General features: G+C 68.4%; 54 protein-coding genes and 3 tRNA genes (2 of these 57 only partly in view). 30 read left to right on the top strand and 27 right to left on the bottom strand.

Annotated features, from left to right (window positions below; all coding sequences use genetic code 11):
• The 13 genes from KF887_17340 to KF887_17280 all read right to left on the bottom strand — a co-directional run.
• On the bottom strand, window positions 1–973 hold the start of the coding sequence (locus KF887_17340) for a hypothetical protein (protein QYK41122.1). Its footprint begins 1,814 nt before the window's first position; only the first 973 of its 2,787 coding nucleotides appear in the window; the start codon lies at window positions 971–973; its stop codon lies off the left edge, out of view.
• Between the two features lie 49 nt (window positions 974–1,022).
• The gene (locus KF887_17335) at window positions 1,023–2,282 is read right to left on the bottom strand and encodes a hypothetical protein (protein ID QYK41121.1); all 1,260 of its coding nucleotides are present in this window, start codon (window positions 2,280–2,282) and stop codon (window positions 1,023–1,025) included.
• 368 nt (window positions 2,283–2,650) lie between these two features.
• A complete protein-coding gene (locus KF887_17330) occupies window positions 2,651–3,325 on the bottom strand; it encodes a 2,4-dihydroxyhept-2-ene-1,7-dioic acid aldolase (protein QYK43629.1) in 675 nt (224 codons plus the stop codon).
• Window positions 3,326–3,425: 100 nt separating this feature from the next.
• Window positions 3,426–4,865: an NAD-dependent succinate-semialdehyde dehydrogenase gene (locus KF887_17325; protein QYK41120.1), complete on the bottom strand. Its 1,440-nt coding sequence runs from the start codon at window positions 4,863–4,865 to the stop codon at window positions 3,426–3,428.
• 16 nt (window positions 4,866–4,881) lie between these two features.
• Complete coding sequence (locus tag KF887_17320) at window positions 4,882–6,597, bottom strand: dihydroxy-acid dehydratase (GenBank protein QYK41119.1); 1,716 nt, start codon at window positions 6,595–6,597, stop codon at window positions 4,882–4,884.
• Complete coding sequence (locus KF887_17315; GenBank protein ID QYK41118.1) at window positions 6,594–7,415, bottom strand: SDR family oxidoreductase; 822 nt, start codon at window positions 7,413–7,415, stop codon at window positions 6,594–6,596. Before KF887_17315 ends, KF887_17320 begins: the two co-directional genes overlap by 4 nt.
• Window positions 7,412–8,413: a Gfo/Idh/MocA family oxidoreductase gene (locus KF887_17310; GenBank protein ID QYK41117.1), complete on the bottom strand. Its 1,002-nt coding sequence runs from the start codon at window positions 8,411–8,413 to the stop codon at window positions 7,412–7,414. The genes KF887_17315 and KF887_17310 overlap by 4 nt, the downstream gene beginning before the upstream one ends.
• Window positions 8,410–9,033, bottom strand: coding sequence for an ATP-binding cassette domain-containing protein (locus KF887_17305; protein QYK41116.1), 624 nt, complete (start codon window positions 9,031–9,033; stop codon window positions 8,410–8,412). Before KF887_17305 ends, KF887_17310 begins: the two co-directional genes overlap by 4 nt.
• Window positions 9,034–9,036: 3 nt before the next feature.
• Window positions 9,037–9,735 (bottom strand): ABC transporter ATP-binding protein, encoded by a 699-nt coding sequence (locus KF887_17300; protein QYK41115.1) that lies wholly within the window; start codon window positions 9,733–9,735, stop codon window positions 9,037–9,039.
• Window positions 9,732–10,475, bottom strand: a complete 744-nt coding sequence (locus tag KF887_17295; GenBank protein ID QYK41114.1) for an ABC transporter ATP-binding protein — start codon at window positions 10,473–10,475, stop codon at window positions 9,732–9,734. Before KF887_17295 ends, KF887_17300 begins: the two co-directional genes overlap by 4 nt.
• Complete coding sequence (locus tag KF887_17290; GenBank protein ID QYK41113.1) at window positions 10,475–11,491, bottom strand: branched-chain amino acid ABC transporter permease; 1,017 nt, start codon at window positions 11,489–11,491, stop codon at window positions 10,475–10,477. Before KF887_17290 ends, KF887_17295 begins: the two co-directional genes overlap by 1 nt.
• Window positions 11,492–11,494: 3 nt before the next feature.
• Window positions 11,495–12,415, bottom strand: a complete 921-nt coding sequence (locus tag KF887_17285) for a branched-chain amino acid ABC transporter permease (protein QYK41112.1) — start codon at window positions 12,413–12,415, stop codon at window positions 11,495–11,497.
• A gap of 81 nt (window positions 12,416–12,496) precedes the next feature.
• A complete protein-coding gene (locus KF887_17280; protein QYK41111.1) occupies window positions 12,497–13,786 on the bottom strand; it encodes an ABC transporter substrate-binding protein in 1,290 nt (429 codons plus the stop codon).
• Between the two features lie 199 nt (window positions 13,787–13,985).
• Here KF887_17280 and KF887_17275 point away from each other — a divergent pair, with 199 nt between their 5' ends.
• The 3 genes from KF887_17275 (at window position 13,986) to KF887_17265 (ending at window position 17,584) form a co-directional block, all read left to right on the top strand.
• Complete coding sequence (locus KF887_17275; protein QYK41110.1) at window positions 13,986–14,849, top strand: MurR/RpiR family transcriptional regulator; 864 nt, start codon at window positions 13,986–13,988, stop codon at window positions 14,847–14,849.
• A gap of 150 nt (window positions 14,850–14,999) precedes the next feature.
• Window positions 15,000–15,075 (top strand) — tRNA-Lys (locus KF887_17270).
• Window positions 15,076–15,232: 157 nt separating this feature from the next.
• Window positions 15,233–17,584, top strand: coding sequence for a lysylphosphatidylglycerol synthetase family protein (locus KF887_17265; protein ID QYK41109.1), 2,352 nt, complete (start codon window positions 15,233–15,235; stop codon window positions 17,582–17,584).
• A 7-nt stretch (window positions 17,585–17,591) separates the two neighbouring features.
• Here KF887_17265 and KF887_17260 read toward each other — a convergent pair whose 3' ends face one another.
• On the bottom strand, window positions 17,592–19,292 hold the full coding sequence (locus tag KF887_17260) for an AMP-binding protein (GenBank protein ID QYK41108.1): 1,701 nt from the start codon (window positions 19,290–19,292) through the stop codon (window positions 17,592–17,594).
• A gap of 135 nt (window positions 19,293–19,427) precedes the next feature.
• On the opposite strand from KF887_17260, the gene argE reads away from it, so the two are divergent.
• On the top strand, window positions 19,428–20,588 hold the full coding sequence (gene argE / locus KF887_17255; protein ID QYK41107.1) for an acetylornithine deacetylase: 1,161 nt from the start codon (window positions 19,428–19,430) through the stop codon (window positions 20,586–20,588).
• A 111-nt stretch (window positions 20,589–20,699) separates the two neighbouring features.
• Here argE and KF887_17250 read toward each other — a convergent pair whose 3' ends face one another.
• Entirely contained in the window at window positions 20,700–21,839 is a 1,140-nt protein-coding gene (locus KF887_17250) for a Rieske 2Fe-2S domain-containing protein (GenBank protein ID QYK41106.1), read from the bottom strand.
• Between the two features lie 148 nt (window positions 21,840–21,987).
• On the opposite strand from KF887_17250, the gene KF887_17245 reads away from it, so the two are divergent.
• Window positions 21,988–22,062, top strand: a tRNA-Thr gene (locus KF887_17245).
• A 66-nt stretch (window positions 22,063–22,128) separates the two neighbouring features.
• On the opposite strand, the gene KF887_17240 is transcribed toward KF887_17245, so the two are convergent.
• The 4 genes from KF887_17240 to KF887_17225 are packed head-to-tail and all read right to left on the bottom strand — an operon-like array spanning window position 22,129 to window position 25,896.
• Entirely contained in the window at window positions 22,129–23,262 is a 1,134-nt protein-coding gene (locus KF887_17240) for an N-acetylglucosamine-6-phosphate deacetylase (protein QYK41105.1), read from the bottom strand.
• A complete protein-coding gene (locus tag KF887_17235) occupies window positions 23,262–24,287 on the bottom strand; it encodes an SIS domain-containing protein (protein QYK41104.1) in 1,026 nt (341 codons plus the stop codon). The genes KF887_17240 and KF887_17235 overlap by 1 nt, the downstream gene beginning before the upstream one ends.
• Window positions 24,284–25,063: a GntR family transcriptional regulator gene (locus KF887_17230; GenBank protein ID QYK41103.1), complete on the bottom strand. Its 780-nt coding sequence runs from the start codon at window positions 25,061–25,063 to the stop codon at window positions 24,284–24,286. Before KF887_17230 ends, KF887_17235 begins: the two co-directional genes overlap by 4 nt.
• Complete coding sequence (locus KF887_17225; protein ID QYK41102.1) at window positions 25,063–25,896, bottom strand: ATPase; 834 nt, start codon at window positions 25,894–25,896, stop codon at window positions 25,063–25,065. The genes KF887_17230 and KF887_17225 overlap by 1 nt, the downstream gene beginning before the upstream one ends.
• Before the next feature lie 156 nt (window positions 25,897–26,052).
• Here KF887_17225 and KF887_17220 point away from each other — a divergent pair, with 156 nt between their 5' ends.
• The 7 genes from KF887_17220 to KF887_17190 all read left to right on the top strand — a co-directional run bounded on the left by KF887_17220 (window position 26,053) and on the right by KF887_17190 (window position 32,785).
• Entirely contained in the window at window positions 26,053–26,931 is an 879-nt protein-coding gene (locus tag KF887_17220) for an N-acetylmuramic acid 6-phosphate etherase (GenBank protein ID QYK41101.1), read from the top strand.
• Between the two features lie 45 nt (window positions 26,932–26,976).
• The gene (locus tag KF887_17215) at window positions 26,977–28,224 is read left to right on the top strand and encodes a carbohydrate ABC transporter substrate-binding protein (protein QYK41100.1); all 1,248 of its coding nucleotides are present in this window, start codon (window positions 26,977–26,979) and stop codon (window positions 28,222–28,224) included.
• A gap of 72 nt (window positions 28,225–28,296) precedes the next feature.
• Complete coding sequence (locus KF887_17210) at window positions 28,297–29,214, top strand: sugar ABC transporter permease (protein QYK41099.1); 918 nt, start codon at window positions 28,297–28,299, stop codon at window positions 29,212–29,214.
• 13 nt (window positions 29,215–29,227) lie between these two features.
• Window positions 29,228–30,064, top strand: coding sequence for a carbohydrate ABC transporter permease (locus KF887_17205; GenBank protein QYK41098.1), 837 nt, complete (start codon window positions 29,228–29,230; stop codon window positions 30,062–30,064).
• Window positions 30,061–31,083, top strand: coding sequence for a Gfo/Idh/MocA family oxidoreductase (locus tag KF887_17200; protein QYK41097.1), 1,023 nt, complete (start codon window positions 30,061–30,063; stop codon window positions 31,081–31,083). The genes KF887_17205 and KF887_17200 overlap by 4 nt, the downstream gene beginning before the upstream one ends.
• Window positions 31,084–31,174: 91 nt before the next feature.
• On the top strand, window positions 31,175–32,173 hold the full coding sequence (locus KF887_17195) for an ATP-binding cassette domain-containing protein (protein QYK41096.1): 999 nt from the start codon (window positions 31,175–31,177) through the stop codon (window positions 32,171–32,173).
• 375 nt (window positions 32,174–32,548) lie between these two features.
• Window positions 32,549–32,785: a hypothetical protein gene (locus KF887_17190; GenBank protein QYK41095.1), complete on the top strand. Its 237-nt coding sequence runs from the start codon at window positions 32,549–32,551 to the stop codon at window positions 32,783–32,785.
• A gap of 11 nt (window positions 32,786–32,796) precedes the next feature.
• Here the strand turns inward: KF887_17190 and KF887_17185 are convergent, their stop codons facing one another.
• The 3 genes from KF887_17185 to KF887_17175 all read right to left on the bottom strand — a co-directional run bounded on the left by KF887_17185 (window position 32,797) and on the right by KF887_17175 (window position 34,479).
• On the bottom strand, window positions 32,797–33,315 hold the full coding sequence (locus KF887_17185; GenBank protein ID QYK41094.1) for a hypothetical protein: 519 nt from the start codon (window positions 33,313–33,315) through the stop codon (window positions 32,797–32,799).
• A 157-nt stretch (window positions 33,316–33,472) separates the two neighbouring features.
• Window positions 33,473–33,547, bottom strand: a tRNA-Asn gene (locus KF887_17180).
• A 65-nt stretch (window positions 33,548–33,612) separates the two neighbouring features.
• The gene (locus tag KF887_17175; GenBank protein QYK41093.1) at window positions 33,613–34,479 is read right to left on the bottom strand and encodes an MBL fold metallo-hydrolase; all 867 of its coding nucleotides are present in this window, start codon (window positions 34,477–34,479) and stop codon (window positions 33,613–33,615) included.
• Between the two features lie 45 nt (window positions 34,480–34,524).
• Here KF887_17175 and KF887_17170 point away from each other — a divergent pair, with 45 nt between their 5' ends.
• The 9 genes from KF887_17170 (at window position 34,525) to KF887_17130 (ending at window position 42,774) form a co-directional block, all read left to right on the top strand.
• Window positions 34,525–35,844: a HAMP domain-containing protein gene (locus KF887_17170; protein ID QYK41092.1), complete on the top strand. Its 1,320-nt coding sequence runs from the start codon at window positions 34,525–34,527 to the stop codon at window positions 35,842–35,844.
• A 539-nt stretch (window positions 35,845–36,383) separates the two neighbouring features.
• Entirely contained in the window at window positions 36,384–37,016 is a 633-nt protein-coding gene (clpP, locus tag KF887_17165) for an ATP-dependent Clp endopeptidase proteolytic subunit ClpP (protein ID QYK41091.1), read from the top strand.
• Window positions 37,017–37,112: 96 nt separating this feature from the next.
• Window positions 37,113–38,375 carry an ATP-dependent Clp protease ATP-binding subunit ClpX gene (clpX, locus tag KF887_17160; protein QYK41090.1) on the top strand — a complete coding sequence of 421 codons (1,263 nt, stop codon included), beginning with the start codon at window positions 37,113–37,115 and terminating at the stop codon, window positions 38,373–38,375.
• Between the two features lie 18 nt (window positions 38,376–38,393).
• Window positions 38,394–39,500, top strand: a complete 1,107-nt coding sequence (locus tag KF887_17155; GenBank protein ID QYK41089.1) for a glycosyltransferase family 61 protein — start codon at window positions 38,394–38,396, stop codon at window positions 39,498–39,500.
• A gap of 13 nt (window positions 39,501–39,513) precedes the next feature.
• Complete coding sequence (locus KF887_17150) at window positions 39,514–39,897, top strand: RidA family protein (protein QYK41088.1); 384 nt, start codon at window positions 39,514–39,516, stop codon at window positions 39,895–39,897.
• A gap of 70 nt (window positions 39,898–39,967) precedes the next feature.
• Window positions 39,968–41,458: a hypothetical protein gene (locus KF887_17145; GenBank protein ID QYK41087.1), complete on the top strand. Its 1,491-nt coding sequence runs from the start codon at window positions 39,968–39,970 to the stop codon at window positions 41,456–41,458.
• Between the two features lie 77 nt (window positions 41,459–41,535).
• The gene (locus KF887_17140) at window positions 41,536–41,919 is read left to right on the top strand and encodes an NADH:ubiquinone oxidoreductase subunit NDUFA12 (protein ID QYK41086.1); all 384 of its coding nucleotides are present in this window, start codon (window positions 41,536–41,538) and stop codon (window positions 41,917–41,919) included.
• 31 nt (window positions 41,920–41,950) lie between these two features.
• A complete protein-coding gene (locus KF887_17135) occupies window positions 41,951–42,418 on the top strand; it encodes an outer membrane lipid asymmetry maintenance protein MlaD (protein QYK41085.1) in 468 nt (155 codons plus the stop codon).
• On the top strand, window positions 42,415–42,774 hold the full coding sequence (locus KF887_17130) for a DUF2155 domain-containing protein (GenBank protein QYK41084.1): 360 nt from the start codon (window positions 42,415–42,417) through the stop codon (window positions 42,772–42,774). The genes KF887_17135 and KF887_17130 overlap by 4 nt, the downstream gene beginning before the upstream one ends.
• On the opposite strand, the gene aat is transcribed toward KF887_17130, so the two are convergent.
• Genes aat through accB form a run of 3 tightly spaced genes read right to left on the bottom strand, consistent with a single transcriptional unit; the run spans window position 42,738 to window position 45,317 of the window.
• A complete protein-coding gene (gene aat / locus KF887_17125; GenBank protein ID QYK41083.1) occupies window positions 42,738–43,394 on the bottom strand; it encodes a leucyl/phenylalanyl-tRNA--protein transferase in 657 nt (218 codons plus the stop codon). The genes KF887_17130 and aat overlap by 37 nt on opposite strands.
• A gap of 59 nt (window positions 43,395–43,453) precedes the next feature.
• Window positions 43,454–44,800: an acetyl-CoA carboxylase biotin carboxylase subunit gene (accC, locus tag KF887_17120; GenBank protein ID QYK43628.1), complete on the bottom strand. Its 1,347-nt coding sequence runs from the start codon at window positions 44,798–44,800 to the stop codon at window positions 43,454–43,456.
• 25 nt (window positions 44,801–44,825) lie between these two features.
• Window positions 44,826–45,317: an acetyl-CoA carboxylase biotin carboxyl carrier protein gene (accB, locus tag KF887_17115; GenBank protein QYK41082.1), complete on the bottom strand. Its 492-nt coding sequence runs from the start codon at window positions 45,315–45,317 to the stop codon at window positions 44,826–44,828.
• A gap of 227 nt (window positions 45,318–45,544) precedes the next feature.
• Between accB and KF887_17110 the strand changes: the two genes are divergently transcribed.
• From KF887_17110 to KF887_17080, 7 genes are all read left to right on the top strand, one after another.
• Window positions 45,545–46,915: an NAD(P)-dependent oxidoreductase gene (locus KF887_17110; protein QYK41081.1), complete on the top strand. Its 1,371-nt coding sequence runs from the start codon at window positions 45,545–45,547 to the stop codon at window positions 46,913–46,915.
• Window positions 46,912–47,274, top strand: coding sequence for a DUF1428 domain-containing protein (locus KF887_17105; GenBank protein ID QYK41080.1), 363 nt, complete (start codon window positions 46,912–46,914; stop codon window positions 47,272–47,274). Before KF887_17110 ends, KF887_17105 begins: the two co-directional genes overlap by 4 nt.
• 3 nt (window positions 47,275–47,277) lie before the next feature.
• Window positions 47,278–48,579, top strand: a complete 1,302-nt coding sequence (preA, locus tag KF887_17100; GenBank protein QYK41079.1) for an NAD-dependent dihydropyrimidine dehydrogenase subunit PreA — start codon at window positions 47,278–47,280, stop codon at window positions 48,577–48,579.
• Between the two features lie 101 nt (window positions 48,580–48,680).
• Window positions 48,681–49,289, top strand: coding sequence for an exonuclease (locus KF887_17095; GenBank protein ID QYK41078.1), 609 nt, complete (start codon window positions 48,681–48,683; stop codon window positions 49,287–49,289).
• A 331-nt stretch (window positions 49,290–49,620) separates the two neighbouring features.
• Window positions 49,621–50,772: a COX15/CtaA family protein gene (locus KF887_17090; protein ID QYK41077.1), complete on the top strand. Its 1,152-nt coding sequence runs from the start codon at window positions 49,621–49,623 to the stop codon at window positions 50,770–50,772.
• Window positions 50,769–52,253 carry a carboxypeptidase M32 gene (locus KF887_17085; protein QYK41076.1) on the top strand — a complete coding sequence of 495 codons (1,485 nt, stop codon included), beginning with the start codon at window positions 50,769–50,771 and terminating at the stop codon, window positions 52,251–52,253. Before KF887_17090 ends, KF887_17085 begins: the two co-directional genes overlap by 4 nt.
• Window positions 52,250–53,443, top strand: a complete 1,194-nt coding sequence (locus KF887_17080) for an MFS transporter (protein QYK41075.1) — start codon at window positions 52,250–52,252, stop codon at window positions 53,441–53,443. Before KF887_17085 ends, KF887_17080 begins: the two co-directional genes overlap by 4 nt.
• A 14-nt stretch (window positions 53,444–53,457) precedes the next feature.
• Here the strand turns inward: KF887_17080 and KF887_17075 are convergent, their stop codons facing one another.
• A complete protein-coding gene (locus KF887_17075) occupies window positions 53,458–54,249 on the bottom strand; it encodes an enoyl-CoA hydratase (protein ID QYK41074.1) in 792 nt (263 codons plus the stop codon).
• 57 nt (window positions 54,250–54,306) lie between these two features.
• Here KF887_17075 and KF887_17070 point away from each other — a divergent pair, with 57 nt between their 5' ends.
• A complete protein-coding gene (locus KF887_17070) occupies window positions 54,307–54,723 on the top strand; it encodes a PaaI family thioesterase (protein QYK41073.1) in 417 nt (138 codons plus the stop codon).
• 4 nt (window positions 54,724–54,727) lie between these two features.
• Here the strand turns inward: KF887_17070 and KF887_17065 are convergent, their stop codons facing one another.
• Window positions 54,728–55,099 (bottom strand): polymer-forming cytoskeletal protein, encoded by a 372-nt coding sequence (locus KF887_17065; GenBank protein ID QYK41072.1) that lies wholly within the window; start codon window positions 55,097–55,099, stop codon window positions 54,728–54,730.
• 155 nt (window positions 55,100–55,254) lie between these two features.
• On the opposite strand from KF887_17065, the gene KF887_17060 reads away from it, so the two are divergent.
• Window positions 55,255–56,476, top strand: the 5' portion of a protein-coding gene (locus KF887_17060) for an amidohydrolase (GenBank protein QYK41071.1). 443 nt of this gene lie beyond the right edge of the window; the window shows 1,222 of its 1,665 coding nt (coding positions 1–1,222); it begins with the start codon at window positions 55,255–55,257; its stop codon lies beyond the right edge, outside the window.

The raw sequence follows: 56,476 nt of genomic DNA, 5'->3' as shown, positions 1-56,476 counted from the left end.
TCACCTCGATCAGCTCCAGGTAGCCGTCCTTGATCCCGTCCTCACGGGCCAGCACGGCCGCCTCGACATCACGGAACAGGTTGTCATAGGCCGCGCGCAGGCCGTTTGCCGCCGCCGTCAGGCCCCGCTGCAGCATGCCGTCGATCAGTTCGTCGGCAATCTGGAAGTGCCCTTCCAGCCCGGACGCCTCGATCGCGCTGGGTGGGGCGGTATTCACGGTGCCGCCTGTCCGCGCGGTGCGATAGGCCCCCAGAAGGGCCTGCACCTCGAATAACTTCTGACGGGCACTGTCGACGCCGTCGGTTTGCAGCACCAGCAGCGACTGCTCCATCAACCCGTACAGGATCTTGTATTCCTTGGCGTTGATGATGGCATAGTTGCGCGTCTTGCCGGTCTTGTCGGTGGTGACGGGCATCACCTCGGCCCGCGCATTGTCGATGTTCTTCTGCATGTCGACATGCGCCCGGCGAAAGTCGGCCAGCGCCTTCTGGTCCATCGCCGCCAGGTCAAGGCCAGACGCCTCGGCACGGTCGCGCAGGGCGACGTTGTCCTCGCGGACCTGCTTCAGGTCGGCGGGCAGGTTCCCCTCGACCAGCACGAGCTGCGCCAGACGCTTCTCGATCTTTTCTACGATGGCAAGGTTGGCGCGCTGTTCGGACAGGCCGCTGCGCACCTGTTCCAGTTGCGCCTTCAGGGCGTCGATATCGTCATCCGGCTGGGCCGCGCTGACCTGACGCTCCAGATCCTGCAGCGTGGCGGCGTCCCGGTCGATGGCATCGGCGAGCGCCTGCTTGTCGCCACCCGCCAGCCGGGCCGCCATCTCCTGCGCCAGCTGTTTCTTGGGCGACATCCGCAGGTTGGCGGCCTTGGGCGTTGCCGGATTCTGGCGCAGCGTCTTCCAGCCCTTGACGCGGTTGAAGGCGGCGATCCAGTCGGTGACCGAAGTCTTGAGGTCGAGCGTGGGGTCGGGCATCGGTCACTCCGATCAGTCAGGTTGGACAGGCAGGGGCACCGGCGGCCCCTCAGGCGGCAAGCCGCTCGATCTCGGTCAGGGCGGCGCCAAGCGGCCCCCGCAGATCGACCGCGACGCCAAAGGGGTTCTTCTCGCACAGGTCGATCAGTTCGTTCGACTGCAGGAACGACCGATAGGCCGCCGCCTGGCTGCGCAGTGCCGCCGCGGCCTTGGCGCGTGCGTCGCCGCTCGCCTGGCGATAGTCGAGAAGGTGCTTCATCAGCGCAGTCTGGTTGCCTTCGGTGATGCCGTTCAGGCCGAACCGCGCAATGCGGTCCAGATCGGGATCGGCAATCTGGCCCAGTCGGGCCTGAAGCGCCCCGATGGCCGCATCCGTGGTCTCCTTCGCCGCGTTCCAGACATCGAGCGGGTCCCGCGCCGGGGCACTGGCATTGGCTTCGGCCAGCAGCAGGTCCTGCTGCACCTGCTTCATGCCGCTGATCGCCCGCTCCACAGCGGCGTCGCGGATCGCGCCGGCCACATCCTTCATCTGCGCAATCAGCATGGCCCGGGCATCGGCATCGCCCAGGGCATTGATCCGCGCGGCCAGCGCAGCCGCGGCATCCAGCAGCTTGCGCTGCGTGGCCGATCCGGGCTGATCGGGCGGCGGCGCGTCGGCCGCTGCCTGCGGCAGGCGGTCGAGCAGGACCTCGATCCGGTCCAGCGCCGCAGCCGCGCCGGCGTCATCGCCCGACCGGATCATGCCGACGGCCAGGGCAAAGGCCTGCCGGACCTTCTGTCCCGCCGGCTCAGGCAGGGCCATGACATGCGGGTGCAGCGCCTTTGCGCGGGCCGCCAGATCGGCCGAAGGCTGGTCGGCCTCTGCCGCGGCAGTCTCTGCATCCTGCCCCTGGTCGCCTGCGTCTCCGATCTCGGTGGTGCCGTCGGCCGGATCGTCCTGTCCGTCGTCGGGCAGGTTCTCGATATCCTCTTCGACGACATTGCCCTCGGCGTCCAGGATGCGGACGTTCCGGTTGACCTGATTGGCGCGGAGGAACTTCTTCAGCTTCTTGGCCAGCGACGGAAGCAGCCGGTCGCAGCGCAGCGACACCAGCTTTCCCTCCACCTCCGCGGTCCCGAAGGCCACCTTGTTGCCATCGCCCGAGGCGCGCAGCGACTTGGCCAGAACTTCGGCCGATTTGGTGCGGTGCAGCGCGAAAAGGTCGCCGTCGACATCCGCCCCCGGGCAGTAGGCGAAGGGGAGGGGGGACTTTGCCGCCACCTTGAGCAGCCGCTTGAGTTCGTCACCTGAAACAGCAAGCTCTGACATGCAATGCTCCGCTCAAAATACATCATTTCCATTCAGCGACATGTTGCCGCCGGTTGCAACCGACAATCGGCCACCCGCGCAACGCGATTATGACAGGGCGGGACCGGCGGGGCAGCGCGACCGCGCGATCCCCGTTGCTGTCAGCCATCACCCCGGAAAGCATGTCCACGCACCGACGCGCGTGTTCGCCCATCGGAAGCCATCCAGGCGCCATCCTCCCGCGACGTGTCGGACGGCCGGATGGGTGACACTTCGGTTTTGCTCAGGTGGAACCGTTCAGCCTTGCGCCGACTGTGCCGATGCAACTGGACAGGCCATTGATACGATGGGCGGGAAACACACGAAGAATCCTGCGGCGCCACAGCCCCCTAGGCGGTCAGGCCCAGGAATCTTTCGGTCGCGGCCGCCGCACCGGCCTCGATGAATCGGGCGTCAGACCCGATGGTGACCAGATCGAATCCCAGCGCGGCCATTTCGGCGGCATAGTCGGGGCTGCCGCAATGGATGCAGGCCCGCAGGCCCGCCGATCGCGTCGCGGTCAGGACCCGCCCGATCAGGCTGCGCATCTCGGGCTCGGTTCTGTCCATGCCGGGGGGGTGTCCGAAGGCCAGCGAAAGGTCGGCGGGGCCGATGTAGATGCCGTCAAGGCCCGGCACGGCGAGGATCTCGTCCAGCGCGTCGACCGCGCCCCGTGTCTCGATCATCGCGATCGTCAGCACTTCTGCATTCGCCGCACCGCCGTATCCGTCACCCCAGGCGAACCGGGCCCTTACCGGGCCGAAGCTGCGGGCGCCTTCGGGGGGATAGCGGCATGCGGCCACCAGCCGCGCCGCCTGCGCCGCAGTCTCGATCATCGGTGCGATCACCCCGACCGCGCCGGCATCGAGCGCGCGCATCACCGCCCCCTCGTCGAGCCAGGGCACCCGCACCAGTGCGGCCTTGCCCTGCCGCTCGATCACCGGAAGGATCGCCAGCAGGTCGCGGTAATCCGCGGTTCCGTGCTGCATGTCGATGGTCAGGCTGTCCCAGCGCGCACGCGCCATGGCCTCGGCGGGCAGCACGCCGGGACATGCGATCCAGCCGTTCACGGCGCAGCGTCCCTCGTCCCAGACCCGGCGCAGCGGGTTGCGGAATCCTGTCATGTCAGCCCCACATGAAATGCGTCAGCTTTACATTCAGGTAATCGTGGATCGCTTGTCGACCCCCTTCGCGTCCCATCCCGGAATGATCCATCCCGCCGAATGGCGCCTCGGCATGGGCAACAAGGAAGGTGTTGATCCCGACCATGCCGGCATGCAGCCCCGACGACAGGCGTTCCGCCTTGGCATGGCTGCCGGTGAAGGCATAGGCGGCAAGTGCGAAGGGCGTGGAATTCGCCCGCGTGATCGCATCGCCCAGATCGGTGAAGGTGGTCACCGGCGCGACCGGGCCAAAGGGCTCCTCTGCCATGATCCGCGCGTCATCCGGCACGTCGGCAAGGACCGTGGGCTCAAGGAACCAGCCCGCGTTCCGCCCCTCGGGGCGCTGGCCGCCGGTAGCCACCCGGCCGCCCCGGGCGACGGCGTCGGCGATCAGGGCCTCGATCCGGTCGCGCTGGCCGGACAGCGTCAGCGGGCCCATCGTGGTGGCCGCGTCCTGGCTGTCGCCTGGAACCAGCGCCCGCGCCTCGGCCACCATGCGGTCCAGAAACCGGCCTGCGACCGAGCCTTCCACATAGAACCGGTTCGGCGCGATGCACACCTGGCCCGCGTTGCGGAACTTGAACGCCGCGCATTGCACGGCGGCAGCCTCGACATCGCTATCGGCACAGACGATCACCGGCGCGTGCCCGCCCAGTTCCATCGAACAGCGTTTCACCGTGCTGGCGGCCTCGGCCAGCAGCAGCTTGCCCACACGGGTCGAGCCGGTCAGGCTGATCTTGCGCACCTCGTCGGCGGCCATGATCGCCGGAGACAGGTTCTCGGCCCGTCCCGACAGCATCTGCACCACCCCCGGCGGCGCGCCGCCTTCGACACAGGCCTCGGCGATCAGGGTCGAGGTCAGGGGGGTCTGCTCCGACGGTCGGCACAGGATCGGGCAGCCGGCGGCCAGGGCCGGGGCGATCTTGCGGGCCATAAGGTTCACGGGGAAGTTCCAGGCGGTGAAGGCCGCGACGATGCCGACAGGTTCCGGCATCACCGCCAGCCGCCCGCCCTGGCGCGACGGGATGGTCTCGCCGAACAGACGCTCGGCCTCGCCGGCGAACCAGTCGAATTGCTCGATCGCGGCGTTCACCTCGCCCTCGGACTGGCTGCGGGGGCGGCCGATCTCCAGCGAGAGGGCGCGCGCGATGGCGGGGCGGCGGCGTTCCATCGCGCGGGCAATGCCGCGCAGCACCCGCCCGCGTTCCCAGCCATGCACCGCCGACCAGAGCGGAAGCGCCGCGCGGGCATGGGCCAGCGCCTCGGCAACGTGGCGGGCATCACAGGCCGGGGCATGCCAAAGGACCAGCCCGGTGCAGGGATTGACGACCGGAATCGGCGGCAGGTCGGTGCTTGTGTGGAAGACGCCTCCAATCAGGAACTTCGGGGTATCATCGGACACGGCGCTTGCCTTTCGGTCAGAGGATCTCGGGTTCGCCTGGCGTTGGCCCGAAGCCCGTTTCGAGAAAGTCGAAATCGCAGCCCTGGTCGGCCTGCAGTACATGGCGGGCATAGACCCAGCCGTAGCCTCGCCCGAAGCGCGGTTCCGGTGGCACCAGCGCTGTCCGGCGGCGGCGCAACTCGGTCGCGTCCACCACCATGTCGATCCGGCGGGCGGGCACGTCGACGGTGATGGTGTCGCCCGTCCGCACCAGCGCCAGCGGTCCGCCCACATGGGCCTCGGGCGCGACATGCAGCACGCAGGCGCCATAGCTCGTCCCGCTCATCCGCGCGTCCGAAATGCGCAGCATGTCGCGGACCCCGGCCTGCAGCAGCTTCTTCGGGATCGGCAGCATGCCCCATTCCGGCATCCCCGGTCCGCCCAGCGGACCCGCCCCCCGCATCACCAGCACGGTGTCGGGTGTCACCGCCAGATCGGGGTCGTCGATCCGCGCCTTCATCTCGGCATAGCTGTCAAACACCAGTGCCGGGCCGGAATGCCGCAACAGGCGGGGATCGGCCGCCACAGGCTTCATCACACAGCCATCGGGCGCCAGATTGCCCCGCAGCACCGCCATCGCCGGTTCCGTCGACACCGGGTTGTCCGGGCTGCGGATCACGTCGGGCAGGAACACCTCGGCCCCGGCGATGGCCTCGCCCAGGGTCTCGCCCGCGACGGTCCGCGCCGCAAGGTCAAGATGCCCGGCCATCTGTGCCATCATCGCCCGCAGGCCACCGGCGTAGAAGAAATCCTCCATCAGATAGCGGTCGCCGGCCGGCCGGATGTTGGCCAGCACCGGCACCCGCCGCCCCGCCGCATCGAAATCGTCAAGCGTCAGCGGCAGCCCCGCCCGGCGCGACAAGGCCACCAGATGGATGATCGCATTGGTCGAACAGCCCATGGCCATCGCCACCGCCAGGGCGTTGCCGAACGAGGCCCGCGTCAGGATGTCCGAGGGGCGCAAGGTCTCGCGGACCATCTCGACCACGCGGCGGCCCGTCGCGGCGGCCATGCGGATATGGCCTGCATCCGCGGCCGGTACCGACGATGCGCCGGTCAGGCACATCCCCAGGGCATCGGCGATGGCCGTCATCGTGGCCGCCGTCCCCATGGTCATGCAATGCCCGTAGGATCGGGCGATCCCCGCCTCGACCGCCTGCCATTCATCGGCGCCGATCCGTCCCGCGCGCCGGTCGTCCCAGTACTTCCAGGTGTCCGATCCCGAACCCAGCACCTCGCCGCGCAGGTTTCCGCGCAGCATCGGGCCTGCGGGCAGGAATATCGCGGGCAGGTTCATGCTGATTGCGCCCATCAGCAGGCCGGGCGTCGTCTTGTCGCAACCGCCCATCAGAACCGCCCCGTCCACCGGATGGCTGCGCAGCAGTTCCTCGGTCTCAAGCGCCAGGAGGTTGCGGTACAGCATGGTCGTCGGCTTGACGAAATTCTCCGACAGCGACAGGGCGGGCAGTTCCACGGGAAAGCCGCCGGCCTGCAGCACGCCGCGCTTCACATCCTCGACGCGCTGGCGGAAATGCGCGTGGCAGGGGTTGATGTCGGACCAGGTGTTGATGACCGCGATCACCGGACGGCCCACCCAGTCCTCGGGGCCATAGCCCATCTGCATCAGACGCGACCGATGGCCGAAGCCGCGCAGATCGTCGGGGGCGAACCATCGGGCGGAACGAAGCGTCATTGGCTTGCCGTCACCCCCCCGTCGATGAAGACCACCTGTCCCGTCATGTAGCTGCCCGCCGGTGCGGCGAAGGCAATGACCTGCCCGGCAACCTCCAGCGGTTCGCCGATCCGGCCCAGCGGGTTGCGCTCCAGGATGAAGTCGCGGAAGGCGGGGCGGTCCAGATGCGGGCGGATGCGGTCGGACTGGATGAAGGTGGGGGCGACGCCGTTCACGGTGATGTTGTGCGGGGCAAGTTCCATCGCATGCTGGCGAACCAGCATCAGCATCGCGCCCTTGGTCGCGCAGTAGGCCGAATAGCCCCGCCCGCGCAGCGCCAGTTGCGACCGCACGGACAACAGATGAATCTGGCGGCCCCCCTGTCCCCGCGCGATCTGGTCGCGTGCGACCGCCTGGCCCAGGAACATCGCCGACCGCAGGTTCGTCTCGTACATCTCGTCAAAGATGTCCTCGGTAACCTCCATCATAGGCTGTTCCCGCTGGATGCCGACGCAGTTCACCAGCACGTCGATCCCCCCCATCAGACCGATCGCGGCCTCCGTCGCCGCGCGGATCGAGCCCACCTTTCGGGCATCAAGCGCGATCCCGTAGGCAAGGCCGCCGACGGCGGCCACGCGGTCGGCCAGCGCCAGCGCCTTGTCCAGGCTCGGCCCGGCGATCACAACCTCTGCCCCGTGCCGCGCCATCGCAAGCGATATCGCCTCGCCTATCGCGCCATAGCCGCCGGGCACGAAGACCCTCAGGCCCCGGATGTCGAAAAGCCGGTCAATCGCGGCGGGGTCGATCCCGGGGTTCAGGGTCGTGGCTTCGCGGTTCATGCCGGAACCTCCACGCCGGCCGCGCGATAGACGCTTTCCATCAGCCGCAGGGTTTCCAGGTTGTCGCGTGCCTCGGTCTCGAAGGGCGTGCCGTCGCGCAGGCCCGCCACGAAGGCGGCCATCGCCGTGTCAAAGCACTCCTGATAGCGGCCCGTCAGATCGACCGTCTCGGCAGCATCCTCCTGCCCGACCAGATAGACGCGGTTGAGGTCCATGACCGCTGTGCCGGTGGTTCCGATCACTTCCAGCCGGTCGCCATGCAGCTGCGGATAGCCGGGCGCGCAGATGCAGCCATCCGCCGTGGCGATCAGCCCGCCAGGTGTCTGCATCAGGATCGCGGCGGTATCCTCGCCCGGCAACCCCGTGGCCAGCCGGTTCAGGCGCGCCGACACGACGGTCAGCGGCCCGACCAGACACCGCAGCACGTCGAGGTGATGGATCATCGTCTCGAACACCAGGTTGCGCCGGAAGCCGGTCAGATAGGGTTGCCGCTCGATCAGAAAGGGCACCGTGCCCGGGCGCGGGCAAAGGCCCGACCCCCGGCAGGCGATGGTCACATGCCGCGGCGTGCCGATCCTGCCCTCGTCGATCCAGCGGCGGATGGTCATGTAATGCGGTCGGAACCGGTAGTTCTCGTGTACCATCACGCGCACCCGGTCGCCGACATCGTCCAGCAGCGCCTCGGCCTCGGCCACGGTTTCGCGCAGCGGTTTCTGCACCATCACATGCACGCCGTGATCGGCCGCCATGCGCGCGACAGGCGCATGCGCCGCCACCGATGCGGCAATGTCCACCGCGTCGAACCCGCCGTCCTTGAACAGCGCCGCAGCGTCGGTCGTGACCCGTGCGATGCCGAATTCCTCCGCCCGCGCCCGCGCCTTGCCAGCATCCAGGTCGCAGACCGCCACGACCTCGGCCCCAGCGGCACGCCACGCCCGAAGGTGGTAGAGGCCGATCATTCCGGCGCCCACCAGCGCCACGCGCAGCCGCCCGCTCATGCCGCCACCGGCGACAGAAGATCGCCCAGATAGGCGCGTGCGGGCGGATGGGCCAAGAGCGCGGAATAGTCGGGCAGGGTCGTCACGCTGCCGTCCCGGACAAAGATGAACCGCTCGCAGATCTCTTCCAGGATCTCCAGGTGGAACCGCTCGTTCGGATGCACGCACAGAAACACCAGCCGCCCCTCGGCGCGAAGCCGCCGGAAGAAGTCCAGCATGAAACCGATATAGCCGTCCTGCGTGTTGAACTGCGGCTCGTCGAACAGATGCACCGACGGACGGTCGGAACCGGCGGGCTGCAACAGCGCATTCGGCATGAGGGATCTGAAACGGCGCACCTGGTACGACTGATGATAGTGGATCGCCAGACGGTCGCGCTGATCGGTGCGCACCTTGTGGATGTTGCGGCCCATCACCCGAACCTCGCCACGGGACGGCGCATTCGACCCGGTGATCAGTTCGAAAAGCGTGGTCTTGCCCGATCCGTTCGGCCCCATCATCCCCACCACCCCCGGCGCCTCGATGGTGAGGTCGGCGCTGAGCCGAAAGGTCGGGGTGCGGTCGAGCCGCCCCTTGCGATAGACCTTCTCAAGACCCCGCACCTCCAGCATCGCAACCATTCCCTACATCCCGATAAGGCGGCGCCGCAGCGCCGGATTGTCCAGAAGCTCCGCCGCCGGTCCCTCGTGCGCGATCCGTCCCCGGTCCATCACATAGACGCGGTCGGCGACCTCAAGCGCGGCAAGCGCGTTCTGTTCGACAAGCAGCGACGCAACCCCGTCGGCCTTCAGCCGCCGAACGGTGCGCAGCACATCCTGCACGATGCGCGGGGCAAGGCCCTGGCTCGGCTCGTCGAACAGCACAAGTCCGGGTGAGCCCAGAAGCGCGCGGGAGATCGACACCATCTGCAACTCCCCCCCCGACATGTTCTCGCAGTCGCGGGCCATCAGGTGTTCCAGGGCCGGGAATATGCCGAACATGTCGGCCTCGGTCCAGGCGCGGAACCGGCTGCGCCGGACGCCCAGACGCAGGTTGCGCGCGCCGGTCAGCGACGGGAACACGCGCCGGTCGTCGGGAACCCAGCCGATCCCCCGGCGCACGATGCGGTGCGTCGGCATTCCGGTGATGTCGGCACCGTCAAAGCGGATGGTGCCGCGCCGGGGCGGCGACAGGCCAAGGACAGACCGGATCGTCGTCGTCTTGCCCGCCCCGTTCGGACCAAGAAGCGCCACGACCTCGGCCTCGCCCACCCGCAGCGAGGGGCCGAACAGCGCCTGGGTCTCGCCGTGAAACGTCTCGATGCCCCGGATCTCCAGCATCATGCCACCTCGCCCAGGGCCGACCGCGCCACCCAGGGGTTTGCCCGCAGCGCCGCGGGCGTGTCCTCCGCGATGACCTGTCCCCAGTGGATCACCGAGATGCGGTCGGCCAGATCGAACAGGAACCGCATGTCGTGCTCGATCATCACGATGGTGTGGCGGTCCCGCAGCCGGCGGATCAGCGCCGCAAGGTTGCGCGTCGCCTCGGCGCCCAATCCGGACGTCGGTTCATCGAGGAACAGGATGCGCGGCCGTGCCGCCAGTGCCACGGCGATTTCCAGTGCCCGGCGGTCGCCATAGGACAGTGCCCGGGCCTTTTCCCAGGCCTTGTCCGCCAGTCCGACCTGGTCCAGCACCTCCAGCGCGCCGTCGGTCAGCCGGCGGTCGCCGAACACGGCGCGGAACGGGTGAAACCCGCGCGCGCGCATGGCAGGCAGTGCCAGCAGGACATTCTCGATCACCACCGTGTCGTCGAACAGGTTCATGATCTGGAAGGATCGCGAAACGCCCAGCCGCGCGATGCGCTGCGGCGGCAGGCCGGTGATGTCCTGGCCGTCGAGCGTGATGCGCCCCGCGTCGGGCCGGTGCTGGCCGGTCAGAACGTGAAAGCATGTGGTCTTGCCCGCGCCGTTCGGGCCCATGATGCCATGCACGCTGCCGGCCTCGACGGCGAGCGTGATGTCCTCCAGAACGACGCGCGCGCCAAAGCGCTTCTGCACCCCGGTTGCCGAAAAAAGTGCCATCACACCTCCTTGGCCCGCGCGGCCGCGGGATCGGCGGCGCGCGGGCGCGACAGGATGTGGATCAGCCCTGCGAGGCCCTCGGGACGCAGCACCACCATGACCATGAACATCAGCCCGTACCACAGCAGCCACGCCTCGGTCAGGCCGCCCAGCACGTCGCGTGCAACGAAGTACAGCAGGACCCCCAGCACCGGCCCCCAGAAGCTCACCAGCCCGCCACCGACCAGCACCATCATCACGATCAGTCCCGACTGGTGCAGCGCCATGACATCCGGATAGGCGCTTTGCTGCGCCATCGCGAACAGGCCCCCGGCCAGCCCGGCAAACGCCGCCGACAGGGTGAAGGCCGCCCATTTGTAGCGCCAGACGTCATAGCCGATGAACCGCGCGCGCATCTCGTTCTGCCGGATCGCCTGCAACACCCGGCCGAACGGGCCGTTCACCAGCAGCCACATCAGGACAACCGCCGCCATCAGGATCGTCGCCACGAAGAAATAGAAGGCCCGGTTGTCATCCAGGTCCACCCGCCATCCGCCCAGCACCAGATCGGGGCGCGGGATGCCCAGCAGCCCGTCCTCGCCTCCGGTGATCCAGCGCAGCTTGATCGCCGAGAACCAGAACACCTGCCCGAAGGCGATGGTCATCAGCGCGTAATAGATGCCGCGGCGGTGCGACAGGAACAGGCCGACGACCGCCCCCGCCGCCGTCGCGGCCAGAACCGCGGCCCCCAGACCGCCCCACAGGCTGACCTCCACCTGCTTCTGGAACAGGCCGAAGGCATAGGCGCCAACCCCCAGATAGGCCCCGTGGCCAAAGGAATGCAGCCCGGCATAGCCAAACAGCAGGTTGAACCCCATCGCGAACAGGATCCAGATCGCCACCTCGATCCCCAGATACTGGTAAAGGCCGACCGGCTGCAGCCAGAACGGCGCGGTGACGACCAGCGCGGCAAACAGGCCCATCGCGGGTGTCAGGGGCGATCCGCCGCGCGCCGGGATATCGGACAGCGTGATCATCGGTCAGGTCTCCAGCGCGGATTTGCGGCCCAGCAGGCCGCGCGACCGGAACCCGACCACGGCGATCAGCAGGATGTACATCGACATCGTCGCCCAGGCCGAGGCATAGGCCCCGGTGATCCCGACCGCGAGACCGACCATCAGCGCGGCGATCACCGCGCCCCAGAAGCTGCCGACACCGCCGATCACGATGATCAGGAATGCCGGGATCACGACGTCGATGCCGACATGCGGGCGCAGACCCCAGATCGGCACCATGATCACCCCCGCCAATCCCGCCAGCGCCGCACCGAAGCCGAACACCAGAAGCCGCAGGCGCGACAGGTCATAGCCAAGCGCGCGCACCATCTCGCTGTCATGCGCACCGGCCTTGATGATCGCGCCATAGGGCGTGCGCTCGAGGAAAAGCCAGACCACAAGGATCGCCAGCGCGCTGAACGCGGCGGCAAACAGCTTGTACTTCGAAAAGATCATGCCACCCAGCAGCACCGCGCCGTTGATCGACTGCGGCACGGGCAGGTTCTGCTCGCCGGTGCCCCAGACAAGGCGGATGATCTCTTCCACCACCAGGGCGGCGCCGAAGGTCAGCAGAAGCCCGTAGAGCGCGGGCTTGCCATAGGTCGGCCGCAGGCAAAGCTCCAGCAGCATCCCCGCGACCCCGGCCAGCACTGGCCCGACAGCAAGCGCAAGCACATAGCGCGCGGTCAGCGGCAGCCCCAGCCACCAGGCGCCGAAAGGCGTTTCCGCGAACCAGTCGGCCCCGATCGTCGCCAGTGCAAAATAGGCACCAAGCGCGAACAGCGATCCATGCGCGAGGTTGATCACCTCCATCACGCCCACGATCAGCGTGAAGCCAAGCGCGATCAGCGCGAAGAGAAGGCCGAGCGTCAGCCCGTTGATGATGTGCGGAAGCAGATCGAACATGTCGGATGTCGCCTTTGCATGGGCGTCGAACGGTCTTGCCGAAGGCCGGAAGCGGGCCTTCGGCAAGGCTGATGCCGCGCCTCAGGCGTCGAAGGTCGGCGTGGCCTCATAGCTTTCCAGCGCGCATTTCGCGGCCGATCCGGTGTCGCGCACCGTCTCCGGGTCGGATTGCGTGACGATGCTGAACAGATCGTCGGGCTCTGAAGGCGACGGATTGGCCGACGCAAGATAGATCGTCTGCTGCACCTGGTGGGTGTTCGGGTCGATGTAGGCATCGTGGTGCTGCATCCGGCTTTCGGCCGGCATGCGGTGCCCCTCCAGCGCCTTGATGACCGCGATGTTGTTCGTGCTGCCCGCACGCTCGATGGCCGAAAGCAGTTCGCGCGTCGCCATGTAGCCATTGTAGAACACGTTGCCGGGAACCCGCATCGCGGTGTCGGGATACATGGCCTGGTACTTTGCCACGAACTCCGCCACGCCCGGCAGGTCAAGCTTGTAGTACCATGTGGTGCCGAACACGCCGAACAGATTCTCGATCGGCAGGCCATAGACGTCGGGCCAGTCCTGCTGGCTGTTGATCCAGGCCGGGCTTGCCCCCATGCCCAGCTGCGCGACCTGCTGGCGCATCGCCTTCTGGTCGTCCCCGCCGATGGCGGCCGCAACCACGCCCGGCTTGGCCTGCTGCAGCTTCAGCAGGGCGGCGGTGAAGTCGCGCGTGCCCTGCGGGATCAGGATCTCTTCCATGACGGTGCCGCCATATTCGGCCAGCAGTGCCTTGGTGGTTGCCGCCGTGTCATGGCCCCAGCCGTAGTCGTTGGTCAGCAGCATCCAGTCCGGCCCGTAGGCGTCGATCGCATTCTTCGTCGCGGCCTTGGCAAAGTTGGTGCCGTTGCCGTCCCAGACGAACTTCACCCGGTGGCAGTTCTCGCCGCTTTCGGTGGGCGAGGACGAGTTGGTGTTGAGATAGATCACACCGTATTTCTGGGCGATCTGGCTGATTGCGTTCGCAACGCCCGAATGGACCGCACCGATCAGGAACCCGCAGTCCTCTCGGGTGATCATGCGCTCGGCCACGCGGCTGCCGGTGGCGGGCGTCGTCTCGGTGTCGATGTGCAGATGCTCGATCCTGCGGCCCAGCACGCCGCCGCGCGCGTTCGCCTCCTCGATGGCCATCAGCATGCCCCGGCGGTCGCTGGCGCCCGAGTTCGCATATTGCCCGCTGGCGTCCGAGGTGAGGCCGATGCGGATCGGCTTGTCCGTGGCCTGCGCGTAGACCCGGTTGTGCCGCCATGGCCCCATGAACGCCGCCACCCCGCCGGCTGCGGTGGCCGACCCGAGCAGGCCGCGCCGCGTGAACTTCGAGTCCGACATGGTATCCTCCCTTTTCCGGCCCGGCGGTGCCCGTGGCCGACTGCGATGAGCGTGCCGGTTGATCCGGGCATCGAACGTTCTGCCCTGTCTGTAGAAAAAATATTCAATCCATGTCAATGAAAATTTCTTCGTGCACCGGACCCTCCGGCTGGCCTAGACTGGCGGACGAAAACCGCTTGCTCAGGACCGCCCCGCAACCATGTCAGAACCCGACACCAAACCCGCCGCCGTCGAGACCTTCGACGCGCTGCGCCACCGCATCCGCAACCGCTTCTCCGATCTCAGCCCGCACCTGCAACGGATCGCCCGGTCCGCCCTGGATGAACCGAGCGTCTTTGCCCTCAGCACGACATCGACCATCGCCGGCCTGCTGCAGATCCAGCCCTCGACGCTGATCCGCTTTGCCAAGGAATTCGGCTATGCCGGCTTTTCCGACCTGCAGAAGGTCTTTCGGCAGCGCCTGATCGAGGGCACGCCGAACCTGCGCGACCGGGTCGACACCAGCATCGCCGAACGCACCTCGCCGCCCGATGCGGCCGAGGTGCTGCGGACCTGCGTGGAGGCGCAGATCGCCGCCCTGCGCGACCTGTCGCGGACCTGCCCGCCCGAAGACTTCGCCGCCGCGCTCGATCTCCTGCGGGGCGCGCGCCATGTCTACATCGCCGGGTTGCGCCGGTCCCACCCGATCGCAAGCTACCTGTCCTATGGCCTGCTGCGGCTTGAGCGGCCCTGTTCCCTGCTGGACTTCGGCGGCGGCATGGCGGGGCCGCAGCTGGGCACCATGTCCGGGTCCGACCTGCTGGTGGCGATCGCCTTTCCGCCCTTCTCGCAGCCGGTGGTCGATGTGGTCATGGACGCCTATGTCAGCGGCCGCAACATCCTGGCCATCACCGACAGCACGGCCAGCCCGCTGGCACGCCACGCCTCGGTGGCCCTGCTGGTCGAGGCGGTCGCGCCGTCGCAGTTGCAGCCGATCTCGGGTGCCATCGGTCTGGTGCAGGCCCTGGTGACGGCATTGGGCGATGCCATGCAGAGGGGGCAGGAAACCGCGGCGAAAGCCTGACCGCCGGCGGCACATCCCGGCGGGGGCGCCCGGCCTCCGCGGCCACCAGCCGTCCCGGTCGGCCGCCCTGCGGCTGCCGCCGCGTCGCCCGGCTTTGCTGCGATTGGGGGTTGACCACCGCCCCGACTTTGCCTAGCAGGCGCCTCCAGTGGGCCCGTAGCTCAGTTGGTAGAGCAACTGACTTTTAATCAGTGGGTCACAGGTTCGAATCCTGTCGGGCTCACCACTTCCGCCAATACCTTGCCGACGGAACCGCGCCTGTGGCGCGGGGCACTGGCGCGCGCGGCCGGGGTGGCCTACATCACCGGCGGAATGCCGGTTCGCGGAACCGCGGCGCGAAAGGATCGAACGCAATGGACGCGGCCGGGCTGCCATCCCCACCCGTGCGGGACCGATGGGCCGTCCTGAAGGCGATTCTGCCCTATCTGGTCACGGCGGCGCTGTTCGCGCTCGGCCTCTATGCGCTGCAACGCCTTCTGGCGCCGGTCGACCTGCGCGAGGTGGTCGACCAGATTCACCAGACACCGTGGAGCACCGTCGCCGTGGCGCTAGCGGCCACGCTCTGCGGCTATCTGGCGCTTGCAGGCTATGACTGGTCCGCGCTTCGCTACATCGGCAAGCCGCTGCCGATCCCGGTGGTCCTGACCGGCGGGCTCATGGCCTATGCCTTCGGGAACACCATCGGGCTTTCGGCGGTCTCGGGCGGCGCGGTGCGCTGGCGCGTCTATTCGCGGCTCGGGCTCGATGGCTATGACGTCGCCGCCGTCTCCACCTTCGCCGCCGTGTCCTTCGGGGTGGCGGCGACGCTGGTGGGGCTTGCGGCGCTTGCGGCGCATCCCGGCGCGCTTGCCGCGATCATACCCTTCGGGGCGCCCATGGTGCGGACGGTCGCGCTCGCGGCGATCGCGGCCATCGTCGTGCCGCTGGTGATCGCCTCGGTCTCGGGGCGGGCGCTGCGGATCGGGCGCTTCTCGCTGCGCGCGCCCAGCCTGCCGGTGCTGGCCGGACAGGTGGTGTTCAGCGCGGCCGACATCGGGTTCTCGGCGCTGACGCTCTACATCCTGCTGCCGTCGTCCGACCTCGAGTTCCTGACGTTCCTTGCGGTCTTTGCCGCCGCCACCATGGCCGGCATCATCAGCCACGTTCCCGGCGGCGTCGGCGTGTTCGAGACGGTGGTGATCGCCGCCATGCCCGCGTCGATGCCGGTGGGGCAGGTGGCGGCCGCGCTCCTGCTGTTCCGGCTCACCTACTACCTGCTGCCCTTCGCGCTGGCGCTGATCGTCCTGGCGATCTTCGAACTCTGGCAGACCGTGGGCGGCGCGGGCGGGCAGACGGCCCTCGGCCGGTTGCTCGGTGTGATGGCACCGGGGCTGAACGCGGTGTCGCCGCTGGCCCCGCTGGTGCTGGCGGCGATGATCTTCGGCTCGGGCCTGTGGATGAGCCTGGCCGCCCTGGTGCCTCCGACATCCGACGCCGCCGAGGCCGCGCAGGCGCTCTTGCCGCTGGCCTTTGTCGAGGGGTCTGCGCTTCTGTCATCGGCGCTTGGCGCGGGGCTGATCGTGCTGGCGCTGGGCGTGGTCCGGCGCAGCCTGGGGGCCTGGCTGCTGGCCGTGGCCACCATGGCGGCCGGCGCGGTCGTGGCCATTGTCGACGGGTTCGACCTGCAGCGGGCGGCGGCCCTGGCGGCGGGGGTTCTGGTCCTGTTGCCGTTCCGGCATGTGTTCCACCGCCGCGCGATCCTGACCCATGCCGCCATGTCGCCCGGCTGGATCATCCTGGTGCTGTCCACCATCGCGGCCTTCGGGTTCGTGCTGTTCTTCGCACACAAGTCCACGCCCTATGCACATGAACTGTGGTGGCAGTTCGCGATGGACGAACGCGCGCCCCGCGCCTGGCGGGCGGGGCTGGTGGGCGGACTGCTGGTCGGCGTGACGGCGCTTGCGCTGCTGCTGCACGGCCCGCGCTACCGCCCGCAGCCGCCCGACGTCGACCTGCGGGCACGGGCGGTCGCCATCGCCGCCGCTGCGGGCGATCCGGCGGCGGCGCGGGCGCTCGGGCTGGCGCAGCATCTGATGCTGTCGCCCAAGGGCGGCGCCTTCATCGGGTTCCGCATCGCGGCCGGGGCCTGGATATCCGACGCCGGTCCGCAGGGCACCGAACCCGAGATCGAGGAACTGGCCGGTCTCTTTGCCGATGCCGCGCGGCGCGCGGGTGCCCGGCCGGTGTTCCAGAACCTGCCCGAGGATCACGCGGCGCTGGCCATCGACATCGGCCTCGCGGTGAACCGCGCCGGAGCCGAGGCCGTGCTCGATCTCTCGCAGCGGCCGGACCAGGCCGCCATCGCCCCCGATCTCCAGGCTGCGCTGACCCGCGCCTTCGCGGCGGGCATGTCCTTCCGCGTCGAACGCGGCGCCGACCCGGCCACACCCGCCCGCGCCATCCTGCAACGCAACGGGGCCGAGGTCGCGCAGGCGCGGCTCTGGTGGCAGCCCGGCCTTGCCGCCAGCCTGGTCGCGGCCGAGGGCATGGCCGCCGATCTGGCCGAGGTTCTGCTCGCCGCCCTTGTCCTTCGGCTGCGCGACGACGGCTGCCCGGCCGTGTCGCTGGCCCGCAGGGCCGAGGGCGCGGGCGATGGCGGGGCGGTCTGGCAGGTCGCGCTGCGGCTGGGCGCGGTGCCGCGCGGGCTGCTGACCGCCGAACCCTCGACCGCGCGACCCGTCGCGCATCTGCGCTAGCCCCGCGTCAGGCCGTGGCGATCTCGGTCAGGCCCAGTTCCTGCACCATCGCCTGACGCATCAGGAATTTCTGCGCCTTCCCCGTCACCGTCATCGGCAGTTCCCCCCTGAACCGCACATGGCGCGGCACCTTGTAATGCGCGATCCGTCCCCGGCACCAGTCGCGGATCTCCTCCTCGGTCGCGGTGGCGCCGGGGCGCAGCACGATCCAGGCGCAGACCTCCTCGCCATAGGTCGGGTCGGGGATGCCGAACACCTGCACCAGTTGCACCGCCGGATGGCCGAACAGGAATTCCTCGATCTCGCGCGGATAGACGTTCTCGCCGCCGCGGATCAGCATGTCCTTCACCCGGCCCACGATGTTGCAGTACCCCTCGGCATCCAGCGTCGCCAGGTCGCCGGTATGCATCCAGCCCTCGGGGTCGATGGCCTCGGCCGTGCGCTCGGAATCGGCCCAGTAGCCCTGCATCACCGAATAGCCCCGCGTGCACAACTCGCCGATCTGCCCGACCGGAACGGGCTCGCCGTCGGGCCCCGCCAGCCTGACCTCCAGATGCGGATGGATGCGCCCCACCGTCGTCACGCGCTTGTCCAGCGGGTCGTCGACATGGCTCTGGAAACTCACCGGGGACGTCTCGGTCATCCCGTAGGCGATCGTCACCTGTCCCATGTGCATCTGCGCCACCACCCGCTTCATGATCTCGATCGGGCAAGGCGAACCCGCCATGATGCCCGTCCGCAATGTGGATAGGTCGAATTCCGTAAAGCGCGGATGGTCCAGCATCGCGGCGAACATCGTCGGCACGCCGTACAGCGCGCTGCAGCGTTCCGCCTGCACCGCCGCCAGCGTCGCCAGCGGGTCGAACCCCTCGCCGGGGAACACCATGGTCGCGCCCTGCGCCACGCAGCCCAGCGTGCCCATCACCATGCCGAAGCAGTGATACAGCGGCACCGGAATGCACAGCCGGTCATCGGGCAAGAACCGCATCGTCGCCGTCGTGAAACGCGCGTTGTTGACGATGTTGCGATGCGTCAGCGTGGCCCCCTTGGGCAGGCCGGTGGTGCCGCTGGTGAACTGGATGTTGATCGGGTCGCCAGGGTCCAGCATGGCGGTGGCGGCATCCAGCCGCCCGGCGTCGGGCGCCGTGGCGGCCAGGCTGTCGAACGACAGGCAGCCGGGCGTCGCCCCCGCGCCCATCCGCACCACCGCGCGCAGGTCGGGCAGCCGGGCGCTCGTCAGCCGGCCGGGGGCGCAGTCATCCAGTTCCGGCGCAAGTGCCGCGATCATCGCCAGATAGTCGGACGACTTGAAGGCCGCGGCCTGGATCAGCACCGACACCCCCACCTTGCGCAGCGCGAATTCCAGCTCCGCCACCCGATAGGCCGGGTTCACGTTGACCAGGATCGCGCCGATCCGTGCCGTGGCGAACTGGGTCAGCAGCCATTCGGGCCGGTTCGGCGACCAGATGCCCACACGGTCGCCCCGCGCCACCCCCAGCTCCATCAGGCCCGTCGCCAGCCCGTCCAACGCCCGCGCGAAATCGGCCCATGTCCAGCGCAGCCCGCTGTCGGTGAACACCGCCGCCTCGGCCTCGGGCCGGACGGCGCAGGTCCGCGCCAGCATCGCGGGAATCGTCACATCCCACAGGGGCGGCTCCACCGGGCCCCGCACCATGGATGTTGCGCCGGGGCGCAGGCTTTCGGTCATCTGATGTCCTCCCCGGTGGCCCTTGCCACCCGCGCATGGTGGCGCGGCGGCGGCCGGCAGGGCAAGCCCCCGGCGGCACGGCCTCTTGCGTCCCCCCGCCATGGCGGATGACATGGGCGACAACCGGAGGCCCCGATGAACGCCCTTCCCCAGACCCGCGCCATCCTCGACCGGCTGATTGCCTTCGACACGGTCAGCCACCGCCCGAACCTCGACCTGATCCACTATGCGCGCGATCTGCTGCATGACGCGGGCGTGCCGACGGTGCTGGTGCCCGATGCCTCGGGCGGCAAGGCCAATCTCTATGCCACGGTCGGTCCCGCGGACCGGGGCGGGGTGATGCTGTCGGGGCACACCGATGTCGTGCCGGTGGACGGCCAGGACTGGACGCATCCGCCCTTCCGGCTGACCGAGGATGCGGGGCGCCTCTACGGACGCGGCACCGCCGACATGAAGGGCTTTGTCGCCTGCGCACTCGCCGCCGCCCTTGCGGCGGCAGGGCGGCGGCTGGCCCATCCCCTGCATCTCGCGCTGTCCCATGACGAAGAGGTGGGCTGCATCGGCGTGCGGTCGCTGATCGACCTGCTCGACGGGGCGCCGGTCCGGCCCGCCATGGTGATCGTGGGCGAACCGACCGAGATGCAGGTGGCCACCGGACACAAGGGAAAGGTGGGCGTCCGCGCCACCTTCCACGGCCGCTCGGGCCATTCCGCCCTGGCACCGCTGGCGCTGAACGCCCTGCACATGGGGGCCGACTTTGTCGCTGCGGTGCGCGCGGCGCAGGCGCGCATCGCCGCGTCCGGTGCCCGCGACGGCGACTATGACGTGCCCTACACCACGCTTCACGTGGGCAGCCTGCGGGGCGGCACGCAGTTGAACATCGTGCCGAACCTCTGCACGCTGGAATACGAGGTGCGCAACCTGGCCGAGGATGATCCCGACGCCATCCTTGCCGATCTGCGCGCCGCGGCGGCGCGGATCGTGGCCGATACCGGCGATGCCGACGCCCGGGTCGAATTCCAGCAGACCATGCGCTATCCCGGCCTCGGCACGCCGCCCGGTGCCGCTGTGGTCGCCTTCGTCAAGGGGCTGACCGGCGCGAACGGCACCATCAAGGTGGCCTATGGCACCGAGGGCGGTCTCTTTGCCGAACGCCTGGGCCTGCCGGTCGTGATCTGCGGGCCGGGGTCGATGGCACAGGGTCACAAGCCCGACGAATTCGTCACCGTCGAACAGCTCGATCGCTGCGACGCGATGCTGGGCCGCCTGGTCAACCGGCTTCAGGCGGGGCTCTAGGGTGCGGGCGGCGTCGCCGCCCAACACCAATCGCTAAGAAATGGTTAAGACGGAAGTGTCAAGCCATTGATATTGCTGGGTTCGAAAAGCGTCCCACGGTGGGACGCCTGGCTAGCCCCCCGGCATCATCCCCGCCACATAGCGCGCGAAGTCATAATTCGGACGCTCCAGATGGCTCAGCGGTCCGGGGTCCGAAAGCCCGGCACACAGCCCGCGATAGACCCGCTCCACGCAGCCCTTGTCCTCGACGTTCACATCGTCCAGCAGCGCCTTCAGCCGCGCGAAATGCTCGCGCGCCTTCGGGTCCTCGACGAATTCCGGGGCAAGTCCGCCGCCGAACAGGACATGCACCCGCCCCGGCCCCTCCGGCGTCAGCGACAGGTACCAGAAATAACCCGGCGACAGCGTGATCAGGAGCGCCGGATAGATCGACAGCAGCCAGGTCGTGCGCCTGTCATCCCCCTGCAGCGTGGTGTTCGACGGATGCGCCAGCGTCAGGTCAAGCGCGTCGTTCTTGATGATGTAGTGATAGTTGAACGCGGGCAGCCCCTCGGGGCAGGTCATCTTCAGCAGGTCGACCGTGGGCCCGATGGTGCCGGCGTGGCAGACCGGCAGGTGGTAGCTTTCCATGAAGTTCTCGGCCAGCACCTTCCAGTTCGTGTTCCAGTCGAACTCCTCCCGGAACGCCTCGACATAGTCCTGCATCCGGTACTTCCCGACCAGCGCCTCGACATCCGCCAACCGCGCGGCCGGGTCGGGTGCGTCGGGGTTCAGCGTCACCATGATCCAGCCCTGCCAGTCGACGCAGCGCACCCGCGGCAGCGCGATCCGGTCGCGGCAGAAGGCATCGTTCAGCGCCATCGCCGGCGCCCCCCGCAGCGTGCCGTCCAGGTTGTAGGTCCAGGCGTGATAGGGGCAGACGATCGACCGCACGTTCCCCCGGCCTTCCAGCAGCGTCGACATCCGGTGCCGGCAGACGTTCGACATGGCCCGAAGCGCGCCCGAACCGTCGCGCAGCACGATCACCGGCTCGCCCGCGATTGTCATCGTCAGATAGTCGCCGGGGTTCGGCAAAGCCTCGGCCCGGCCCGCGCAGAGCCATTCCCGCGCGAAGATGTGCTGCTGTTCCAGGGCCGCGAAATCGGGCGACACATAGACCGACTTCGGCATCGCGAGCGCCTGGGAAAACGGCGTGTCCACATTGGCCCGCAGTTCCTGCAGGGGTGTCAGCGAGGAATCGTGGCGCGTCATCGGCAGCGGTCCGGTTTGGCGGGGGGCTGGCGCCAGCATGCCGCATGTTCGGCGGCAGGGGAACGGTTTTCCGCCGCCACCGGGCGGTTTGCGCGGCCCCGGCACCGGGATTGCACCGCAGAAGGCAGAATGCTATCCCCGCAGCCGTGCCCTCTTAGCTCAGCGGTAGAGCAACCGCCTTGTAAGCGGTAGGTCGTCTGTTCAATCCAGACAGGGGGCACCATTTCACCCCGCGCCCTTCACCCCGCCCCGTCGTCGCCCGGCCCGAACAGATCGCCCGACGGGCCGATCAGTGCGTCAGCGGGACGCCCCCGCGCCAGACAGCGGCAAGCGACAGGTCGGGGGCAAGATGCACCAGATCGGCACGGCAACCCGGGCCGAGGCGGCCCGCCGCAGCCCCGATCAGCCGGGCGGGTGTCGTCGTGACCATGGCCAGGATCCGGGCAAGCGGCACGCCGAGCGACGCCAGAACCGAAACGGCGCGCGGCAGCGTCAGGTCTGCCCCCGCCAGGGTGCCATCCTCAAGCGTCAGTTGCCCCCCCCGTCGCAGGATGCGACGCCCGCCCAGTGTGATCTCGGTCAGGCCGGACCCTGCAAAGGCCATGCAGTCGGAGACCAGGAACAGCCCGTCGGGCCGCGCGGCGAGCGCCACGCGCAACGTCTCGCCTACCACATGGATCCCGTCGGCGATCAGACCGGCCGGCAGGTCCGACGACAGGATGGCGCCGACCAGTCCGGGCTCGCGATGGCCAAGGGGCGACATCGCGTTGAACAGATGGGTGGCGCAGGCCGCTCCCGCCGCCATGGCGGCGCTGGCCTCGGCCAGCGTGCAATCGGCATGGCCCAGGCTGACGGTCACCCCGGCCGCCGCAAGCCGCGCGATCTGCGCGGGTGTCGCGGCCGCGGGGGCCAGTGTCACCATCAGCGCGGGCAGGGCGCCGCGGGCCGCGATCAGCGCCGCGAGGTCATCGTCGGTCATCGGGCGGATCAGGGCAGGGTCATGCGCACCCTTGCGCCGCGGGTCGAGATGCGGGCCTTCGAGGTGCAGCCCCAGGAAACCCGGAACCCGCGCCCGCGCCGCGGCTGATCCGGCCGCGATGACGCGCGCGGTTGCCTGTGGCGTGTCGGTGATCAGGGTGGGCAGGATGCCCGTCGCGCCCAGCCGGGCGTGGACCTGACAAAGACCGGCAATCCGGTCGGCGGTTGCCGTGCCGTCGACCTGCCAGCCACCGCCGCCGTTCACCTGGAGATCCAGGAAGCCCGGCGCCAGCGTCCCGCCGTCCAGCCGAACCGCCGGGCCCATCGGCGGGGCCCCGGGCGGCAGGATCGCCGCGATCTCGCCATCCTCGACGGCCAGCCCGGCACCAGGGTGCAGCACCGTGCCGTCGAAGACATCGGCCCCGACAAGGGTGAAGGCTGGCATCAGACCGTCTCCGTCACCTTGCGCAGGTGGGGTGGCGTGTCGGGGTCATAGCCGCGTCGCCGCGCCAGTGCCTCGACGAAACGATACCAGGCGGTTGCCATCACCAGCGGCGCAACCATCGGGTGCAGCCCCGGCACCGAGGGCAGCGTTGCCGCGCCGGGCACCTGGACCCCGGTGATGAAGACGTCCGCCCCCTGCGCCGCCAGCCGTTCCGCCGTCGCGCCGACCTGCGGCAGCGCGGCATCGTCGACGCCGAGCGCCAGCACCGGAAACCGCGCATGCACGATGGCGGCCGGACCGTGCAGCACCTCGGCGGCCGAATAGGCCTCGGCATGCAGGCCGCAGGTTTCCTTGCCCTTCAGGGCCGCCTCGCAGGCGATCGCAAACGCCGGACCACGCCCGAGAACATAGAGCGACTGCGCGACCGCCAGCCGGTCCTCAAGCGCCGACCAGTCGAGCGCAAGCGCCGCCGAAAGGGCGTCGGGAAGGTTCGACAGGGCGGAACGCAGCGCGTTGTCCTCCTGCCACTCGGCCACGAGCGCCAGACCCGCCAGAACCGAGGCGACGAAGGTCTTGGTGGCGGCGACCGACCGTTCCGGGCCCGCCATCAGCGGGATCGCATGCGCCACGGCGCGCCCCATCGGGCTTTCGCCGTGATTGGTCAGCGCAAGCGTCAGGGCCCCCCCGGCACCCGCCGCGCGCATCATCTCGACGATGTCAGGGCTCTGGCCGGATTGCGAGATGCCGATGCAGGCCGCCCCGGTCAGGCGCAGCGGACGGCGGTAGATCGACGCGACCGAGGGACCAACCGAAGCAACCGGAATACCGGCCGAAAGCTCCACGGCATATTTCAGGTAGGTGGCGGCATGATCCGACGATCCCCTGGCGACGGTCACGATCAGGCCGGGGTCGACGGCCCGCAGCGCGGCTGCAGCGGCGCCAACCTGGCCTCGCGCCTTGGCAAGGAACCGGGCGGCGGCCTGCGGGATCTCGGCGACCTCGCGCGCCATGTGCGTATCGGTCATGCGGGTGTCCTTTCCTGGCCTGCGTCCTGTGGCGCAAGGGTGAGTTCGACGGCGAAGTCATAGGCGTCGCCGCGATAGAGCGAGCGGGTCAGTTCGACCACCCGGCCAGAGGCCAGATGCCCGATGCGTTCGATCCGCAACCCGGCGGCGCCAGGCGCCACGCCCAGCAGATCGGCATCGCGCGCGGCGAGGTTCGCGGCCGATATGCGCTGCACCGCCCGCACCGGGCGCATGCCGCGCGCCTGCAGAACCGCGTAGAGCGAGGCCTCGACGATCTCGGGATCGGGCAGCGCCCAGGTGGGAATCGACGCCCGCTCGATGGCCAGCGGCACACCGTCGGACGACCGCACGCGATCCAGTCGCGCCACCCGGTCGCCCGCGCGCAGGCCAAGGGCCATCACCTCTTCCGGGGCGGGGGCGGCGATGCTGCGCGAAATCCAGCGGCTCTCGACAGCCTTGCCGCGCCGCGCCATGTCTTCGGTGAACGAGGTCAGCAGCGACAGCGCCTGTTCCAGCCGCTCGACGCGCGGGGCGACGAAGGTGCCCGAACCGCGTCGCTGCGTCAGCGCGCCATCGGCGACAAGCGCCTGCACCGCCTTGCGGATTGTCACCCGGCTCAGCCCCGTCAGCGCCGCCATGTCGCGTTCGGGCGGCAGGCTGTCGCCGGGTTTCAGCCGCCCTTCGGCGATACCCTGCGCGATGCGCCGGTGCAGCTGCAGGTAAAGCGGCCCTGCGCCGGTGTCGTCAAATCCCTCGGCAGAGAAGATGCGGTCCATCACGCCGCCCCCCGCGCCAGCATCAGCGCGCCGTCCAATGCGCTGCCCAGCGGTTCTGCCACCGGCCAGCGCCCTGCCAGGCGGTCGCGGAATGCAGGGCCGAGGCCGCCCAGGAACACGACGGGCAGCGCGCGGCCCGCCTGCAGGATGTCGATTGCCGCGGCAACCTCGCGCAGTGCTTCGGCGAGGATCGCCGCCGCCGCGACATCCTCGGCCGCCGCCGCGAGAATGCGGGGGGCAAGGGCCGCAAAGTCGGCAGGGCGCGCCGTCCCGGCGGCGGCGATGACGCCAAGGCTGCCCCCGTGTTCCGCGATCAGCGCCGAGAGAAACGGGGTCAGCGCCGCGTGGCCGTCCTCGGCCCGCAGCGCGGCGGCGAGGGCCGCGCGGCCCATCCAGGCACCCGACCCCTCGTCACCCAGGACAAGGCCGCGTCCGCCGATCTGCCGAATCCGCCCGCCCTCGGCACTTGCGAACACCGAACCCGTCCCGATCGCCGCCACGATTCCGTCCCGCCCGCCAAGCGCGCCGAGCGTGGCGGTCACGGCGTCGGTCTCGATCCGCAGCGGTGCGAAGGGCAGGGCGGCGCGCAGCCGTTCGCTGGCACCTGTGGCGTTCGCTCCGGCCAATCCCATGGCGGCACCTGCAATCACATCGATTCCGGCCGCTGCCATCGCCCTGCGCGCAGTGTCCAGGATGTTGCGCGCCGCACCTTCGGCGTCCGAGGTGATGTTGGCAGGTCCGCCCTCGACCCGGGCCAGCACACGGCCCGCGGCGTCGCTTACCGCCGCCCGGCATCCACTGCCGCCACCGTCGAGTCCCAGATAGAACGCCATGCGAATCCCCCTTCGGCAACATAATACCAAAGAAATACCATTTTGGAAGTTCCGATCCGAAATCAGATCAGGAACCGCCAAGATCAGCAGGAAATCCGATGGGGGTTTACAATTGGTATTATTTTGGCATTATGAAGAGGTCACGGGGGGAATCGCATGGACAGCAGACCGACAGAGGCGCGGCATCCGGCATCGGTGGGCATCCATGCCCGTCCGGCCGCGCAGGTGCTGGCCGACTGCCTGTCGGCGCAGGCGATGGCGGTCGCGGCAATCGGCGCCGCGATTCCGGCCCTGACCGACGCCGCCGAGGCTGCTGGCGCTGCGCTGGCCGGGGGCGGGCGGATGGCCTATGCCGGTGCGGGCTCGTCAGGGTTGATGGCGCTGGCAGATGCGCTGGAGCTCGCCGGAACCTTCGGGATCGCGCCCGAACGGACACCGGTGCTGTTTGCGGGCGGCGCGGCGGCGCTGATGCACATGCGCGGCGGGGTCGAGGATGACGGAGACGCCGCCCGTGCCGAGGTGGCGGCGCTGGGCCTGAACGCGCGGGATGCGGTGATCTGCGTCTCGGCCTCGGGATCGACGCCCTACACGCTTGCCGTCGCCGAGGCGGCACGGGCGGCGGGTGCCACGCTGATCGGCATGGCTTCGGTTCCGGGGTCACGCCTGCTGGAAACCGCACACCATCCGGTGCTGATCGAGACCGGGGCCGAGGTGATTTCCGGCTCCACCCGGATGGGGGCCGCCACCGCGCAGAAGGTCGCGCTCAACATGCTGTCGGTGCTGGTGGGCATCCGCCTGGGTGCCGTGCATGACGGCTACATGGTGGACGTTGTTGCCGACAATGCCAAGCTGGCCGGGCGTGCTGCCCGCATCGTGGCGGCAATCTCGGGCGCCGACGAGGGCACGGCGCGCGCCGCGCTTGTGGCGACCGATGGCGCCGTCAAGCCTGCCGTACTGGTTGCACGCGGCCATGCGCCGGATGCCGCCCGGGCGGCTTTGGCGACCAGTGGCGGGCACCTGGCGCCGCATCTCTAGGGTTCAAACGCGGGGCCGAAGCGCCCGCTCAACAGGGAGACGACAATGACACGAACGATCCGCATGGCCCTTCTGGCCTCGACGGTGCTGGGTGGCGCGGCGCATGCGCAGACCACGCTGACCATCGAGAGCTGGCGCAACGACGACCTGTCGATCTGGCAGGATGCCATCATCCCGGCGTTCGAGGCCGCAAATCCCGGCATCAAGGTGATCTTCGCGCCCTCGGCGCCGGCCGAATACAATGCCGTGCTGAACTCCAAGCTTGCCGCCGGTTCGGCGGGCGACCTGATCACCTGCCGTCCCTTCGATGCCTCGCTGCAACTGTACAATGACGGGCATCTGGCCGATCTGACGGATCTGGCCGCGATGGCGAACTTCAGCCCCGTCGCGAAATCGGCCTGGCAGACCGATGACGGCGCCGCGACGTTCTGCGTTCCCATGGCCAGCGTCATCCATGGCTTCATCTACAACGCCGACGCCTTTGCCGAGGTGGGCGTCGAGGTTCCGGCGACCGAGGCCGAGTTCTTCGCCGCGCTCGACAAGTTCAAGGCGCACGGCGGCTACATTCCGCTGGCCATGGGCACGAACGACCAGTGGGAAGCCGCCACGATGGGCTACAACAACATCGGGCCGAATTTCTGGAAGGGCGAAGAGGGGCGCCTTGCGCTGATCAAGGGCGAGCAGAAGCTGACCGACGATGCCTGGGTCGCACCGTTCCGCAGCCTCGCGAAATGGAAGGATTACCTGGGCGACGGGTTCGAGGCGCAGACCTATCCGGACAGCCAGAACCTGTTCACCCTGGGCCGCGCCGCCATCTATCCTGCCGGATCGTGGGAAATCAGCGGGTTCAACACGCAGGCCGGGTTCAAGATGGGTGCGTTCCCGCCGCCGGTGCAGGCTGCGGGCGATACCTGCTACATCAGCGACCACACCGACATCGCCATCGGCCTCAACGCTAAGTCGCCAAATGCCGAGGCCGGCCGGGTATTCCTGGAATGGGTGGGCAGCCCGGAATTCGCGATGCTCTATGCCAACGCGCTGCCCGGGTTCTTCTCGCTCAACGCGACGCCGGTCGAGATGCAGGACCCGCTGGCGCAGGAGTTCGTGTCCTGGCGCGGCAAGTGCCAGTCGACCATCCGGTCGACCTATCAGATCCTGTCGCGCGGCACGCCGAACCTGGAAAACGAGACCTGGAACGCATCGGCCAACGTGATCCGCGGGTCGGAGACACCCGAGGCGGCTGCCGAGCGGCTGCAGGCGGGTCTCGCAGCCTGGTACGCACCGCAGCAGTGACGGCGACGGGCGCGGGTTCGCTCGCGCCCGCCACCACCACCACCGGCATCCTGACTGTAAGGGGGAAGGGACATGGCTTTGCGAAAGCCCGTGCGCTGGCACATTGCCGTGTTTCTGGCCCCGGCGGTGCTGGTCTATACCGCGATCATGATCGTGCCGCTGTTCGGCACGCTGAATCTCGCGCTGTTCAACCGGGTCGACGGCGCGCGGCAGTTCGTGGGGCTTGCGAACTTTGCCACGCTGTTCGGTGACGAACGCTGGTCGGGCGCGTTCTGGAACGCGCTCGGCAACAATGCCTGGTTCTTCCTGGTTCACATGCTGGTGCAGAATCCCGTCGGCGTGGCGCTTGCGGCGCTGCTGTCGTCGCCCCGTCTGCGGATGGCCGCCTTCTATCGCACGGCGATCTTCATTCCGACGATCCTGTCCTTCGTCATCGTGGGATTCGTCTGGAAACTGATCCTGTCGCCGATCTGGGGCATCGCCCCGGGAATGCTCGACATGATCGGCCTGAAAAGCCTTTTCGCGCCCTGGCTGGGACGCGAGGAGACGGCACTGACCACTCTGGCCCTGATTTCGGTATGGCAGTTCGTGGGCATACCCATGATGCTGATCTACGCGGCGCTGCTGTCGATCCCGGACGAGGTGATGGAAGCGGCCGAGATGGACGGCATCACCGGCTGGTCACGGTTCCGCCGCATCCAGCTGCCCCTGATCCTGCCCTCGATCGGGATCATCAGCATCCTGACATTCGTAGGAAATTTCAACGCCTTCGACCTGATCTACGTCAGCCAGGGCGCATTGGCGGGCCCGAACTTCGCCACCGATATCCTGGGCACGTTCCTGTACCGCACATTCTTCGGGTTCCAGCTGCAGCTTGGCGATCCGCACATGGGTGCAACCATCGCGACCGCGATGTTCGCGATCATCCTGGTGGGCGTCTGCGTCTATCTGTTCGGCATCCAGACGCGGCTGCGCCGCTATCAGTTCTGAATCGGGGGCAGACATGGCCGCACGCACAACATTGTCGCGCAGCATCGCCGCCCATGCGGTCCTGCTGACCTACACGGTGATCGCGCTGTTCCCGGTGTTCGTCATCGTGATCAACAGCTTCAAGTCGCGTCGTGCGATCTTCGCCGATCCGCTGGCGCTGCCCTCGCCATCGAACTTCGATGCCATCGGCTATGCCACGGTCCTGAAGCAGGGTGACTTCATTCTCTACTTCCAGAATTCGATGATCGTGACCGTGGCCTCGCTGTTCTTCGTGCTGCTGTTCGGTGCGATGGCAGCCTTCGCGCTGTCGGAATACCGGTTCCGGGGCAATCTGGTCATGGGCCTGTATCTGGCGCTCGGCATCATGATTCCGATCCGGCTTGGCACCGTGGCGATCCTCGAGATCATGGTGGCGGGCGGGCTTGTGAACACGCTGACGGCACTGATCCTTGTCTACACCGCGCAGGGCCTGCCGCTTGCCGTGTTCATCCTGTCGGAATTCATGCGCAGCGTGTCGGATGACCTGAAGAACGCGGGCCGCATCGACGGATTGTCGGAGTACCGCATCTTTTTTTCGCTGGTGCTGCCGCTGGTGCGGCCCGCCATGGCCACGGTGGCCGTGTTCACCATGATCCCGATCTGGAACGACCTGTGGTTCCCGCTGATCCTGGCCCCGGCCGAAGCGACCAAGACCATCACGCTGGGCAGCCAGGTCTTTATCGGGCAGTTCGTCACCAACTGGAACGCGGTGCTGGCGGCGCTGTCGCTCGCCATCCTGCCGGTGCTTGTCCTCTATCTCATCTTCTCGCGGCAACTGATCCGCGGGATCACTGCGGGAGCCGTGAAATGATCCGCGTTCTTGTTGCCGGGCTGGGTACCATGGGGAAAAGCCATGCGCTTGCCTATCACGCCGATCCCGCGTTCCGGATTGCCGGGCTGGTGAACCGATCGCCGGTCGAGCTGCCGGACGCGCTGCGCGGCTATCCTGTCACGTCCGACTTCCACGAGGCCCTGGAACGCCTGCGCCCCGATCTTGTCTGCGTCGCCACCTATTCCGACAGCCACGCCGATTTCGCCGTGGCGGCGATGGAGGCGGGCGCGCATGTCTTTGTCGAGAAGCCGCTGGCCACCACCGTTGCCGATGCGCGGCGTGTGGCGGATTGCGCCGCCCGCACCGGGCGCAAGGTCGTGGTCGGCTATATCCTGCGGCATCATCCGTCATGGATTCGGCTGATCGCCGAGGCGCGCGCGCTTGGCGGGCCGTATGTCTTCCGGCTGAACCTGAACCAGCAGTCCAGTGGCCCGACATGGGAGGTCCACAAGGCGCTGATGCAGACGACCAGCCCCATCGTCGACTGCGGCGTGCACTATGTCGACGTAATGTGCCAGATCACGGATGCCGCCCCGGTCGAGGTGCGCGGGATGGGCCTTCGCCTGTCCGACGAGATCGCGCCGGACATGTACAACTACGGCCATTTCCAGGTGCTGTTCGCGGATGGCTCGGTCGGCTGGTACGAAGCCGGCTGGGGCCCGATGATGAGCGATACGGCCTTTTTCGTGAAGGATGTCATCAGCCCGAATGGCGCGGTGTCGATCCGCATGCCGGAAAGCGCACGGTCGGACGACCACGACACCCACACGAGGACCTCGGCGCTCCGCATCCATCGGGTGGGTCGCCCCGACGAGGATCTCAGCATGGCCGATGAGCCGGGCCATCAGGCGCTGTGTGACCGGGAACAGGCCTTCGTCGCCCGCGCGATCACCGAAGACCTTGATCTTGCACGCCACCTTCAGGATGCCGTGCGCTCGCTTGCCGTGTGCATTGCCGCTGATGAGAGCGTACGCACGGGCCTTGCCGTGAAGCTCTGACGTCAACGCGCGCGTCGCCTGTCCCGTAGTATCCCAGCGGGGATGCGGGGGTGTGAAACCCCGTCTTCCCATAGCCATGTAGGAGCCGACCATGGGTGCCCTGACCCTGAAATCCGTCACCAAGTCGTTCGGCGCGACCGATGTCATCAAGGGCGTCGATCTGGAGGTGGCCGAAGGCGAATTCTGTGTCTTCGTCGGCCCCTCGGGCTGCGGCAAGTCCACGCTGCTGCGGATCATTGCGGGGCTTGAGGATGCCACCGGCGGCGACATCCTGCTGGACGGCCGCCGCGTCAACGATGTCTCCCCCGCGCGGCGCGAGCTCGCCATGGTGTTCCAGTCCTACGCGCTTTATCCGCACCTGACGGTGCGCGACAACATGGGCCTTGCGCTCAGGCAGGCCGGGGTGCCCCGGGCCGAAATCGCGCTGGCCACCGACAAGGCGGCGGGCATGCTGGCCCTCGGCCCGCTGATGGATCGCCGCCCCGCCGAACTGTCGGGCGGACAGCGGCAGCGCGTCGCGATCGGGCGGGCGATCGTCCGGCGGCCCAAGCTGTTCCTGTTCGACGAACCGCTGTCCAACCTGGATGCCGCACTGCGGGTTGCCACCCGGATCGAGATCGCCCGGCTGCACCGCGACCTTGGCGCAACGATGATCTATGTCACCCACGATCAGGTCGAGGCGATGACTCTGGCAGACCGGATCGTGGTGCTGCGTGCCGGAAAGGTCGAGCAGGCGGGCGCGCCCATGCACCTCTACAACGACCCCGACAACACCTTTGTCGCGGGCTTCATCGGCAGCCCGCAGATGAATTTCCTGAACGGCCTGGCACTGGGAGACATGGCCGCGACCCTGGGCGTGCGGCCCGAGCACCTTGTCCTGTCGCGCGCCGGCGGCACGATCCCGGGGCAGGTGAGCCATGTCGAGAAACTGGGCGGCGAAACGCTGGTCTATGTCCATGCCGAACCGCATGGCCTGCTGACGGTCCGCCAGTTCGGCGAACACGACTTCACGGTGGGCGAGGCCGTCCACCTGACCCCCGATCCGCTCCGGACGTTCCGCTTCGACGCGGAAGGCCGCCGCCTCCGGTGACGGGCCGGCCGCCCGCCGATGGCTGCCCAGCCCTGGCCGCCGGGCGTGATCGGTTGGGGCTGCGCCAGCCGGACTTGCCCCTGCCTGCCTCCGGTGGCGCGATGCCGCCCGGTGCAGCGCCCGACTTCCCGAGGACCTGCGGCCGTCAACCCCGTCCGCACGAAGGCAGAACAGCGGCGCCCCGTGCAGGCCGGACGCCGGACGCCGGACGCCTGAACCGTTCGGCCCAGGAACTTTCGCGCGGTTTCTACCAAATCAACAGCGTCCATTCGTCCGACGTGCTGGCGACCTGCATCCGCTATGTCTGCACGTCGCTGGCCGATACTGACGCCCCCGTGATTCGCAAAGCCTAGGCCGATGCCCTCTCCGCCCCCCATGCACCGAGAGGGAGCTAGCGCCGATGAACTCGGCCAGACCCTTGCCGCGCTTCTGGACTGGCTTGTGAAAGCCCGGCTTGCCGACCTCCTTGAAGCCGGGCTAACCCATGCCGACCTGTTCATGCTGGTGCGGGCGGCCGATGATTGCCGCAAGGGGGAGTTCGGCACCGAAACTCTGGCCACGATCCACGATCTTGCACCCAAGCTGGACCGGGTGAACGTTGATTTGCGTTAGCACTATAGCAGCTACTTGGGCCAGTGCCGCTCTTCTAACTTTGACTTTTTGGTATAGTGGGCGCGATTGTATAAGGCTGAAACGAGGCTTGTCGTAACCATGCCAAAACGCTGCTTTGGGTTATCGGCCCGTGAGGGATGACCCTTCTCCAGTGCGTCGAGCATCGACATACCAGTTTTGAGGGCAGCCACCCAACTGCATATCTTTTGATCTTCAAACGAAACTAGAACACTGTGCGCGAAGGCATTCCGTATTTTGCGCACTCCCTCTATGTCCTGATACTCTGATCTTGAGATCAAGCCGAGTGCACGGGTTGCGCTCGACTTCGCCGAGAAGGTCGAAAGCGGAGCGTTAGGACCGTCAAAAAGGCTTTTGGTCGCAGCGCCTTCTAGGAGAAAGCCACGCAAGACCTCTTCTAACATTTCTTCTATGAGTGACGCCGCAACTAGGGCTCTTCCGCGATCTGTCTCGCTGTTGGAAGCGTTAAGAAAAGTCCGCAAACGCTCATAGTATGGATCGTCGAATTTCATAACTTTCGCACTGACCGGGTGGATTTGCCTTGGTTTCATACCAAATCACGCAAACAAGTGTGAGCGCAAAACTGCTTACTATGCGCTTACTAACGCCAAACACCCCCTGAGCCACCTCGCTGAGGTGTCTCGTAAATCTCTGATCTACTTGGGGTTATGGCTCCGGCGGTAGGGATCGAACCTACGACCAATTGATTAACAGTCAACTGCTCTACCGCTGAGCTACGCCGGAACACCGGGGGCATATAGCAAGCGATTCGGGGGGCGTCCAGAACCTATCGACAGGATCGTGCCGGGTTAGCGCAGGGCAAAGACCGCGTCTGTGGCGAGCTGGGGGCGGGCGGTGATCCGGTCGCGCGACCAGAGGTCGATCAGATGCGCGAAGGCGTTGCGCGCGGCGGCGCGGTGCAGGGCGGGGGCGGTGTCGGCATAGACGCGGGTGGTCAGCGCGGCCAGATCGGCGGGGCCATCCCGCAGGGCCATGAGGATCGCCGCCTCGCGTCCGCGCCGGTGCGCGGCGAGTTCCGCGAGTCGCGCCAGCGGGGATGTGACATCGTCGCCATGGCCGGTGTGGAACCGTGCCCAGGACCCTGCGGCCAGACGCTCGAGCGAAGCCATGTAGGCGCCCATGTCGCCATCGGGCGGCGATACCAGCGTGGTGGCCCAGCCCATCACATGATCGCCCGAGAACAGCCGGTCGTCCCAGGCAAAGGCCAGATGTCCGGCGAAATGCCCGGGGATGTGCAGGGTGCGCAGGGTGACGGCGCCCGCGGTTACCGTGTCGCCCTCGGCCAGCAGGATGTCGGGCGCGAAGGCGGGGTCGACCCCCTCGCCGCCGCCCGAAAAGCCGGCGGCGGCAAGGTCGCGCATGATGGCGCTGCGTCCCGCATCGGGCGGGCCGAAGCCGCAGACCGGCGCGCCGGTGATCCGCGACAGGTCGCGGGCCAGCGGGGAATGGTCGCTGTGCGCGTGGGTTACCAGAATCCGCGCGACCGTCTCGCCCGGCGACAGCGCCGACAGGATCGCGTCCAGATGGGCGGGGATCTGCGGGCCGGGATCGATCACGATCACCTCACCATGCCCGACGAGCCAGGTGTTGGTGCCCTGTCCGGTCAGGGCGGAGGGGTTCGGCGCCACCACCCGCCGCAGCTTGCCGCCGGCCATTCGGTCCCCCTTCCGTCAAAGACCCCAAAGGGTTACGCTGCTGCCATGGCGCTGTCGATGAAAAACCTGCTGCCCCGCAGCCTTTACGGGCGGGCGGCGCTGATCCTGATCGTGCCGGTGGTCGCGATCCAGCTTGTGGTGTCGCTGGCCTTCATCCAGCGGCATTTCGAGGGCGTGACGCGGCAGATGACCACGGGGGTGGTGCAGGAGGTCGCGCTGCTGGTCGCGCAGGTCGAGGCGGCGCCGGATCTGGCGGCGGCGCAGGTCGAGGCGGCGCGGGCGGCGGCCTTGCTGGGGCTGGCGGTCAGCCTGCCCGCAGCCGAGGTTCCGGCGGCGATGCAGCCGCCGTTCTGGGATGTGTCGGGGGGCGAAGTGCTGGCGGGCATGCGGGAGGGCCTGCCGGGCATTCTGGGCATCACCCTGCGGGAGAGCCCGCGCGAGGTGCGGCTGGCGGTGGCGACGAACAAGGGGCCGCTGGCTGTGACGGTGCCGCGGCGGCGCGTGTCGGCCTCGAACCCCCATCAGCTTCTGGTGCTGATGATCGCTACATCTGTGCTGATGACGCTGGTTGCCTACTATTTCCTGCGTGCGCAGTTGCGCCCGATCACGCGGCTGGCGGCAGCGGCGGATGCCTTCGGCAAGGGCCAGCACCTGCCCTATCGTCCCCGGGGCGCGACCGAGGTGCGGGCTGCGGGGGTGGCGTTTCTGGACATGCGGGGGCGGATCGAGCGGCAGATCGAGCAGCGGACGCTGATGCTGTCGGGGGTGAGCCACGATCTGCGGACGCCGCTGACGCGGTTGCGGCTGGGGCTGGCGATGCTGCCGGATGACGAGGAGACACGTGCGCTTCAGGCGGACGTGGCGCAGATGCAGCGGCTGGTGGACGAGTTCCTGGCCTTTGCCCGGGGCGATGCCATGGAGGAGCCGGAAGAGACCGACCCGGCCGACCTGGTGCGCCGCGTCGTCGAGAATGCCGAGCGGGGTGGGCAGGCGGTGCGGCTGGCCGGTGTCGAGGGTGGCGGCCGGGTCCGGCTGCGGGTTCAGGCGATGCAGCGGGCACTGGAGAATCTGATTGGAAATGCAGTGCGTTACGGCACCCGCGCCGAGGTGTCGGTGATCTTTGGCGAACGGTCGCTGCGTCTGGTGGTCGAGGATGACGGACCGGGCATCCCGGCCGATCGGCGCGAGGCGGCGATGACCCCCTTCATGCGGCTGGACGACGCGCGCGACCCGAACCGGGGGGGGGGCGTGGGGCTGGGGCTGGCCATCGCGGCGGATGTGGCGCGCAGCCATGGAGGGGCGTTGCGGCTGGGGGAAAGCGCCGCGCTGGGGGGGCTGCGGGCGGAGATTGTGCTGGCGCGGTAGGATCGTCGGGCGTTCGCTGTCAAGCCACTGGAAAGGCTGAAAAACCCCGTCTGGTTTGCGTCTGTTCCGCGTATGGCGCGCGTCTGGCATCCGTCCCGACAAGTTGTCTAGACAAACGACAGACCCGGCTGCCGCCGGGTCGCCCCGATGCAGGGTGGCCGGGCGTCAGCCGGGGCGTTTCCTGCCGCGCGCCGCGTCCAGCGGCACGACGCTTGCCTGCGAATGGTTCGCGTAGGTGTCCCAGGTGGGGGCGTAGTCGTCGGCCTGGTTGGCATTCGTCGCTGGCAGCGATGAAGGCTGGCAGACGCGAGATCAACATGCTGTGGCTCCACTGCAGGATTTGAGCATGGATAGCGGGCGGGGACGGGGCAAGCCTGTTCGCGCCCGCCTGTGGAACCGGCACCCGGGGGGCACAGGGGCGGCGGGAACGGCCGGATCGGGCCGCAGCGCGGGGGGTGCCCTTGCAGCCCCCCGGGCGCACCACTAAGACTCTGGCAAGAGACGAGCGATAGGAAACCCCGAGAGGCACGAGGCAGGCCATGCGCGATCCGGTTGACCACTACATGAACACCCTCGTCCCGATGGTCGTCGAGCAGACGAGCCGGGGGGAACGCGCCTATGACATCTATTCCAGGATGCTGAAGGAGCGGATCATCTTTCTGGGCGGTCCCGTGCATGACGGGATGTCGAGCCTGATCTGCGCGCAGCTGCTGTTCCTGGAGGCGGAGAACCCGTCGAAGGAAATCAGCATGTACATCAACAGCCCCGGCGGCGTGGTGACCAGCGGCCTGTCGATCTATGACACGATGCAGTACATCAAGCCCAAGGTCAGCACGCTGGTGATCGGGCAGGCGGCCAGCATGGGATCGCTTCTGCTGACGGCGGGGGAGAAGGGCATGCGGTTCAGCCTGCCGAACAGCCGGATCATGGTGCACCAGCCCAGCGGCGGCTATCAGGGGCAGGCGACGGACATCATGATCCACGCCCGCGAGACGGAGAAGCTGAAGCGGCGGCTGAACGAGATCTATGTGAAGCACACGGGCCAGCCGCTGGAAACCGTGGAGGCGGCGCTGGAGCGCGACAACTTCATGTCGGCCGAGGATGCCAAGGCCTGGGGTCTGATCGACGAGATCCTGATGCCGCGCGGCAAGGCAGACGACCCGGGCAAGTGACGCGGATGTGACGGGCGGCCGGTGCCGCCCGCATTTCGGATTGTGGCGGTCAGGGGTTTGTCCTAGGCTTCCAGAACGGCGACGGAAGGGCGACGCATGGCGACGAATTCGGGCAGCGACAGCAAGAACACCCTGTATTGCTCTTTCTGCGGCAAGAGCCAGCACGAGGTGCGCAAGCTGATCGCCGGGCCCACCGTGTTCATCTGCGACGAATGCGTCGAGCTGTGCATGGACATCATCCGGGAAGAGACCAAGACGACCGGGCTGAAATCCAGCGACGGCGTGCCGACCCCGCGCGAGATCTGCAAGGTGCTGGACGATTACGTGATCGGCCAGATGCATGCCAAGCGCGTGCTGTCGGTTGCGGTGCACAACCACTACAAGCGGCTGAACCATTCGTCCAAGACGGATGTGGAACTGGCCAAGTCGAACATCCTGCTGATCGGCCCCACCGGCACCGGCAAGACGCTGCTGGCGCAGACGCTGGCGCGCATCCTCGATGTGCCCTTTACCATGGCGGATGCGACCACGCTGACCGAGGCGGGCTATGTGGGCGAGGATGTCGAGAACATCATCCTGAAGCTGTTGCAGGCCAGCGAATACAATGTGGAACGGGCGCAGCGCGGCATCGTCTACATCGACGAGGTCGACAAGATCACGCGCAAGTCGGACAACCCCTCGATCACCCGCGACGTGTCGGGCGAGGGGGTGCAGCAGGCGCTTCTGAAGATCATGGAGGGCACGGTTGCCTCCGTGCCCCCGCAGGGCGGGCGCAAGCATCCGCAGCAGGAATTCCTGCAGGTGGATACGACAAACATCCTGTTCATCTGCGGCGGCGCCTTCGCCGGGCTGGAGAAGATCATCGCGCAGCGCAACAAGGGCTCGGCCATCGGGTTCGGCGCGCAGGTGAAGGACCCGGATGCGCGGGGGGCGGGCGAGCTGTTCGGCGAGCTGGAGCCCGAGGACCTGCTGAAGTTCGGGCTGATCCCCGAATTCGTCGGCCGCCTGCCGGTGATCGCCACGCTGACCGACCTTGACGAGGCGGCGCTGGTGCAGATCCTGACCGAGCCGAAGAACGCGCTGGTGAAGCAGTACCAGCGGCTGTTCGACATCGAGGGGGTCCACCTGACCTTCACCGCCGACGCGCTGTCGGCGATCGCCAAGCGCGCGATCAAGCGCAAGACCGGCGCGCGGGGCCTGCGGTCGATCATGGAGGACATCCTGCTGGATACCATGTTCGAACTGCCCGGCATGGAAGGCGTGCAGGAGGTCGTGGTGAACGAGGAGGTCGTGCAGGGTGGTGCCAAGCCGCTGCTGGTGCATGCCGCCGAGCGGAAGAAGAAGGAAGTGGCGGGCTGAGCCCTGCCGCCAGCCGCCATGGCCCCGATCACGGCAAGGAATGCGCGCGCGGCCGATCTGGCCGCGCGTTTTCCGTCCGTGGTGCTGGCACCTTCGGAAACCTATGACCGCGCGCCCGCCGGCTATGCGACCGAGGTGCCGAACCCGGCGATGGAGGCGCTGAACGCGCGCCATGCGTCGCAGCCGGTGTTCCGCTGCCCCGAGGCGCGGGCGCTGGAACTGCCGGACGCGCTGGTGTTCGACGCGGGCACGGCGATGACGGCGGCGGGCGATCTGGTCCTGGACAGCTTCAACATCGGCAACCGCCGCGTGGTGAACCGGGTGGACCGGCTGGACGAGGGGACGTCGCGGCTGGATCTGCCCGATGCGGTGCCCGAGTTCGCGGGAACCTGGATGCTGTGCAAGAAGATCGGATCGTCGAACTATGCCCATATCCTGCTGGAGATGCTGCCCCGCATCCCGCTGCTGCGCGCGGCGCTGGGCGCGCGGTTCGCGGACATCCGGCTGATCCTGCCCGATCCGGAGGGGCGGCTGGGCGAGGTGATGGGACAGATGCTGGACTGGCTGGGCGTCGGGGATCAGGTGATGCGGACGGGCCATGACTTTGTCGGCCGGTTCGAGCGGCTGGTGGTGCCCTGGAACCTGTCGTCGCATCCGTTCTGGATCCATCCGGCGGCGATCCGGTCGCTCGAGGACGCGGCGGCGGACGATCGGGCGGACGGGCCGGAACGGGTGTTCATCAGCCGGCTGGATGCGGGCAAGCGGCGGCTGGTGAACGAGGATGCGGTGTTTGCGCGGTTGCAGGCCCGCTGGCCCGACATGCGGCGGGTTGCCTGCGGCGACCTGGGCTTTGCCGAACAGCGCCGGGTTCTGGCGCGGGCGCGGATGGTGGTGGCGGTGATGGGCGGTTCCTTCGGCAACCTTGTCTTTGCGCCGCGCGGCGGGCGGGTGGCCTGCCTCGGGCCCGCGCAGTTCACCGACCTGTTCTTCCGCAACCTCGCCGCGCAGAAGGGAATGGATTACCTTGAACTGCGCGGCACCCCGCTGACCGACCGGCCGCATTCCGCCTTTCACCTGTCCGAACCGATGATCGAGCGACTGATCGACCATCTGGAACGGCCCTGACCGGAGATTGCCGATGACCGGACGCCGACTGATATCCTCGGGCTCGACCTTCGAGGCGGACATTGGCTATTCCCGCGCGGTCGTGTGCGATGGCTGGGTGTTCGTGTCGGGGACCACCGGATACGACTATGGCACGATGACCCTGGCCGACGGCGTGGTGGCGCAGTGCCGCCAGACGCTGGCCAACATTTCCGCCGCGCTGGCGCAGGCGGGGTGCAGCCTCGATGACGTGGTGCGCGTGCATTACATCCTGCCGGACCCCGCCGAATGGCCCGCGTGCTGGCCGCTGGTGGCCGAAGCCTTTGCCACCGCCCGCCCGGCGGCCACGATGATCGTGGCAGCCCTCCAGGACCCCGCGATGCGGATCGAGATCGAGGTGACGGCCCGGCTGCGCTGAGCGAGGCGCTTGCCGCGACTCGGCGGCGCGGGTAGGCTGCGCCGCAGGCCGGGTGCATGTGGGGGCGAGCATGTCGGGCAGTCATACCGCGTTGTTGACCGGGTCCAACTGGACCGGGATCGAGGTGACGGCGACGCCCGTCATCGTGACCTACAGCTTTCCCGGCGTGGCGCCGCCCTATGTTCCGGGGATCGACGACCCGAACCTGACACCCGCCGCGCTGGCAAGCTGGCAGGCATTTTCCGCGTCCGAGCAGACCATGGCGCGTGATGCGCTGGCGGCCTGGGGCGATGTGTCGGGCCTGATCTTCATCGAGGTGGCGGCGGGGCAGGGCGACATCAATTTCCAGAAGCTGGATTTCACCGGCACCGGCTATGCGGGCTATGGCGGCATTGCCTATCGCCCGTTCGGGGACTGGTCGTTCTTCAGCTATCCCTATTTCAACTCGGGCTATTCGGCGTCGGGCGACGTGTTCATGAACAGCGCCTTGCCGGTGAACTTCGGCACGCTGCTGCACGAGATCGGGCATGCGCTGGGCCTGAAGCATCCGACCGAGGCCTGGACGCAATGGGCCGCCAGCCCGCCCGTCGAACATGACGTCTGGGCGGTCGACGACCCCGGCGCCACGGTGATGAGCCCGCTGTCCACCCTGCAGGTCCTGGGCACGGTCGATGTGGCGGCCATCCAGTCGATCTATGGCACCCAGGCGCAGGACGGCACGCATGTCGCAAGCTGGTCCTGGAACGCCAACACGCAGCGCCTGACGCAGATCGGCTTCGAGACGGCCGACGCGATCCGGGGCACGCCCGTGATCGACAGGATCGAGGGCCGGGGCGGGAACGACCGGCTGTTCGGGCTGGAAGGGGTGGACCTGCTCTATGGCGGGGACGGCGACGACACTCTGGATGGCGGGCTGGGCAACGACCGGATGTACGGCGGCCAGGGGGACGACACCTATTTCGTGAACGTCGCGCAGGACCAGGTGACCGAGGCGCCGGGCGGCGGATATGACACGATCTATTCCACCGTTGCCCTGACCCTGCCCGCCGAGGTCGAGGTGCTGGTGCTGATGGGCAGCAATGCCCGGACCGGCAACGGCAACGCGCTGAACAACGCGATCTTCGCGGGCGATGCGAAATCGCGGCTGAACGGGATGGACGGCGACGACTATCTGGTGGGCAATTCGCTGAGCGACACGATCACCGGCGGCGCGGGATCGGACTACATGTTCGGGCAGGGCGGGGCAGACCGCTTCGTCTTTGCCGACGTGGCGGATTTCGGGCCGTCCTGGGCGCCCGACGCGATCGGCGATTTCAGCCGGGCGGAAAAGGACAAGATCGACCTGAGCGGGATCGACACCGATCCGGTGGCGGCGGGCGACCAGGCGTTCCTGTTCGTGGGCCGGCAGGCCTTTGCCGGGGGCGGGGTGGCCAGCCTGCGCTTTGTCGAACTGGGCAGTGACACGCGGGTCGAACTGGATGTGAACGGCGATGGCGTGAGCGATCACGAGATCCTGCTTTACGGCGTGGCGACGATGCGGGCGGGGGATTTCATCCTGTAGCGGCGCCGCCCGCGACCCATCGCCACTGGACCTTGCCCCCCGCATCGGCCATATGAAGGGGGCAACCGGAGGGACCGATGGGCATCCTGAACACGCTTCTGCGCGCCGTGACCTGGTGGAACGGACAGACCCTGAACACGCAGCTTTTCACCGCCCGCAACGGCGTGAAGGTGGGCGAGGACGATCAGGGCAACGTGTTTTACCAGACCGCGGGCGGCAAGCGGCGCTGGGTGATCTACAACGGCGAGGCCGAGGCGAGCCGGGTCAGCCCGGACTGGCATGGCTGGCTGCACTTCACCTGGGACGAGCCGCCGACCACCGCGCCGCTGAAGCACAAGGCCTGGGAAAAGCCGCATCAGGAAAACCTGACCGGAACGGCGGCGGCCTATGCGCCGCCGGGGTCGATCCGCCGCGTGGAACCCGCCGCCCGCAAGGACTATGAGGCCTGGGCGCCGGAATGACGGGGCTGCGGGCAGGCACGGGGGCGGCGTGATGGCCGAGAATCGGGCAGAGGTGCTGGTGGGGGCTGCCGTCCTGGCGGTGGCGGTGGGATTCGCCGTCTTTGCGGCGCAGGGCGTCGGGTTCGGCCGGGGTGCCGACAGCTATGACCTGCGCGCCTCGTTCCGCTCGGCCGAGGGGGTGCGCGTGGGCACCGATGTGCGGCTGGCCGGCGTGAAGGTGGGCACGGTGACGGGCCTTGCGCTGAACCCGCAGACCTTCTTTGCCGACGCGACGCTGAGCGTGGCCAAGGGCATCGAGGTGCCGGACGATTCAACCGTGCTGATCTCGTCCGAGGGGCTTCTGGGCGGGAACTTCGTGGAAATCCTGCCGGGCGGCAGCCTGGACAACGTGCCCCCGGGGGGCGAGGTGCTGGATACCCAGGGTGCGGTCAGCCTGATCACCCTGCTGATGAAGTTCGTGGGCGACGGCGCGGCGGACGCCGTGGGCGCGGACGAATGAAGGCGGTCCTGGCGGGGGCTCTTGCGGCCCTGCTGGCGGGGCCGGTGGCGGCGGCCGAGGGGGTCGAGGCCCCCGGTGCCCTGCTGCGCTGGCTGGACAAGACCAGCGGGCAGACCGGCGACCTGGAACTGGCGCGCGGCCAGACCGCGCGGGCCGGGCGTCTGACGATCCTGCTGGATGCCTGCCGCTATCCGGCCGAGGGACTGGCGACCGAGGCCTTCGCGCATCTGACCATCCGCGACAGCGTTCGCCCCGATCCGGTGTTCTCGGGCTGGATGATGGCCGAGGCGCCCGCGCTGTCGGCGATGGACCATCACCGCTATGATGTCTGGGTGCTGCGCTGCCTGACCGAGTGACGGTCGGGCGCATAGCCCGGCGGATCGAAGGTCGCCCGCGCCGACAGGGCCGCATCCAGACGCCGGTGATACTCGGCCCGGGTGATCTCGACCGCGCCGAGTGACGCGAGGTGCGGCGTCAGGAACTGCGCGTCGAACAGGGTGAAGCCGCCCGCCCGCAGCCGGTGAACCGCCCAGGCCAGCGCGATCTTCGATCCGTCGGTGCGGCGCGAGAACATCGATTCGCCGAAGAAGGCAGCGCCGATCGCGACGCCATAGACCCCGCCCACCAGCAGGCCCTGCGGGTCGCGCACCTCGATGCTGTGGGCAAAGCCCGCGCGATGCAGGTCCAGGTAAAGCGACAGGATCGCGCCGTTGATCCAGGTCTCGTCGCGCTCGGCGCAGGCCTCGACCGTGGCGCGGAAGTCGCGGTCGACCATGACGTCATGGTCCGGCCGCGCGATGGCCCGCGACAGCGACCGCGAGATGCGGAACCCGTCCAGCGGCAGGATGCCGCGCCGCCGGGGGTCGACCCAGTGGATGTCGGGGCTGTCGCGGCCCTCGGCCATGGGAAAGATGCCCATGGTATAGGCGCGCAGCAGCATCTCGGCGGTGATCTCGGGATGCGGGGTCGGCTGCATGGCTCAGGAGGCCCGGGCGGGGCAGGGGCGGGGCCCCCGCCGGATGGCGGGCGGGCGCCCTAGCCGAACTGCGCCGCCAGCCACTTTTCCAGCCAGTGGATCGTGTAGTCGCCGTTCTGGATGTCGGGTTCGGCCAGCAGCGCGTGGAACAGCGGCACTGTCGTGTCGACCCCGTCCACGATCAGCTCGCCCAGTGCCCGGCGCAGACGCGCCAGCGCCTCGGGCCGGTCGCGGCCGTGGACGATCAGCTTGCCGATCAGGCTGTCGTAATAGGGCGGGATCGAATAGCCGGAATAGAGCGCCGAATCCATCCGCACGCCAAAACCGCCCGGCGCGTGGAACATCTTGACCCGCCCGGGGCAGGGCGAGAAGTTCGGCAGCCGTTCGGCGTTGATCCGCACCTCGATGGCGTGGCCGTTGATCTCGAGATCCGACTGCGCGAAGGACATCGGGTATCCGGCGGCCACGCGGATCTGTTCGCGCACCAGATCGACGCCGAAGATGTATTCGGTGACCGGGTGTTCCACCTGCAGGCGGGTGTTCATCTCGATGAAGTAGAAATTCCCGTCCTCGTACAGGAACTCGACCGTCCCGGCGCCGATGTAGTTGATCTTGGCGACGGCGGCGGCGCAGATGCCGCCGATCTCGGCCCGCATCTTCGGGGTGATCGCGGGGCCCGGCGCCTCTTCGAACACCTTCTGGTGGCGGCGCTGCAGCGAACAGTCGCGCTCGCCCAGATGCACCGCGTTGCCCTTGCCGTCACCGAACACCTGAATCTCGATATGGCGCGGCTTTTGCAGGTATTTCTCGATATAGACCTCGTCGTTGCCGAAGGCGGCCTTGGCCTCGGACCGGGCGGTGCGGAAGGCGATCTCCAGCTCCGTCTCGGACTTCGCCACCTTCATGCCGCGCCCGCCGCCCCCGGCGGTGGCCTTGATGATCACCGGATAGCCGATGGATTCGGCGGTCTTCTTCGCCGTCTCGAAATCCGGCACGCCGCCTTCCGACCCGGGCACCACCGGGATGCCCAGCGACATGGCCGTTTCCTTGGCGGTGATCTTGTCGCCCATGATGCGGATATGTTCCGCGTTCGGGCCGATGAAGGTGATCCCGTGGTCCTCGAGCGCCTGCGCGAAGGCCGCGTTTTCCGACAGGAAGCCATAGCCGGGGTGCACGGCCTGGGCGCCCGTGATCTCGCAGGCCGAGATGATGGCGGCCTTGTTCAGATAGGATTCGGTGCTGGATGCCGGGCCGATGCAGACGCTTTCGTCCGCCATGCGCACATGCATGGCATCGGCATCGGCCGTGGAATGCACCGCGACCGAGGTGATGCCCATCTCGCGGCAGGCGCGGATCACGCGCAGCGCGATCTCGCCACGGTTGGCGATCAGGACCTTGTCGAACAGGCGGGGGGCGGTCACGCGCGCACCCTCATTCGATGATCATCAGGGGGGCGCCGTATTCCACGGGGCTGCCATCCTCGATCAGCAGGCGCTTCACCACCCCGGCGCGGGGGGCGGGAATGTGGTTCATCGTCTTCATCGCCTCGATGATCAGGACGGTCTGGCCCTCGGTCACCGCGCTGCCGACGGGCGCAAAGGCCGAGGCACCCGGTTCGGGCGACAGATAGACGGTGCCGACCATGGGCGAGGTCACGGCCCCGGGGTGCTGCGCGGGGTCTTCCGACAGGGCGGCGGCCACGGGCGCGGCGGCGGCCGCGCCGGGCGCGGCGCCCACGGGCACCGGGGCATAGGCCATGGGTGCCGACTGGATCACCGTGACCTGCTTGACCACGCGCACTTCCAGCGCGTCAGCCTCTCCGTACTCGCGCTTGACGCTCAGTTCCGTCAGCTCGTTCTTGTTCAGAAGTTCGGCCAGTGCCTGGATGAAGGCCACGTCGGCTTCGGTGGAATGTTTGCTCATGCCGTCCTCGTTGGCGTGTCCGATGGCCGCGTCTTCGTCGCGGGCCGCCCCGCTGCGCGTTGCCAAGGTGTATAAGGCAAGGCCCCGGGGGTGAAAAGCCGCGTTGTCTGCCGGTTTTTCGGGCAGCGGGTCCGTGTCCTGCGCCGTTCCATAATTTACCGTTTGATAAAAAACCAGACGCATGGCAGCCTTTCGGGAAAAATCGAAGCCAGGGAGAGACCCCAGCCATGGGACACCAGAGCGTGAAGCACGGGCCAAAGCACGGGCCGCTGACCCCGGGTGTGGTGCCCGGCAGGCTTTCGCCCGAGGTCTATGCGGCGAACTTCGCCGATCACGAACCCGCGCTGGACGGGCATGAGGCGCGGGTCGCGGCCGACCGCTGCTATTTCTGCCATGACGCGCCCTGCATCACCGCCTGTCCCACCGCCATCGACATTCCCCTGTTCATCCGCCAGATCGCCACCGGCACGCCCGAGGCGGCGGCAACCACGATCTGGACCCAGAACATCCTGGGCGGCATGTGCGCCCGGGTCTGCCCCACCGAAACCCTGTGCGAGGAAGCCTGCGTGCGCGAGGCGGCCGAGGGCAAGCCGGTCGAGATCGGCCGCCTGCAACGCTTCGCCACCGACACCGCGATGGCCAGGGGCCGCCACCCCTTCACCCGGGCGCCGGCCACCGGCAGGCGGGTGGCCGTGGTCGGGGCGGGGCCTGCGGGACTGGCCTGCGCGCACCGCCTGGCGATGCACGGGCATGATGTGACGATCTATGATGCGCGGCCAAAGCCGGGGGGCCTGAACGAATACGGGATCGCCACCTACAAGACCACCGGCGGTTTCGCGCAGGCCGAGGTCGAGTGGCTGCTGTCCATCGGCGGCATCACGGTCGAGACGGGGCGCGCCCTTGGCCGCGACCTGACGCTCGATGGGCTGCGGGGCGGGTTCGACGCGGTTTTCCTGGGGATGGGCCTGGCGGGTGTGAACGCGCTGCGCGCCCCGGGCGAGGACCGCGCGCATGTGACGGACGCGGTCGCGTTCATCGCGGGCCTGCGCCAGTCGGACCCCGGCACGGTGCCGGTGGGGCGCGACGTGGTGGTGATCGGGGGCGGCATGACGGCGGTGGATGCGGCCGTGCAATCGAAACTGCTGGGCGCCGAGAACGTGACCATCGTCTATCGCCGGGGCCGCGAGAAGATGAGCGCCAGCGCCCATGAGCAGGATCATGCGGCGCAGGCGGGGGTGAAGATCGTCGCGCATGCGATGCCCCTTGCGGTGCATGGCAACGGCGCGGTCCAGGAGGTGGAGTTCGCCTATACGGTCGAGGGCCCCGAGGGGCTGATGCCCACGGGCGAGACGTTCCGCCTGAAGGCCGACCAGGTGTTCAAGGCGATCGGTCAGACGCTCGCGGGGGTGCCGGACGGCCTGGCGATTGCGGGTGGCAAGATCGCGGTGACGGGACCCGGGCGCACCAGCGTTCCCGGAGTCTGGGCGGGCGGCGACTGCGCGGCGGGGGGCGAGGACCTGACCGTGACGGCGGTGGCCGAGGGGCGGGATGCCGCCGAGGACATCCACGCCGTCCTGAGCCTGGGGGCCGCGCCATGACCTTCGTGGACGGTTTCGTTGCGGCGGTTCCCGACAGCCATCGCGCCGCCTATGAGGGCGAGACGCGAAAGCTCGCCGACCTTTTCATCGAATGCGGCGCGGTCGAGGTGGTCGATGCCTGGGGCGCCGATGTGCCCGAGGGCAAGCTGACCTCGTTTCCCATGGCCGTCCAGCGGAAGCCGGGCGAGACGGTGGTGTTCGGCTGGGTGGTCTGGCCGTCGCGCGCGGTGCGTGACGCGGGCTGGGAAAAGGCGATGGCCGATCCGCGCATCGCGGCCATGCCGGGCGATCTCTATGACGGCAAGCGCATGATCTTCGGCGGTTTCGACGTGATCCAGACCAGACGGAAAGGAGACTGAGCCATGGCCAGCCTAGCGACACGTTTCATCGGCATCCGTTCCCCCAACCCGTTCTGGCTGGCCAGCGCGCCGCCGACGGACAAGGAATACAACGTCGTGCGCGCCTTCCAGGCCGGATGGGGCGGCGTCGTGTGGAAGACACTGGGCTCCGAAGGTCCGCCGGTCGTCAACGTCAACGGCCCGCGCTATGGCGCGATCTGGGGCGCCGACCGCCGCCTTCTGGGGCTGAACAACATCGAACTGATCACCGACCGCCCGCTCGAGGTGAACCTGCGCGAGATCAAGCAGGTCAAGCGCGCCTGGCCCGACCGCGCCATGGTGGTCAGCCTCATGGTGCCCTGCGACGAGGAAAGCTGGAAGGCGATCCTGAAAGCGGTGGAAGACACCGAATGCGACGGGGTCGAACTGAACTTCGGCTGCCCGCACGGCATGTCGGAACGCGGCATGGGCAGCGCGGTGGGCCAGGTGCCCGAATACATCGAGATGGTCACCCGCTGGGTGAAAAAGCACAGCCGCCTGCCCTGCATCGTCAAGCTGACGCCCAACATCACCGACATCCGCAAGCCCGCCGAGGCCGCGAAACGCGGCGGGGCGGATGCGGTCAGCCTGATCAACACCATCAACTCGATCACCTCGGTCAACCTCGACAGCTTCAGCCCCGAGCCGATGATCGACGGCAAGGGCGCGCATGGCGGCTATTGCGGCCCGGCGGTCAAGCCCATCGCGCTGAACATGGTGGCCGAGATCGCCCGCCATGCCGACACGCGCGGCCTGCCGATCTCCGGCATCGGTGGCGTCACTACATGGCGCGACGCGGCCGAGTTCATGGCGCTGGGGGCGGGGAACGTGCAGGTCTGCACCGCCGCGATGACCTACGGCTTCAGGATCGTGCAGGAGATGATCAGCGGCCTGTCGCAGTATCTCGACGAAAAGGGCATCGCCCTTGACGGGCTGATCGGCCGCGCGGTGCCGAACGTGACCGACTGGAACCAGCTGAACCTGAACCACGTCACCAAGGCCCGCATCGACCAGGACGCCTGCATCAAGTGCGGCCGCTGCTATGCCGCCTGCGAGGACACCAGCCACCAGGCCATCCTGATGAAGCCCGGCCGCGTGTTCGAGGTGAACGATGCCGAATGCGTGGCCTGCAACCTCTGCGTCAATGTCTGCCCGGTCGAGAACTGCATCACGATGGAGACGCTGCCCCAGGGCGCGACCGACCCGCGCACCGGCCGGGTGGTCGGCCCCTATGCCAACTGGACCACGCATCCCAACAACCCGATGGCGGTGAAGGCGGCGGAATAGCCGCCGCCCCGGGCGGCGGCGTTGCGGGAAACGTGGTCGTTGGCATCCGGAACGGCCCGGCGTAGCCCTCCCGGGAACCTTTCTCGCGGAACGGGGATGCCATGAAGTCTGCCCTGGTCTTTGACTGCGAGTTTCTTTCCGTCGAAGGCGCGCCATCCCGGTTCTGGTGCGGTCCTCTGGACCCTGACCCGGTTGTCGCGCAGATCGGCGCTGTCAGGATCGGCCTGGACGCGGATTTTCCGGTGCTCGACACGCTGAGGCTGCATGTGATCCCCCGGAACCGATACGGCGACCGGTACGGGCTTGACCCGTTCTTCACAAGGCTCACGGGCATCACCGAAGACGCCATCGATCAACACGGGGTGCCGCTGGACAAGGCCCTTGAACAGACGATGGATTTCGCCTCGGGCGCAAGACTCTGGTCCTGGGGCAAGGACGAATTCAACATGGTCGCGATAAGCTGCTATGTCGAAGGTCTGCGGCCGCCGATACCGGCGACGCAGTTCGGAAACGCCTGCCAGCTGTTTCTCAAGGCGGGAATGCCCTATGACGATATCAAGCGCACGAGAAGCAATTCCCTGGCCGCGTACTACCGGCTGGATCATCCACCCCTGCGCGGGCACGATGCGCTGGACGACGCGCTGTGCGTTGCCTATGCGATCCAGCATCTGCTCCGGCAGGGGTCGCTTGACGCTGCGGATTTCGACTGAAGTCCGGTATCGCATCCGTCCGTGATGCGCGCCGGGCCCCCCGCCCGGCGCGCGTCCCGCCACCGCATCCGGCAAGGCGCCCTGGCCGCCGATGTCCCCGATGCCATGCCGGATGACACCGCGCGGTTCACCGCCCCGCGCGCCCGGTTCCGCGCCGCGAGGGGCAACAATCCTTAAAAAACCGTGAATCCCTGACCATCAAGCCATTGATATCGCGTAACTAAAAAAGCGTCCCACGGTGGGACGCACCCGGCCTGCGACCGCTTGGCCCGCCACCTTGAACCCCCCGCCCGGCCCCCCTAATCTCGGCCCCGAATGAAGGGGGCCCAGCATGGCAGCCAAGCGCAGCATCTTCGAGGAGGTCGGCACCAAGGCCCCCCCCGCCCCGACCGCCGGGCTGATCTCCCGCGACACCGGCCCTGCCCGCCGTGCGATCCGGGCGTGGCTGGCCATCCTGTTTGCCCTGGTGGTCACGATGATCGCGGTGGGCGGCCTGACCCGGCTGACCGACTCGGGCCTCTCGATCACCGAATGGCGCCCGGTGACCGGTGCCCTCCCCCCGATGACCGAGGCCGAATGGACGGCCGAGTTCGAGAAATACCGCGCGATCCCGCAGTACCAGCTGGTGAACCGGGGGATGACGCTGGAGGCCTTCAAGTCGATCTACTGGTGGGAATGGGGGCATCGCCAGCTTGGCCGGGTGATCGGCCTGGTCTGGGCCGTCGGGTTCCTGGGTTTCCTCGCCGCCCGCCGCATCCCGCCGGGCTGGGCGCCCCGGCTGTTGCTGCTGGGCGTGCTGGGCGGGGTGCAGGGCGCCATCGGCTGGTGGATGGTGGCCTCGGGCCTGACCGGGCAGATGGTCTCGGTCGCATCCTACCGGCTGGCCACGCATCTGGGCCTCGCCTTCGTGATCCTGGGGCTGATCGCCTGGTACATGTTCCTGCTCGGCCGATCCGAGACCGACCTGCTGACCGCGCGCCGCGCCCGCGAGGGCCGGCTGTTCGGACTGTCGACCGGGCTGATGCACTTCGCCTTCCTGCAGATCCTGCTCGGGGCGCTGGTGGCGGGCATCGACGCGGGGCGGGGGTTCCCGACCTGGCCGCTGATGAACGGCCAGCTTTTCCCGGCCGATGCCTTCTACGTGCCGGACGGCGGCGGCACCTGGCGCGCGTTCTTCGAGAACCCGGGGCTGGTGCAGTTCGTCCACCGGATGTCGGGCTATCTGCTGTTCGCCTTCGGTGTCGTGGTCTGGCTGCGCGGCCGCCGCTCGGCCCATGGCGCGACACGGACGGCGTTCAACGCCGTCATGGCGATGCTGGTGGTCCAGATGGGGCTTGGCATCTGGGCGGTGCTGACCGCGGCACAGCTGCACGTGGCGATCAGCCACCAGATCGGCGCGGTTGTCCTGTGGGTCCTGATCATCCGGGCCCGGTATCTGAGCCAGTACCCCGTGGCGGGGTCGATCCGGAAGGGAACGGCATGAGCGCGAACAACACGGCCTATGCCGACCTGATGGAGTTCACCCGGCAGACGGTGGCCCTGTCGCAGATCGCCGGCCGGCTGGGCTGGGATCAGGAGACGATGATGCCCCGCGGGGCCGCCGGACAGCGTGCCGAGGAGATGGCCGCGATCGAGGGCGTGCTGCACGCGCGGCGCACCGATCCGCGCGTGGCCGACTGGCTGGCGGCCGCCGACCCCGCCGATGACGTGGCCCGCGCCCAGCTGCGCGAGATCCGCCGGTCGCATGACCGCGCGGCCCGGATCCCGGCGCGCCTTGCGCAGGAGATCGCGCGCGTCACATCGGCCGCGCAGGGTATCTGGGCCGAGGCCCGGGCGGCCGATGATGTCGCGGCCTTCCTGCCCACTCTGGCACAGGTCGTCGCGCTGAAGCGGGAAGAGGCGGCTTGCCTGGCGCAGGGCGGCGACCTTTATGACGCGATGCTGGACGACTATGAGCCCGGCGCGACAGCGGCCGGAATTGCCGCGATGTTCGACGCGATGCGCCCGCGGCTGCGCGCCCTGCGCGCGGCCTGCCTGTCTGCGGCGCAGCAGCCCCCCGTTCTGGAGGGGCATTTCGGGCATGACGCCCAGATGCGGCTGGCGCGCGATCTGGCCACCGCCTTTGGCTATGACTGGGATCAGGGACGGCTGGACCTGGCCGTGCATCCGTTCAGTTCCGGTTCCGGGCGGGATGTGCGGATCACCACGCGGGTTGTCGAGACCGATCCCTTCAACTGCTTCTATTCGACGATCCACGAGGTCGGCCACGCGACCTATGAGCTTGGCGTCGACCCCGACTATCTGCTGACACCGATCGGGCAGGGCGTGTCGATGGGCGTCCATGAAAGCCAGAGCCGGATCTACGAGAACCAGCTGGGCCGGAGCCGGGCCTTCACCGGCTGGCTGCATGGGCGGATGGGTGAAAGCTTCGGCGATTTCGGCATCGCCGACCCGGGCGAGTTCTACCGCGCGGTCAACCGGCTGCGCCCCGGGTTCATCCGGACCGAGGCGGATGAAGTGCAGTACAACCTGCATGTCATGCTGCGGTTCGACCTGGAGCGCGCACTGGTGGCGGGTGACCTTGTGGTGGGCGATCTGGAGGCCGCCTGGAATGACCGTTTCCGCGCCGATTTCGGGCTGACCGTCGAACGCGCGTCGCAGGGCATGTTGCAGGATGTGCACTGGTCGGTGGGGCTGTTCGGCTATTTCCCGACCTACAGTCTTGGCAATCTCTATGCCGGATGCCTGCATGTGGCGCTGCGGCGCGAGGTGCCCGATCTGGATGCGGCACTGGCGCGGGGCGACGCATCACCCGCGACCGGCTGGCTGCGCGAGAAGGTGCAGCGGCACGGCGCACTGATGGCGCCGGCCGAGGTGATCACCCGGGCCTGCGGGGTCGCGCCGGAAGCCGGGCCCCTGCTCGACTATCTGGACGCGAAGTTCGGCGAAATCTACCGCCTGTGACCGACAGCCCCGCGCCCCATGGCCCCGGCTACGGCCATGGGGTCTGGCTGCTCGCGGTCGGGCAGACACTGGGCTATGCCTGTTTCTTCTACATCTTCGCCGCGCTGATCCTGCACTGGCAGCGGGACACCGGGTGGGAGCCGACCACCCTGGCGCTCGGGCCGACGCTGGCCATCCTGATCGGGGCCGGGCTGGCCGCGCCGGTGGGGCGGGCGGTGGACCTGGGCCACGCGCGCCGGATGATGCTGGCTGGGCCGGTGGTCGGGGCGCTGTCGCTGGCCGTGATGGCGATGGCCGAGGTGCCCTGGGCCTATCTGGCGGCATGGGCGGGGCTGGGTGTGGCGCAGGCGTTCAGCCTGTACGAGGTGTGCTTTGCGCTGCTGATCCGGCGGTACGCGGAGGCCGCGCGCGGCGCCATCACCCGCGTCACGCTGGTTGCAGGGCTGGCATCGACGCTGGCCTTTCCGGCCGGGAACATGCTGGCGGATGCCTTCGGATGGCGCGTGGCGGTCTGGGTGGCGGCGGGGGCGGGCGCCGCGATCGTGCCGCTGCATCTGTTGGGCATGCGGGCGATCGCGCCCCGGGGCGGGGTGGTGGTGCCGCAGCCGGGCAGGGGCGCACCGCTGGCGGCGCTGCGCCGACGGGGGTTCTGGCTGATGGCGGGGCTGTTCGCCTCGGTCAGCCTCGGGCACTGGATGGTCGTCAGCTTCCTGTTGCCGATCCTCGCCGAACGCGGCGTCGCGCCCGGGCTGGCCGTGTTCGCCGCATCCTGCATCGGGCCCGCGCAGGTGCTGGGCCGACTGGCCCTGATGCAGTGGGAGGCGCGGATCGGAACGGCCCTGGCGACCACGCTGACCATGGCGGGATTTGCCGCCGGTGCCGGGCTGCTGGCGCTGGCGGGGGCGGGCGCGGCCTTCGTGCTGAGCTTTGCCGCGGTTCAGGGGGCGGCCATGGGGGTGATGACGATCCTGCGGCCGGTGCTGATCGCCGATGTTCTCGGCCGCGAGGGGTATGGCGCGATGGCCGGGATGCTGCAGGTTCCGGGGCTGATTGCCAGTGCGATGGCGCCGGTCCTGGGGGCGGTGCTGATGCAGGCCGGAGGGGCGGACCTTGTGACGGCGGCGGCGGGCACGCTGGCTCTGGCCGCGATGATGATCGCGCGGGCGGTGCGGGGCAGCCAACGCGGCTGATGCGGCGGCGGGCGTCAGCCCTGCCAGTCGGGCGGCCGCTTTTCCAGAAAGGCGGCGATGCCTTCGTCGGTATCGCGCCACAGCATGTTTTCCACCATCACCTCGCCGGTCATCCGGTAGGCCTGGGCAAGCGGCAGGCCGATCTGGTCATGAAAGGCACGCTTGCCGATCCGGACGGCGGCGGTGAGCTTGGCCGCGACGGTGGCGGCCAGCCGGTCGGTTTCGGCCGTCAGGTCCTCGGGCGGGACCACGCGGTTCACCAGCCCGATTTCGCAGGCGCGGGTCGCGTCGATGAAGGCGCCGGTCACCAGCATCTCGAACGCCGCCTTGCGCGGGACGGCGCGGGTCAGCGCCACCATCGGGGTCGAGCAGAACAGCCCGATGTTCACGCCGTTGACCCCGAAGCGCGTGCCGTCCGCCGCCACGGCCATGTCGCAGGAGGCGACAAGCTGGCAGCCGGCGGCGGTGGCGATGCCGTGGACCTGGGCAATCACCGGCTGTGGCAGGGTGGGGATCATCTGCATGACCTCGGCGCAGCGCGCGAAGAGGTCGGCGAAATAGGCCGCGCCGCGATCAGGCGCCTGCCGCCCGGCCTGCATCTCGCGCAGGTCGTGGCCCGCGCAGAACGCCTTGCCCGCCCCCGCAAGCACGATGACGCGGGTCTGGCGATCTTCCGAAAGCCTCAGAAATTCGGTGCGGAGCGCGGCCAGCATGGCGTCGGACAGCGCGTTCAGGCTGGCGGGGGCGTTCAGTGTCAGCCGCGCCACGCCGCCCGCGTCGGTTCGCTGCAAAATCGCATCGGTCATCTTGCCATTCCCCCGCTTTGCCGGAACCTTACGGAGGAGCGGCGGGGGAAGAAAGAGATGCTGGTGATGGATGCAGCGGCGCTGACCCAGTTTCTGCGTCGGGATTTTGCGCAGGTGGCCGACGATTTCGACGTGGGCGACGTGACGCCCGAGGGGATTGCGGTGCGGCTGCGCGTTGCCGAGCGGCATCTTCGGCCAGGCGGGACGGTTTCCGGACCGACGATGTTCGCGCTTGCGGATGTGGCGTTCTACCTGGCGATCCAGAGCCGGATCGGGCCGGTGGCGCTGGCCGTGACCACGAACTGCTCGATCGACTTCATGCGCAAGCCCGAAGCGGGGCGCGATCTGGTCGGGCGCGCACGGCTGTTGAAGCTGGGGCGGGTGCTGGCGGTGGGCGATGTGCTGATCTGGTCGGACGGGATGGCCGAGCCCGTGGCGCGGGCCGGACTGACCTATTCCATCCCGCCGCGCTGAACCGTCATTCCTTGGGCTTGCGGAACGATCCCTCGACCGTCGCGCCGCTTTCGATGGTGAGCGAGGCATAGGTGACATCTGCGGTGACCTGCGCCGGCGACCGCAGCATCAGGCCCTGGGTGGAAATACCCCCGTCCATGCGCCCGCGAATCTCGACCGTGTCGGCGGCCACGGTCCCGGTGACCCTGCCCTCCTGCGTAATGACGAGTGTACGGGCGCGAATCGATCCCTCGACCTCACCCATTACCTCGACCGTGCCTTCGGCGGTCAGATTGCCCACGATACGCAGATCGGCGGACAGGACAGACCGCCCCGGCGCGCGCGTCGCGGGCGGAAGGGGCGCGCCCGTCTGCGGGGCGGGTGGCTGGGTGGTCATGCGGCGTCTCCCTCGGTCGGCCGCCCGGATCGGGCCGCCCGGCGGATAAGGCGGGAAGGCCCTTCGTCGGTCAAGAGGGCGCGGCGGAATTCCGCCGGGGGTGACAGATGGCGTCTTCGATGCTTGACTGCCCCGGCCGCAGCCGGAGATGCCCGATGACCCCCGACCTGATCCTGACAGATGCCCGTGTCCTGACGATGGACCGCAGCAACCCGCGCGCCGAGGCGGTCGCGATTGCCGGCGGCCGGATCGTTGCCGTGGGCAATCGCCGGACGATCGAGGCGCTGGCCGGGCGGGATACGCAGGTGATGGCCTGCGGTGGGCGAACGGTGCTTCCCGGCTTTGTCGAAAGCCACCTGCACCTGGTGCTGGGGGGGGCTGAGCTGACGCATCTGTTCCTGGGGGGCGTGAAGGGTGCGGAGGCACTGTCCCGTGCCTTTCGCGAGTTTTCGGCGCGCAACCCCTCGGCGCCGCTGCTGATGGCGCAGGCGGCGGACTATGCGATGCTTGACCACGCCGTCACGCGGCACGACCTGGACGCGGTGATTGCCGACCGCCCCATCGCCATGTCGGCCGCCGACCACCACACGGTCTGGGCGAACACGGCGGCCCTGCGGGCGGCAGGGATCCTGCATGGCGCGGCCATGCCACCCGGGCATGAGGTGGTCATGGGGCCGGATGGCACCGCGACGGGCGAGTTGCGCGAGTTCGAGGCCTTCGCACCGGTGATTGCCCTGGGGGGCGAGGCGCGGTTGCATCTGGGGATCGCGACCGGGGGCGAGCCGGACCCCTGGCCCGATGCCGCCGCACGCGCGATCGACCGTGCCAAGGTGCTGGCCGGGCTGCGGCACTGCGCGGCGCGGGGCATCACCTCGATGGTGAACATGGACGGCAACCGCTACACCCTGGAACTGCTGCGCGAGATGCAGGCAGCGGGCGACCTGCTGGCGCGCGTGAAGGTTCCGTTCCATTTCAAGCCGCAGATGGACCTGTCGGAACTCGACCGCGCGGCGGCGATGACCCGCGATTTCGCGGATGACTGGCTGAGCTGCGGATTCGTCAAGATGTTCATGGATGGCGTGGTCGATTCGCGCACGGCCTTCATGCTGCGCGACTATCCGGGGCATCCGGGACACCGGGCCGAGCCGCTGTTCGAACCGGGTCGTTTTGCCGCGATCTGCACCGAGATCGATCGACGTGGATTGCAGATCGCGGTGCATGCCATCGGCGATGGCGCGGTGCGCCAGACGCTGGACGGCTATGCGGCGGCGCGCCAGTCGAACGGACCACGCGACAGCCGCCACAGGATCGAGCATATCGAGCTGATCGACCCTGCGGATGTCCCGCGCCTTGCGGCCCTGGGGGTGACCGCCAGCC

The organism is Paracoccaceae bacterium (assembly GCA_019454225.1).
Lineage (GTDB): Bacteria > Pseudomonadota > Alphaproteobacteria > Rhodobacterales > Rhodobacteraceae.
This window is presented reverse-complemented; position numbering and strand designations above follow the sequence as displayed.

Coding starts and splice junctions, on each gene's coding strand:
- KF887_17335 (QYK41121.1), bottom strand. CDS start 2,282: ATGTCAGAGCTTGCTGTTTCAGGTGACGAACTCAAGCGGCTGCTCAAG.
- KF887_17330 (QYK43629.1), bottom strand. CDS start 3,325: ATGGCGCGTGCGCGCTGGGACAGCCTGACCATCGACATGCAGCACGGA.
- KF887_17320 (QYK41119.1), bottom strand. CDS start 6,597: ATGACGCTTCGTTCCGCCCGATGGTTCGCCCCCGACGATCTGCGCGGC.
- KF887_17315 (QYK41118.1), bottom strand. CDS start 7,415: ATGAACCGCGAAGCCACGACCCTGAACCCCGGGATCGACCCCGCCGCG.
- KF887_17310 (QYK41117.1), bottom strand. CDS start 8,413: ATGAGCGGGCGGCTGCGCGTGGCGCTGGTGGGCGCCGGAATGATCGGC.
- KF887_17305 (QYK41116.1), bottom strand. CDS start 9,033: ATGGTTGCGATGCTGGAGGTGCGGGGTCTTGAGAAGGTCTATCGCAAG.
- KF887_17300 (QYK41115.1), bottom strand. CDS start 9,735: ATGATGCTGGAGATCCGGGGCATCGAGACGTTTCACGGCGAGACCCAG.
- KF887_17295 (QYK41114.1), bottom strand. CDS start 10,475: ATGGCACTTTTTTCGGCAACCGGGGTGCAGAAGCGCTTTGGCGCGCGC.
- KF887_17290 (QYK41113.1), bottom strand. CDS start 11,491: ATGATCACGCTGTCCGATATCCCGGCGCGCGGCGGATCGCCCCTGACA.
- KF887_17285 (QYK41112.1), bottom strand. CDS start 12,415: ATGTTCGATCTGCTTCCGCACATCATCAACGGGCTGACGCTCGGCCTT.
- KF887_17280 (QYK41111.1), bottom strand. CDS start 13,786: ATGTCGGACTCGAAGTTCACGCGGCGCGGCCTGCTCGGGTCGGCCACC.
- KF887_17275 (QYK41110.1), top strand. CDS start 13,986: ATGTCAGAACCCGACACCAAACCCGCCGCCGTCGAGACCTTCGACGCG.
- KF887_17260 (QYK41108.1), bottom strand. CDS start 19,292: ATGACCGAAAGCCTGCGCCCCGGCGCAACATCCATGGTGCGGGGCCCG.
- argE (QYK41107.1), top strand. CDS start 19,428: ATGAACGCCCTTCCCCAGACCCGCGCCATCCTCGACCGGCTGATTGCC.
- KF887_17250 (QYK41106.1), bottom strand. CDS start 21,839: ATGACGCGCCACGATTCCTCGCTGACACCCCTGCAGGAACTGCGGGCC.
- KF887_17240 (QYK41105.1), bottom strand. CDS start 23,262: ATGCCAGCCTTCACCCTTGTCGGGGCCGATGTCTTCGACGGCACGGTG.
- KF887_17235 (QYK41104.1), bottom strand. CDS start 24,287: ATGACCGATACGCACATGGCGCGCGAGGTCGCCGAGATCCCGCAGGCC.
- KF887_17230 (QYK41103.1), bottom strand. CDS start 25,063: ATGGACCGCATCTTCTCTGCCGAGGGATTTGACGACACCGGCGCAGGG.
- KF887_17225 (QYK41102.1), bottom strand. CDS start 25,896: ATGGCGTTCTATCTGGGACTCGACGGTGGCGGCAGTGGATGCCGGGCG.
- KF887_17220 (QYK41101.1), top strand. CDS start 26,053: ATGGACAGCAGACCGACAGAGGCGCGGCATCCGGCATCGGTGGGCATC.
- KF887_17215 (QYK41100.1), top strand. CDS start 26,977: ATGACACGAACGATCCGCATGGCCCTTCTGGCCTCGACGGTGCTGGGT.
- KF887_17210 (QYK41099.1), top strand. CDS start 28,297: ATGGCTTTGCGAAAGCCCGTGCGCTGGCACATTGCCGTGTTTCTGGCC.
- KF887_17205 (QYK41098.1), top strand. CDS start 29,228: ATGGCCGCACGCACAACATTGTCGCGCAGCATCGCCGCCCATGCGGTC.
- KF887_17200 (QYK41097.1), top strand. CDS start 30,061: ATGATCCGCGTTCTTGTTGCCGGGCTGGGTACCATGGGGAAAAGCCAT.
- KF887_17195 (QYK41096.1), top strand. CDS start 31,175: ATGGGTGCCCTGACCCTGAAATCCGTCACCAAGTCGTTCGGCGCGACC.
- KF887_17190 (QYK41095.1), top strand. CDS start 32,549: ATGCACCGAGAGGGAGCTAGCGCCGATGAACTCGGCCAGACCCTTGCC.
- KF887_17185 (QYK41094.1), bottom strand. CDS start 33,315: ATGAAATTCGACGATCCATACTATGAGCGTTTGCGGACTTTTCTTAAC.
- KF887_17175 (QYK41093.1), bottom strand. CDS start 34,479: ATGGCCGGCGGCAAGCTGCGGCGGGTGGTGGCGCCGAACCCCTCCGCC.
- KF887_17170 (QYK41092.1), top strand. CDS start 34,525: ATGGCGCTGTCGATGAAAAACCTGCTGCCCCGCAGCCTTTACGGGCGG.
- clpP (QYK41091.1), top strand. CDS start 36,384: ATGCGCGATCCGGTTGACCACTACATGAACACCCTCGTCCCGATGGTC.
- clpX (QYK41090.1), top strand. CDS start 37,113: ATGGCGACGAATTCGGGCAGCGACAGCAAGAACACCCTGTATTGCTCT.
- KF887_17155 (QYK41089.1), top strand. CDS start 38,394: ATGGCCCCGATCACGGCAAGGAATGCGCGCGCGGCCGATCTGGCCGCG.
- KF887_17150 (QYK41088.1), top strand. CDS start 39,514: ATGACCGGACGCCGACTGATATCCTCGGGCTCGACCTTCGAGGCGGAC.
- KF887_17145 (QYK41087.1), top strand. CDS start 39,968: ATGTCGGGCAGTCATACCGCGTTGTTGACCGGGTCCAACTGGACCGGG.
- KF887_17140 (QYK41086.1), top strand. CDS start 41,536: ATGGGCATCCTGAACACGCTTCTGCGCGCCGTGACCTGGTGGAACGGA.
- KF887_17135 (QYK41085.1), top strand. CDS start 41,951: ATGGCCGAGAATCGGGCAGAGGTGCTGGTGGGGGCTGCCGTCCTGGCG.
- KF887_17130 (QYK41084.1), top strand. CDS start 42,415: ATGAAGGCGGTCCTGGCGGGGGCTCTTGCGGCCCTGCTGGCGGGGCCG.
- aat (QYK41083.1), bottom strand. CDS start 43,394: ATGCAGCCGACCCCGCATCCCGAGATCACCGCCGAGATGCTGCTGCGC.
- accB (QYK41082.1), bottom strand. CDS start 45,317: ATGAGCAAACATTCCACCGAAGCCGACGTGGCCTTCATCCAGGCACTG.
- KF887_17110 (QYK41081.1), top strand. CDS start 45,545: ATGGGACACCAGAGCGTGAAGCACGGGCCAAAGCACGGGCCGCTGACC.
- KF887_17105 (QYK41080.1), top strand. CDS start 46,912: ATGACCTTCGTGGACGGTTTCGTTGCGGCGGTTCCCGACAGCCATCGC.
- preA (QYK41079.1), top strand. CDS start 47,278: ATGGCCAGCCTAGCGACACGTTTCATCGGCATCCGTTCCCCCAACCCG.
- KF887_17095 (QYK41078.1), top strand. CDS start 48,681: ATGAAGTCTGCCCTGGTCTTTGACTGCGAGTTTCTTTCCGTCGAAGGC.
- KF887_17090 (QYK41077.1), top strand. CDS start 49,621: ATGGCAGCCAAGCGCAGCATCTTCGAGGAGGTCGGCACCAAGGCCCCC.
- KF887_17085 (QYK41076.1), top strand. CDS start 50,769: ATGAGCGCGAACAACACGGCCTATGCCGACCTGATGGAGTTCACCCGG.
- KF887_17075 (QYK41074.1), bottom strand. CDS start 54,249: ATGACCGATGCGATTTTGCAGCGAACCGACGCGGGCGGCGTGGCGCGG.
- KF887_17070 (QYK41073.1), top strand. CDS start 54,307: ATGCTGGTGATGGATGCAGCGGCGCTGACCCAGTTTCTGCGTCGGGAT.
- KF887_17065 (QYK41072.1), bottom strand. CDS start 55,099: ATGACCACCCAGCCACCCGCCCCGCAGACGGGCGCGCCCCTTCCGCCC.